General features: G+C 46.2%; 59 protein-coding genes and 1 tRNA gene (1 of these 60 only partly in view). 52 read left to right on the top strand and 8 right to left on the bottom strand.

Going from position 1 to position 56276, the window contains the following annotated elements; translation table 11 throughout:
• Positions 1-247: the 3' portion of a hypothetical protein gene (locus Q4Q52_RS13260; protein WP_311990813.1), read on the top strand. It extends 470 nt beyond the left edge of the window; only the last 247 of its 717 coding nucleotides appear in the window; the start codon falls outside the window, past its left edge; it ends in the stop codon at positions 245-247.
• 365 nt (positions 248-612) lie between these two features.
• On the opposite strand, the gene Q4Q52_RS13265 is transcribed toward Q4Q52_RS13260, so the two are convergent.
• On the bottom strand, positions 613-1308 hold the full coding sequence (locus tag Q4Q52_RS13265) for a helix-turn-helix transcriptional regulator (RefSeq protein ID WP_311990850.1): 696 nt from the start codon (positions 1306-1308) through the stop codon (positions 613-615).
• Positions 1309-1394: 86 nt separating this feature from the next.
• Here Q4Q52_RS13265 and Q4Q52_RS13270 point away from each other — a divergent pair, with 86 nt between their 5' ends.
• From Q4Q52_RS13270 to Q4Q52_RS13430, 34 genes are all read left to right on the top strand, one after another.
• Complete coding sequence (locus Q4Q52_RS13270) at positions 1395-1598, top strand: Cro/CI family transcriptional regulator (RefSeq protein WP_311990814.1); 204 nt, start codon at positions 1395-1397, stop codon at positions 1596-1598.
• A gap of 31 nt (positions 1599-1629) precedes the next feature.
• Entirely contained in the window at positions 1630-2253 is a 624-nt protein-coding gene (locus tag Q4Q52_RS13275) for a hypothetical protein (RefSeq protein WP_311990815.1), read from the top strand.
• A gap of 158 nt (positions 2254-2411) precedes the next feature.
• Positions 2412-3017, top strand: a complete 606-nt coding sequence (locus Q4Q52_RS13280) for a hypothetical protein (protein ID WP_311990816.1) — start codon at positions 2412-2414, stop codon at positions 3015-3017.
• A 168-nt stretch (positions 3018-3185) separates the two neighbouring features.
• Positions 3186-3935 (top strand): helix-turn-helix domain-containing protein, encoded by a 750-nt coding sequence (locus tag Q4Q52_RS13285; protein ID WP_311990817.1) that lies wholly within the window; start codon positions 3186-3188, stop codon positions 3933-3935.
• On the top strand, positions 3932-4618 hold the full coding sequence (locus Q4Q52_RS13290; RefSeq protein WP_306684583.1) for a replication protein P: 687 nt from the start codon (positions 3932-3934) through the stop codon (positions 4616-4618). The genes Q4Q52_RS13285 and Q4Q52_RS13290 overlap by 4 nt, the downstream gene beginning before the upstream one ends.
• A complete protein-coding gene (locus tag Q4Q52_RS13295; protein ID WP_311990818.1) occupies positions 4608-5864 on the top strand; it encodes a tyrosine-type recombinase/integrase in 1257 nt (418 codons plus the stop codon). Before Q4Q52_RS13290 ends, Q4Q52_RS13295 begins: the two co-directional genes overlap by 11 nt.
• A gap of 55 nt (positions 5865-5919) precedes the next feature.
• A complete protein-coding gene (locus Q4Q52_RS13300; protein WP_012586800.1) occupies positions 5920-6138 on the top strand; it encodes a helix-turn-helix transcriptional regulator in 219 nt (72 codons plus the stop codon).
• Complete coding sequence (locus Q4Q52_RS13305) at positions 6125-6502, top strand: hypothetical protein (protein ID WP_310802658.1); 378 nt, start codon at positions 6125-6127, stop codon at positions 6500-6502. Before Q4Q52_RS13300 ends, Q4Q52_RS13305 begins: the two co-directional genes overlap by 14 nt.
• Positions 6503-6622: 120 nt before the next feature.
• Positions 6623-7285 carry a hypothetical protein gene (locus Q4Q52_RS13310; RefSeq protein WP_311990819.1) on the top strand — a complete coding sequence of 221 codons (663 nt, stop codon included), beginning with the start codon at positions 6623-6625 and terminating at the stop codon, positions 7283-7285.
• Positions 7272-7877: an ImmA/IrrE family metallo-endopeptidase gene (locus Q4Q52_RS13315; RefSeq protein ID WP_311990820.1), complete on the top strand. Its 606-nt coding sequence runs from the start codon at positions 7272-7274 to the stop codon at positions 7875-7877. Before Q4Q52_RS13310 ends, Q4Q52_RS13315 begins: the two co-directional genes overlap by 14 nt.
• 313 nt (positions 7878-8190) lie before the next feature.
• Positions 8191-8871, top strand: a complete 681-nt coding sequence (locus tag Q4Q52_RS13320) for a hypothetical protein (protein WP_311990821.1) — start codon at positions 8191-8193, stop codon at positions 8869-8871.
• A gap of 445 nt (positions 8872-9316) precedes the next feature.
• Positions 9317-9841, top strand: coding sequence for a lysozyme (locus Q4Q52_RS13325; RefSeq protein ID WP_311990822.1), 525 nt, complete (start codon positions 9317-9319; stop codon positions 9839-9841).
• Positions 9831-10334, top strand: a complete 504-nt coding sequence (locus Q4Q52_RS13330) for a hypothetical protein (protein ID WP_311990823.1) — start codon at positions 9831-9833, stop codon at positions 10332-10334. Before Q4Q52_RS13325 ends, Q4Q52_RS13330 begins: the two co-directional genes overlap by 11 nt.
• The gene (locus tag Q4Q52_RS22230; protein WP_367870022.1) at positions 10219-10464 is read left to right on the top strand and encodes a hypothetical protein; all 246 of its coding nucleotides are present in this window, start codon (positions 10219-10221) and stop codon (positions 10462-10464) included. The genes Q4Q52_RS13330 and Q4Q52_RS22230 overlap by 116 nt, the downstream gene beginning before the upstream one ends.
• On the top strand, positions 10445-10780 hold the full coding sequence (locus Q4Q52_RS13335) for an HP1 family phage holin (RefSeq protein ID WP_012586805.1): 336 nt from the start codon (positions 10445-10447) through the stop codon (positions 10778-10780). Before Q4Q52_RS22230 ends, Q4Q52_RS13335 begins: the two co-directional genes overlap by 20 nt.
• Positions 10734-11267, top strand: a complete 534-nt coding sequence (locus Q4Q52_RS13340; protein ID WP_311990824.1) for a terminase small subunit — start codon at positions 10734-10736, stop codon at positions 11265-11267. Before Q4Q52_RS13335 ends, Q4Q52_RS13340 begins: the two co-directional genes overlap by 47 nt.
• Positions 11242-13239: a terminase gpA endonuclease subunit gene (locus tag Q4Q52_RS13345; RefSeq protein ID WP_311990825.1), complete on the top strand. Its 1998-nt coding sequence runs from the start codon at positions 11242-11244 to the stop codon at positions 13237-13239. Before Q4Q52_RS13340 ends, Q4Q52_RS13345 begins: the two co-directional genes overlap by 26 nt.
• 42 nt (positions 13240-13281) lie before the next feature.
• On the top strand, positions 13282-13488 hold the full coding sequence (locus Q4Q52_RS13350; RefSeq protein ID WP_106649468.1) for a hypothetical protein: 207 nt from the start codon (positions 13282-13284) through the stop codon (positions 13486-13488).
• A 49-nt stretch (positions 13489-13537) separates the two neighbouring features.
• Positions 13538-15112, top strand: coding sequence for a phage portal protein (locus Q4Q52_RS13355; RefSeq protein WP_012196682.1), 1575 nt, complete (start codon positions 13538-13540; stop codon positions 15110-15112).
• Complete coding sequence (locus Q4Q52_RS13360) at positions 15021-17090, top strand: ClpP-like prohead protease/major capsid protein fusion protein (protein ID WP_409373429.1); 2070 nt, start codon at positions 15021-15023, stop codon at positions 17088-17090. The genes Q4Q52_RS13355 and Q4Q52_RS13360 overlap by 92 nt, the downstream gene beginning before the upstream one ends.
• Positions 17091-17170: 80 nt before the next feature.
• Positions 17171-17494, top strand: coding sequence for a DUF2190 family protein (locus Q4Q52_RS13365; protein ID WP_012196684.1), 324 nt, complete (start codon positions 17171-17173; stop codon positions 17492-17494).
• On the top strand, positions 17487-17831 hold the full coding sequence (locus tag Q4Q52_RS13370; protein WP_311990826.1) for a hypothetical protein: 345 nt from the start codon (positions 17487-17489) through the stop codon (positions 17829-17831). Before Q4Q52_RS13365 ends, Q4Q52_RS13370 begins: the two co-directional genes overlap by 8 nt.
• 3 nt (positions 17832-17834) lie before the next feature.
• Positions 17835-18392 (top strand): hypothetical protein, encoded by a 558-nt coding sequence (locus Q4Q52_RS13375; RefSeq protein WP_259576797.1) that lies wholly within the window; start codon positions 17835-17837, stop codon positions 18390-18392.
• 33 nt (positions 18393-18425) lie between these two features.
• Positions 18426-18851: a hypothetical protein gene (locus Q4Q52_RS13380; protein WP_012088287.1), complete on the top strand. Its 426-nt coding sequence runs from the start codon at positions 18426-18428 to the stop codon at positions 18849-18851.
• On the top strand, positions 18848-19570 hold the full coding sequence (locus Q4Q52_RS13385) for a hypothetical protein (RefSeq protein ID WP_012586814.1): 723 nt from the start codon (positions 18848-18850) through the stop codon (positions 19568-19570). The genes Q4Q52_RS13380 and Q4Q52_RS13385 overlap by 4 nt, the downstream gene beginning before the upstream one ends.
• Before the next feature lie 92 nt (positions 19571-19662).
• Positions 19663-23838 (top strand): tape measure protein, encoded by a 4176-nt coding sequence (locus Q4Q52_RS13390; RefSeq protein WP_311990827.1) that lies wholly within the window; start codon positions 19663-19665, stop codon positions 23836-23838.
• 38 nt (positions 23839-23876) lie between these two features.
• Positions 23877-24248 (top strand): hypothetical protein, encoded by a 372-nt coding sequence (locus Q4Q52_RS13395; RefSeq protein ID WP_311990828.1) that lies wholly within the window; start codon positions 23877-23879, stop codon positions 24246-24248.
• 7 nt (positions 24249-24255) lie between these two features.
• Positions 24256-26730, top strand: a complete 2475-nt coding sequence (locus Q4Q52_RS13400) for a hypothetical protein (RefSeq protein ID WP_311990829.1) — start codon at positions 24256-24258, stop codon at positions 26728-26730.
• Positions 26731-26741: 11 nt separating this feature from the next.
• On the top strand, positions 26742-27746 hold the full coding sequence (locus Q4Q52_RS13405; protein WP_311990830.1) for a hypothetical protein: 1005 nt from the start codon (positions 26742-26744) through the stop codon (positions 27744-27746).
• Entirely contained in the window at positions 27739-28038 is a 300-nt protein-coding gene (locus Q4Q52_RS13410) for a hypothetical protein (protein ID WP_311990831.1), read from the top strand. The genes Q4Q52_RS13405 and Q4Q52_RS13410 overlap by 8 nt, the downstream gene beginning before the upstream one ends.
• A 4-nt stretch (positions 28039-28042) precedes the next feature.
• A complete protein-coding gene (locus tag Q4Q52_RS13415; RefSeq protein WP_311990832.1) occupies positions 28043-28375 on the top strand; it encodes a hypothetical protein in 333 nt (110 codons plus the stop codon).
• Positions 28372-29280 carry a hypothetical protein gene (locus Q4Q52_RS13420; RefSeq protein WP_311990833.1) on the top strand — a complete coding sequence of 303 codons (909 nt, stop codon included), beginning with the start codon at positions 28372-28374 and terminating at the stop codon, positions 29278-29280. Before Q4Q52_RS13415 ends, Q4Q52_RS13420 begins: the two co-directional genes overlap by 4 nt.
• Positions 29273-31243, top strand: a complete 1971-nt coding sequence (locus tag Q4Q52_RS13425) for a hypothetical protein (RefSeq protein ID WP_311990834.1) — start codon at positions 29273-29275, stop codon at positions 31241-31243. The genes Q4Q52_RS13420 and Q4Q52_RS13425 overlap by 8 nt, the downstream gene beginning before the upstream one ends.
• Before the next feature lie 25 nt (positions 31244-31268).
• Positions 31269-31481 (top strand): hypothetical protein, encoded by a 213-nt coding sequence (locus Q4Q52_RS13430; RefSeq protein ID WP_011847761.1) that lies wholly within the window; start codon positions 31269-31271, stop codon positions 31479-31481.
• Here the strand turns inward: Q4Q52_RS13430 and Q4Q52_RS13435 are convergent.
• Positions 31478-32542, bottom strand: coding sequence for a site-specific integrase (locus Q4Q52_RS13435; RefSeq protein WP_012088299.1), 1065 nt, complete (start codon positions 32540-32542; stop codon positions 31478-31480). The two genes, Q4Q52_RS13430 and Q4Q52_RS13435, sit on opposite strands and share 4 nt — an antisense overlap.
• A 121-nt stretch (positions 32543-32663) precedes the next feature.
• Between Q4Q52_RS13435 and dusA the strand changes: the two genes are divergently transcribed.
• The 3 genes from dusA (at position 32664) to Q4Q52_RS13450 (ending at position 34528) form a co-directional block, all read left to right on the top strand.
• A complete protein-coding gene (gene dusA / locus Q4Q52_RS13440; protein ID WP_012088300.1) occupies positions 32664-33683 on the top strand; it encodes a tRNA dihydrouridine(20/20a) synthase DusA in 1020 nt (339 codons plus the stop codon).
• Between the two features lie 209 nt (positions 33684-33892).
• A complete protein-coding gene (locus Q4Q52_RS13445; RefSeq protein ID WP_006086053.1) occupies positions 33893-34183 on the top strand; it encodes a hypothetical protein in 291 nt (96 codons plus the stop codon).
• A gap of 144 nt (positions 34184-34327) precedes the next feature.
• Positions 34328-34528: a PspC domain-containing protein gene (locus tag Q4Q52_RS13450; RefSeq protein ID WP_006086052.1), complete on the top strand. Its 201-nt coding sequence runs from the start codon at positions 34328-34330 to the stop codon at positions 34526-34528.
• 138 nt (positions 34529-34666) lie between these two features.
• On the opposite strand, the gene Q4Q52_RS13455 is transcribed toward Q4Q52_RS13450, so the two are convergent.
• On the bottom strand, positions 34667-35404 hold the full coding sequence (locus Q4Q52_RS13455; protein WP_006083031.1) for an enoyl-CoA hydratase: 738 nt from the start codon (positions 35402-35404) through the stop codon (positions 34667-34669).
• A 33-nt stretch (positions 35405-35437) separates the two neighbouring features.
• On the opposite strand from Q4Q52_RS13455, the gene Q4Q52_RS13460 reads away from it, so the two are divergent.
• The 3 genes from Q4Q52_RS13460 to Q4Q52_RS13470 are packed head-to-tail and all read left to right on the top strand — an operon-like array spanning position 35438 to position 37640.
• Entirely contained in the window at positions 35438-35920 is a 483-nt protein-coding gene (locus Q4Q52_RS13460) for a copper chaperone PCu(A)C (RefSeq protein ID WP_006083030.1), read from the top strand.
• A gap of 11 nt (positions 35921-35931) precedes the next feature.
• Entirely contained in the window at positions 35932-36900 is a 969-nt protein-coding gene (locus Q4Q52_RS13465) for a DUF2333 family protein (RefSeq protein WP_006086050.1), read from the top strand.
• A 2-nt stretch (positions 36901-36902) separates the two neighbouring features.
• The gene (locus tag Q4Q52_RS13470; protein WP_006086048.1) at positions 36903-37640 is read left to right on the top strand and encodes a TIGR04219 family outer membrane beta-barrel protein; all 738 of its coding nucleotides are present in this window, start codon (positions 36903-36905) and stop codon (positions 37638-37640) included.
• Positions 37641-37728: 88 nt separating this feature from the next.
• Here Q4Q52_RS13470 and tolC read toward each other — a convergent pair whose 3' ends face one another.
• A complete protein-coding gene (gene tolC, locus Q4Q52_RS13475) occupies positions 37729-39036 on the bottom strand; it encodes an outer membrane channel protein TolC (RefSeq protein WP_063882267.1) in 1308 nt (435 codons plus the stop codon).
• Positions 39037-39280: 244 nt separating this feature from the next.
• Here tolC and nudF point away from each other — a divergent pair, with 244 nt between their 5' ends.
• Genes nudF through parC form a run of 7 tightly spaced genes read left to right on the top strand, consistent with a single transcriptional unit; the run spans position 39281 to position 47224 of the window.
• Positions 39281-39883 carry an ADP-ribose diphosphatase gene (gene nudF / locus Q4Q52_RS13480; protein ID WP_311906836.1) on the top strand — a complete coding sequence of 201 codons (603 nt, stop codon included), beginning with the start codon at positions 39281-39283 and terminating at the stop codon, positions 39881-39883.
• 6 nt (positions 39884-39889) lie between these two features.
• Entirely contained in the window at positions 39890-40330 is a 441-nt protein-coding gene (locus Q4Q52_RS13485; RefSeq protein ID WP_063882262.1) for a DUF1249 domain-containing protein, read from the top strand.
• Between the two features lie 15 nt (positions 40331-40345).
• Positions 40346-41185 (top strand): 3',5'-cyclic-AMP phosphodiesterase, encoded by an 840-nt coding sequence (cpdA, locus tag Q4Q52_RS13490; protein ID WP_106649492.1) that lies wholly within the window; start codon positions 40346-40348, stop codon positions 41183-41185.
• 26 nt (positions 41186-41211) lie between these two features.
• Positions 41212-41787 (top strand): YqiA/YcfP family alpha/beta fold hydrolase, encoded by a 576-nt coding sequence (locus tag Q4Q52_RS13495; RefSeq protein WP_220592036.1) that lies wholly within the window; start codon positions 41212-41214, stop codon positions 41785-41787.
• Between the two features lie 56 nt (positions 41788-41843).
• On the top strand, positions 41844-43730 hold the full coding sequence (parE, locus tag Q4Q52_RS13500; protein ID WP_106649494.1) for a DNA topoisomerase IV subunit B: 1887 nt from the start codon (positions 41844-41846) through the stop codon (positions 43728-43730).
• Between the two features lie 52 nt (positions 43731-43782).
• Complete coding sequence (locus tag Q4Q52_RS13505) at positions 43783-44955, top strand: sorbosone dehydrogenase family protein (RefSeq protein WP_261272407.1); 1173 nt, start codon at positions 43783-43785, stop codon at positions 44953-44955.
• A complete protein-coding gene (gene parC / locus Q4Q52_RS13510) occupies positions 44948-47224 on the top strand; it encodes a DNA topoisomerase IV subunit A (protein WP_311891527.1) in 2277 nt (758 codons plus the stop codon). The genes Q4Q52_RS13505 and parC overlap by 8 nt, the downstream gene beginning before the upstream one ends.
• A 175-nt stretch (positions 47225-47399) precedes the next feature.
• On the opposite strand, the gene Q4Q52_RS13515 is transcribed toward parC, so the two are convergent.
• Together Q4Q52_RS13515 and Q4Q52_RS13520 are read right to left on the bottom strand one after the other, a co-directional pair.
• Positions 47400-48464: a porin gene (locus Q4Q52_RS13515; protein WP_311990835.1), complete on the bottom strand. Its 1065-nt coding sequence runs from the start codon at positions 48462-48464 to the stop codon at positions 47400-47402.
• Positions 48465-48910: 446 nt separating this feature from the next.
• Positions 48911-49975, bottom strand: a complete 1065-nt coding sequence (locus tag Q4Q52_RS13520; RefSeq protein WP_311990836.1) for a porin — start codon at positions 49973-49975, stop codon at positions 48911-48913.
• 426 nt (positions 49976-50401) lie between these two features.
• Here Q4Q52_RS13520 and tcdA point away from each other — a divergent pair, with 426 nt between their 5' ends.
• Positions 50402-51211 carry a tRNA cyclic N6-threonylcarbamoyladenosine(37) synthase TcdA gene (tcdA, locus tag Q4Q52_RS13525; protein ID WP_311990837.1) on the top strand — a complete coding sequence of 270 codons (810 nt, stop codon included), beginning with the start codon at positions 50402-50404 and terminating at the stop codon, positions 51209-51211.
• An 87-nt stretch (positions 51212-51298) separates the two neighbouring features.
• On the opposite strand, the gene Q4Q52_RS13530 is transcribed toward tcdA, so the two are convergent.
• Positions 51299-52930 (bottom strand): ATP-binding protein, encoded by a 1632-nt coding sequence (locus Q4Q52_RS13530; RefSeq protein WP_311990838.1) that lies wholly within the window; start codon positions 52928-52930, stop codon positions 51299-51301.
• A gap of 168 nt (positions 52931-53098) precedes the next feature.
• Here Q4Q52_RS13530 and Q4Q52_RS13535 point away from each other — a divergent pair, with 168 nt between their 5' ends.
• On the top strand, positions 53099-53710 hold the full coding sequence (locus Q4Q52_RS13535) for a superinfection exclusion B family protein (RefSeq protein ID WP_063882249.1): 612 nt from the start codon (positions 53099-53101) through the stop codon (positions 53708-53710).
• Positions 53711-53852: 142 nt separating this feature from the next.
• Here Q4Q52_RS13535 and Q4Q52_RS13540 read toward each other — a convergent pair whose 3' ends face one another.
• Entirely contained in the window at positions 53853-53984 is a 132-nt protein-coding gene (locus Q4Q52_RS13540) for a DUF3149 domain-containing protein (RefSeq protein WP_006083014.1), read from the bottom strand.
• A 314-nt stretch (positions 53985-54298) separates the two neighbouring features.
• Between Q4Q52_RS13540 and Q4Q52_RS13545 the strand changes: the two genes are divergently transcribed.
• Both Q4Q52_RS13545 and Q4Q52_RS13550 read left to right on the top strand, forming a co-directional pair.
• A complete protein-coding gene (locus tag Q4Q52_RS13545; protein WP_311990839.1) occupies positions 54299-55888 on the top strand; it encodes a bacteriohemerythrin in 1590 nt (529 codons plus the stop codon).
• A gap of 300 nt (positions 55889-56188) precedes the next feature.
• A tRNA-Leu gene (locus Q4Q52_RS13550) sits at positions 56189-56275 on the top strand.
• Position 56276: the final 1 nt, after the last annotated feature.

Below are 56276 nucleotides of genomic sequence, written 5' to 3' on the forward strand. Positions count from 1 at the left end.
AGTCGATCAAATTGCCGCAATGATCAATACGGAAAAAGAGAAGGCGCAGGCCGACAAGGCTAAGGCTGAAGCAGTTAAAGCGGCAGTGCAATTAGACAAAAAAGCTCTCGCTAATGTCGCTGGTGCTTTTCAACAAGCCAAAGCTGATGCATGCCTGACCACCTATGACTCTTGCATGTCGACCGCAGCGGGTGACACAAAGAAAATTAGTGCATGTAAAGTGGCGCTTGGAAAGTGTAATAACTAAGGAGAGTAAAATGAGCACATTCAGAAATGCAGTAAATAGCCTAGATGACAAATCCGCATATGTCATGGTTGGAGATACTCTAATTCTCGCGACAAACCTTAATGTAGTTGATGACATGGTAGAAGTTACACTATCAGTCCCTATAAGTGGTGGAATCACAAAGATATTTGTACATATAGATAACTTAGTTCTCGCAAGTAACAGCTAACAAGAAAAGGCAGCGGATGCTTCGCACCGCTGCTTTTGGCGTTACATACTTTATTGCTAATAGAATAGTTAAGCTGAATCTGGCTAATAAGCGTAATTGTTTAACAGGGTTATATTCAACAATATGTTGGGAAAGCTATTTTCGAGTTGCAAATGCTTTACAACAGAACTGAGTACCAAAACACTTTGCCGATGACTTTAATATTTTTAAGTTGTTCGTTATTGATGTGCTCGTCTGGCCACTCATCGGTGTTGTAGCTGCGTAGACGCAAGCCGCCACCGGGGAGTTTGTAGAGCATTTTGACGCGCATCATACCATCGTGGTTAATGGCATACATTTTACCATCAACGATCTCGGTGGCTGAGGTATCAACGCCCACCGTTGAGCCGTGGGGTAATACAGGTTCCATGCTGTTGCCATTCACTTTGACACAGGCCGCATGATCTGTGTTTACGCCTTGGCGCTTAAGGCTACTTTTAGCAAAGCGGAGCTTAGGGCCTTTATATTCAACACCTTCTGCAATGCCTTCGCCAGCCGAGAGTTCGATATCCACGTAAAAGGGGATTTCGACTTCATCTTCACCCAGTGGACTATCGTTGTCCCATAGATCAAAACCACCTGCCCATTCAGCATTCGATTCAGGTTTTGTCGCGATTTGTCCATTTAGAAGCCAGCTGAGATCACATTTCAATGATTTAGCCAGAGCAAATAAATTTGCTCCTTTTGGAGCGGTCTCATCTTTTTCCCACTGAGTTACTGCAACAGCAGAAACCCCAACTAAAGCACCAAGTGCTTTTTGGGTGATACCTAATTCTTTACGCTTTTCGCGTATACGCTGACCGAGTGTTTTCATGTAAGTGATCTTATCTTTTGTTGACATAAGTTTCCTTTCTTTCTATTGTGTAAGAAAACTTATTTGTTCAGTGTGGAGATCAACCCATGACAAAAGATGATGCCGTCAAATTTTATGGTTCTCAAACCAAGCTAGCTCAGGTTTTGAACATCAAACCTTCTGCAATTAGCCAGTGGGGTGAAGACGTACCCGAACTCCGCGCTTATCAAATTGAGCGCCTAACTGATGGCGCACTCAAAGTTAACCCCGTCATTGTTTTAGATAACCCTAAGCCCGCGAGTGTGGCTTAGGTTCACTGTAGGTTGAAGGAGGACAGTACACATGAAAACCCATTCACGTAAAAAAGATAGCCGTTTGAATTTGTTGATGAAAACGATTCATCGGGTGTTGGAGTTACCCAAGATGACGCGCTTTGCGCTGGCGATAGATTTTGTTGCGGCGGTTGAGCGCCTTGGGCTGAGTGAGGTGTTAGCGGCGGAGGGCATTAGCTTTGCGAGCACGCAAGACGTGCACAACGATGCGCGGATAAATGCCCAAAAGCTGTTCCGTTGGCTTGGTCAGTATGAGGGCCAGCATCCGCAGGTGGATCGCTTGTTTCATGTTGAGCAAGCACTGGTAGCGGCATTGCCTGAGCATTTGCGGGTGCAGTATCTCAACGATGTATTTGGTTGCACAGGGGTGACGGTCATTGCCGACCGCATGAATGATGGCCATGTGCTGCATGTGGCCGATATGGCAGCGTCGCTCACCAAAGAGAACGCCGAGGCGCAAGTGGCGGTGATCCATTTGGGCGATGAGCCCAAGCGCGAGCAGTTAGTGGCGGCGCACCGCGAGTTAAAAGAGTCGGCGGCGACCACGCAAGCCAGCATGGCAGCGTTAGAGCTGGCGTACCCGTATTTAGCGAGTCATGGCGGTAAGGCGGCGCAATACGCGGTCGAGAAGTGATTGGCATGTTGATTAGCGGTAGAGATAAGAAAGCCCGCTAGAGCTGTGGAGGCAGCGGGCTTAATACCTGAGTTAGGCAACAGCATGTTACGTAAGCATGGGCTTTGGGTCAATTGTCGGCCTTGATACCACGGCTTAAGGCATGCAAGGGGGGCGATATGTTTGATCCTGAATGTTTAATCTGTTGTTTGGAGGGCGGCGCCGCGTGTTCGGTGCATGGCGATGTTGCGAATCGTGATGATGAACCTGTTACGCCAGCGTTTGCAGATTATATGCGGCGAGAGGATGAAGCGGTCGATTCAAAGGTCGCGTTATTGGTTGCTCAGTCTAACGTGCTGATGATGCAGGCGGCAGCCTTGAGTAAAAACACCTTACCTATGTGCCAAGTTGATTTACGGCGCGAGTTAGCGACTTTTTACGGTTTTACTACGTTGGATAATTTTAGCCGCTTGCAGGTTGGCCGCATTGTTGAGCTGTTGCGAACGCAACCCGAGTTAGAGGCGTTAGATAACGTCAGCTTAGTGGAGATCGCCAATAAAGTGGTGCATCGGGTGATTTTAGGCGATGAAGGCAGCTTGATGTTACCGCGGGTGTGCGTGGATTGGTTTTTGGGTTACTTGCAGATGGAAGAAATGCGCGCCGAGCGTTCGATTGAGGTGACGCGGATTGACCCCGTTAATCAGGCCAAGCATATCAAGCGGCGCGATATTTATAGCCAGTTACGCACTAACTTGGCGCGGGATATTTATCACTTGGATGGCTGAGTATTGATGATGTGACAAAACATAAAGGGTTGAAGTTGAAATAAGAAAGCCCGCTAAAGTTTGGCGACTGAGCGCGGGCTTAATACCTAAGAGAGGCGATTACATGTTACGTATACATGATGATTTCGTCAATTTTGTGCTGGCTGTCGCGCAGTTAGGCGGTGGCTTATGAGCATGGAATTGATGGTTAAAGCGATGAAGGCCAAGGTGGGTAATCCACTGCGTAAGCTGGTGTTGATTAAGCTGGCCGACAACGCAAACGATAATGGTGAGTGTTGGCCGAGCCATCAGCATATTGCAGATCAGTGCGAGATTGGTCATAGCACTGTGAGAAAGCATATTGCGGCCTTGGTTGATATGGGTTTTGTGTCGATTAAAAATCGTAAGGGACCTAAGGGAAATTTAACCAATATTTACACGATTTCAATCTGCTACGAGGTAGCACCCCCTGTGCTAGCAGATAGCACCGAAGGGGTGCCACCAGATAGCATAGGTATGCCACCAGATAGCACACCCCCTGTGCCACCAGATAGCACCGGAATCTATCACTCTTTTGAACCTATCAATGAATCTTTAAAAGATAGTTGTCCAGCAACGAGTGCTAAGTCGGTTTTCAATGCGTTTTTTAAAGCGTATCCCGCCCATCGCAAAGGCGGGTCGGATTCGGCTGCGTGGAAAGCGTGGAAGGGTGAAAAGCTGACTGATGCCGATTGTGTGTTGGCGGTGAGCTGGTTGAAGGAGGCTGCGGCGCTGGATGCGAGTTGGGGCTTTAGCGCTAACGGCCAGTTTGTGCTCGGCATTACCAAATTTATCCGCGAACGCCATTGGCTAACACCGTTGCCAAGACCGATGGCCGCCGCCGTTGGGCAAGTGGATTGGCGCCATGCGGTGTATGACCCTGAGGATCCTTTGATATGACTGCCAAGCAAAATACGAGCATGAAATCACTGCAGACCTTAATCCGCCAGCCGCTGGTTGGGCAGGGCGCGCGGGTGGCGCAACCCGAGCCGACGGCAATGGATATGGCGATTGTGGACAGCGTGTTTAGCAAGTTGCGGGTGTTGTTTCCGGTGAGTGCGCCACGGCCTGAGGACGAAGCGACCCACAAAGGCGAGTGGCTTAAAACCTTGGCCGCGCAGGGGATTGCGAGCCGCGAGCAAGTGCAAGCGGGGCTGAATCGCGCTAGACGCGAGCAGGGCGATAGGCAGTTTTGGCCGACACCGCGCCAGTTTGCGCTTTGGTGCCAACCCACTGCCTGTGATTTGGGGCTGCCTAAGCTGGAAGCCGCGTTTAAGGAGGCTGCGCGCCATTACCATCACCCTGACAAGCATACGTGGAGCCATGATGTGGTGCGCTTAGCGGTGCGCGAGACGGGCAGTTGGATGTTTGCGACTGGGCTCGAAAAGGACGTGTTGATGACGTTTGAGCGCAATTACAAAGTGTTATGCAGGCGCTTTAGCCGTGGCGAGTTGACCGATGTGGAATTGCCAAAGGCATTACCTGAAACGGTGACGCGGCCCACTGAGGCGGCAAAGGCAAAATCGATTATTGCCAATTTACGGGCAAACCTAGGGCTTAAGGGGGCAAACGATGGCTGCTAGCGGGGTTGAGGTGGGTAAGTTGAACGATGCAGCACTGCGCCGTTGGTTACGTGGCGGTTTGACTCGGGATTTTAGGGACCCGCAGTTTCCTGAGCTGCGTTTACGGGCAACGGCGGATAGGACGAAGGCGAGCGTGCATTTGGTTATTAATGAGGGCGATAAAACCGTTTGGAAGAAGCAAGGCGTGTGGCCGAGCATGTGCATTAAGACGTTTTTGGCGGATTTACCTGTGATGCTGGCTAAGCGTAGTGCGGGCGCGGATGTGTTGCGCGGTGAGTTTGCGACTGTGACTGATTTGCTGTTGTGGTATGGGGATTATTTGGATGGCAATACGACCTTAAGCCCGAGCTGGCGCGATAACTGTAGGTCGATTATGCGTAAGCAGTTGTTGCCTAAGTTGGGGTATGTGGCCTTGGCTGAGTTGTCGTTTTTGGTGGTTGATAGTGCGTTGGTGAAGCTGATGCTGAATGAGGGTTATGCGCCGCATTACATTCGTTTGAGTGTGAATGTGCTTAAGCGGGCGTTGAGTTTGGCGGCGGATTTTAGGTTGTTATTGCTTAATCCTCTGATGGGGTATCGAGTGACGATGAGTTTAACCTTATCACCTAAGCCTGATACGCGGTTGATGGAGTCGGACTTAGGGCCGTTGTTTGTGGCGTTGCGGGATGCATTTATGCCGGTGGCGATGTTGTTTATGTTGATGCTGATGTTCGGCACGCGCATTGGTGAAACCCGTTTGGCACGATGGGAGCATTTTGCGGGTGAGTTTTGGTTTATTCCTGCGGCGAACGCGAAGAACCGCCAAGAGCACCGGTTACCGTTAACGCCTACGGCTAAGGCGCTGATCCAGCATTATTTGCAGTGGCAGCTTAAAAATGTGGGTAAGCGGGCGTTTTTGTTTGCGGGTGATGTTGGCGCTATTAGCCAGCGCACTGCGCATTATTGGAGTGAGACGATTCGGTTTAAGGAGTTTACCTCGCATGATTTGCGCAAGCTTTGCCGGACGATTATCCAAGACATGGGCGTGGATACTATGGTGGGTGAGCGGTTGCTTAATCATGCCTTGCCTGTGCTTTTGCGTACCTATGTTCATTCGACGTTGGATAAGGGCATGTTGAGTGCGCTTGATGCGTATCACGCGCATTTAATTTCGCTCGGTTTTAGTGAGGTTGCGCCCGAGATAATCCCTAGATCGTCTGAGAATGTTGGGAGTGCTCAAACCCTTGGTGCGAGTGGGTGGCTGTGATGATCGTTGCATCAGCCTTACAAGAGTATGCAATGGCACTAAATAAGGTGGTTTTATGAGCAATCGGTCAGCAATCATTCTAAAAACTGGGCGTGGTATCAGGGGCTTTAGTCAGCATGAAGTGGCTGAGATTTACGGAGTGGATCGCCGTACTTATCAGCGATGGGAGAGCGGCAAAAGCAATGTTCCTTCTAACCATTTTCTTGCCATCTTGGATGATGTTTTTCATTTATCGATTGAGCAGATCACGGAGGTAGCGAATGAGACCATCTAATTTAAGAGTGACATTGGTTGCCGATGGGCGTGATGACTTGGTCAACATGAAAGCCCTTCGTGCTGGGCTCAATGCCTGGGGGCGTTATTGGGCGTTCCAAGAACTCGGTAAAGGTTTCACTAATCGCAGTGCTTGCGATAAGTTAGGTGAGGTGCAGGTTTATGGTGGTGCGTTGGTTAGGGAGTTGAGCGTTCCTAAGCATGTGGTCCAGTTCGATAGGATGATTGAGTGCTTATCGCCAAATTGTATTCGGGCGATTCGCACCTGCTACGTGTGCAAAGGCCAGTGGGCATTGATGGGATTCGACAGTAAGAAGTCGTATGTGTATTGGTTGAGAAGGGCTGAGATTCAATTAGTAAAGTGAGGTGGGTGATGGAGAGTAGAATCCCAAGTTTGATTAACTAAAATGTGTTACTGTGTAGCAACAACATAGAGTACTATTACTCAATATACTGTTAGGCATTACTTTGTTAGTGGAGTTTTGATGGAAGGTGGGCGTAATAGAGATGTGTGTGGTTTTTATAGCGATATTGTTTCAAAACCGGAGTCTTTACAAAACGTAACTCACTTACTCCTAGCAGAAAATGATTGTTTAAGACGTGAGCTATCGCTACTTAAAAATGAACAAAAAGGCCTGGATGATAAAGTTCAGGAACATCAAAGTAGTTTGATTGTCCTACAATCAGGTATATCAAATCTTCAGAATATTTATGATAGTAAACTTCAGACTCATCTTGAATATGATAGTAAGATTGTTACACAACAACAACAAATGTTCGAAGCAACAAATCAGTTGTATAGTAATTGGGCTTTAGGGTTGACAATTGTTTTGGGCTTAGCTGGTATTCTGTCAATTTTTTTAATTTCTAGATACAAAAAGCGCGAGGTATGCGAAGTCGTTGACGATGTTAAGGCTAAAATTAACCAACAATTAGATACTGATGATGCTTTGAGAAGTTTAGTTGTGAATGCATTTGATGATGTTCGAGTAAAAAATATTTTGCTGGAACTAGCTGATAATATAAAAATTGATATAAGACGAGAGCAAGAATTTGATATTCAAAATGCTATCAATGAACACATGGGAACTGAACAGATCGATGTGTTCCGTTCTATATTAACTGAGGAGGGTAATGATGAGCGATAAAAAGTTGACTTTAAACAATTTAAATCGTGTCGATTCAGCGACATCCTTCTTAAAAATGGTGTTTGATGTCAAAGAGATTAATGATGTTGAACTACCAATTAATTTAGAACATATTGTTGGGAAAATAAAAAATGTGAACTATTCTAATAGTTTATCTTTTGAAGATTGGGATAAATCCGGATTTATTCAAGTTATTCGTAACAAGAATGATGAACTAAGTAATGTTAACATCTGGGTTAATCCATCTGAATGTTCAGTGAGGCAACGTTTCACTTTGGCTCATGAGTTAGGGCACCTAATTTTTGATGTAGTACCTAATTTAGCAGACCCTTCTAGAGAAGAGTTGATAGTAGAAAAGCTTCATCGGGATGGTTCATCAAGTTTTAAGGAAACTAGAGCAAACAAGTTTGCTGCTCAACTGTTGATGCCTAAAGAACTTATTAATAGAGAAGTGAACAAATTAGTTGAACAGTTAAAGAAAGAAACTAAAAAAGCTACGGTAAATGAAGTGTTATCTAAGCTAGCACCTAGATTTGATGTGTCTGAACAATCTTTAGAAATTAGATTGCGCTCTCTAGGTTATATAAGATAGTTCAAATGCCTCTACTAAATGAGAAGCGCTCCTATTTGGGGCGCTTTTTTATTGGGTCCTTCTGGCTCGCTTCACTGCGGGGGCAGTGACGCGCAATGCTTCACTACATATGAGAATTTTGGGGAGGTTGGTTGTTGTTTTATGAGCCACCTAAAACACCCTTCCAACACCCGCTTAGAAATCCCTACTAACCAATTGATATTTTTCTTAAAATTGTTTGTAATGCATGTGCTGTTATTAGTAGATCGACAGGGATCTAATATACCAACTTTTGATCCTATAAGTGCGTAGAACAAACATACAGAGGTTTTGAATGCCAAATGCTGCTGCCATACCAGAGGCCATTACTTGGCTAAGTCCAACTACGATGTTCGCTATCCTTGCTGCGTTTGTCACAGTTGCTAAGCTAATTTCTTATCTTCATTTTGAAAGACATAAGTTTAACCATAAAAATCTCGAAATCGTTCTGTCTACTTTGAGTGCCAATCTTCATAAACCAAGTCTGAAGCAAAGATTCCTCACTGAGCATGTTTTTAGCTTGATGTATCGATGTAAGCTCACTTACGACGAGATCAACGTTTTGCTAAGGTATTCAAATCCGAGCCGTGCATTCGAACTTTTTGTGAAGGGAAAGGCTTATTTAAAACTATCTAATAATCTGAATTCGATAACTCTTAATGGATGTTATTGGTCAATACCCATTTGGAAGCGGAAGGTGTATGCAAGAGATTTATTGCTTCTCTCGTGTTATGTGATTTTTGGCATTATAGGGACATATGCCATAGCTCCTTTCGTTTATGTTTATGATGACGGCAGCTGGTTTACTGTGCCTAAGCTCTTTGAGTCGTATGGTTTGATTGGAATCATGTGGGCATCATTGAGTATTTTGGGTTCGTTCATTTTCTGGATATTTGCATTCAAGTCAATAACTTCAATTGGCAATATGAGCGCAGCTTTTAGATTGGTCGAAATTGAGCGTAAATCACTTAAGTGATAAGTAAAACAATAAATCCTCTGTGATTAAGTTTTCACGTATCACATATTTACAAATTCCGAAACGGCACTTTTGTCGCTTTATGCGGCACATTTGCCGCTTTCAAGGCCCTTAAAATCGAGTACATTTGTATACGCTTGCTAAGGTTACATTTATTCAGTCGCACGTTATTTGTCTGCCAAGGGCTCCTTTTAGGGGCCCTTTTTATTTGGCGCTATTTCTTGTTCGCAAACATCCAAATAGCTGTTCGTTAGCTAACCCCCCGCTGAAAAAAAGCGGCCGCTGCAATGGTGGTCGTGGTGGGTATGTGTTGCCGTGGTGTTTGACATGATCGCTACGGACGTTGAAAGACACTAAAAACATCAGCTGTTAGAGGCGGCTACCTCACCGTTGATCTAACCGTTGGCCGCGCTAAGGCTAACCTCATTTTAAAGGAGACTGATCTATGCCATTAAAGCAAAAGCTCGTGGCACTGGGGCTTTCTTCTGCTGTCGCACTGGCGGGGGCTAATTTGATTGCCCCCGCTGAAGCGCCGAACGGCGAGCCTGTTCTGCACACCTATCTTGATCCGGTGGAAGTTATCACTGCTTGCTTTGGCCACACTGGCACCGAGCTTGAGCTAAACCAGTTTTTTAGCGAGCAGCAATGCATTGAAATGTTCGCCAAGGATTTAGGTAAAGCCGATCGGCAGCTGCGGCGGCTAACGTATCCGGTGCAACTTACTGAAGGTGAGCACGCTGCTTACCTCAGTCTGATTTATAACTTTGGTGCGGGTAACTTTCAAACCTCCACCTTGCGCAAGCTGTTACTGCGCGGCGAAAGGGTGGCCGCTTGTTACCAGCTCACCGAGGCTTGCGGAAAAAAGGGTTGTAATGGGTTTGTCTATGCGCGTGACATTAAGCAGCCTGGCTTAATCGAACGCCGCGCAAAAGAGCAATCAATCTGCTTAAAGGATTTATATGTGGAATAAAATCATTAATGCCACGGGCTCGCTGCACCTGTATTTGATTGCTGCGCTCATCATAGTGATAACGCTACTTGGCCTTAGCCTCACCGCCGTTAAAGCTGACCTCGCGTTAAAAAACTCGCAGCTCGAAACGGCCGCCGTTAACCTGCGCATGCTGCAAGATGATCTCACAGTCGTTACCGATGAACTGCAAGCGCAGGCCATCGAACGTGACAGGCTTGCTAAGGATTACGCCTTTGCCTTAGAGCTCAATGAACAAACTGCTAAAGCCAAGGCTGAGATTGATCGCCAGCTTGCCGATCAGCGAGCCGCCATTAAAAAACTAAGGACCTCAGCCAATGAACAAACCCGAAGTTGGGCTAATACTGTTGTGCCTGATGATGTTAAGCGGCTGCTCAAACACGCCGCCTATTGCGCGCACCGTAGTCACCAAGCAGACCCAATATGTACTACCGCCGCAATCATTAATGAGCCAGTGCCTGCCAGCCGAATGTAGTTCAGACGCTAATGCCGATCTGCCCGATTGCATCATTCAACTTTTAGCCGTGATCACCAAGTGTGATACCGATTTGCATAACATCGAAACATGGCGAACGGAAAAACAGCATGAACAATCCATACATTAATGATGTGACCACTCAAAAATCGCTGACGTTTAGCGCTTATGTATCGTCGCTCATGAGCACAATTGGAGGTGCGTTTACGTTGAATGAAATCGCCATTTTGCTCGGGATATTCTTCGCGCTCGTCACCCTATTAGCCAACGTTTTTTATCAGGAGTTGCGCCGCCGCCGTGAGCAACGTCAAACAGATAAGGACGAACTACGCGCCCAAGAGTTACACCGAGCGGAGATGCAGCTGAAAGCAGCACTGTTAAAACAGGTAGATGAACATCATGGCACGCATTCAACCATCACCACCCGAGCCTGTTCTACTGAGTAAAACCGACCTATGCAAAAGCCTTGAGATCAGCACCCAAGCATTTGATAAGTGGGACGTGCCAGTGCACAGCAAGCGCGGCCGCGTGTGTTTATACAAGATGGCCGATGTGGTGGGTAACAGACTTGCCAACGAGCGCAAAAAAAACATCACTAAACCTGATGAAGATGATCCCGATAAGCCAGATATCGACTTCGAACGCTGGCGCTTAACTCGGGCACAAGCAATTGGGCAAGAGATTAAAAACGAAAAAGACCTCAAAGAAGTGGTCGAAGTTAGTTTTGCCACCTTTGTGCTAAATCGCATTGCTGCGCAAATTGCCCCAGTGCTTGATCAAATACACATACGGGTAAAACGCAAATTCCCCGACATTCCAGAACGCACAATCGACGCTATCAAAGCGGAGGTGATTAAAAGCCAAAACACCGCCGCCGATCTTGCGGAGGGCATAGAGGGTTTATTAGATGAGTATATCGGCCGCGCAGATTAAAAATCTGAAAGCTGCCGTTGCTGCTGGGCTGCGTTCGTTCTATCGCCCACCCATGCTTACCTGTTCTGAATATGCCGACGAGCACTTTTACATGTCGTCGGAGTCCTCTTACACCGAGGGCAAGTGGGAAAGTTTACCGTTTCAAATTGGCATTCTTAATGCCATGGGTAACGACCAAATCAGCACGCTTAACTTAATGAAGTCAGCGCGTGTCGGTTACACCAAAATGCTGATGGCTAACGCTGCTTACAAGATTGAGCACAAAAAGCGCAACGTGTTGATCTATCAACCCCGTGATGGTCAAGCCAAAACCTTCATGAAAAAGCACGTTGAAACAGCGATTCGTGACATCCCAGTTTGGCGCGCGCTTGCACCTTGGATGGGTCGCAAACATAAAGACAGCACGCTAGAAGATAAAATATTCACCAATGGCAAAACGCTGATGGTGCGCGGTGGTACCGCTGCAGCTAACTATCGCGAAATCTCCACTGATGATGTGATCTACGATGAGCTAGCGGGTTTTGATGAATCCATCGAGCACGAAGGTAACGCAACCTCGCTCGGTGATACTCGTATCGAACTGTCGATGTTTCCTAAGTCGATCCGCGGTTCAACGCCTAAAGTGCTCGGTACCTGCCAGATTGAAAAAGCCTGCAGCGAATCACCGCACTATTTTAGGTTCAACTTGCCTTGCCCACACTGCGACGAACTGCAGGATTTAAAGTGGGGCGGCCCCGAAGAACCCTTTGGGATTAAGTGGCATAAAAATGCCAAGGGCGAGCATGACCCAAGCACAGCCTATTATCTGTGTGAGCACTGTGGTTGCTGCATCGAAAACAATCAGCTCGACGATATGGAGCTGCACCCAAGCGCGATTTGGATATGCGAAAACACCGGCATTCGCACAAAAGACTTTTTAGATTTTTATGATGCCGACGGAAACGACATCACCACGCCGCCCAATATCTCGATTCATATCTGGTCGGCCTATAACTCGCTCAACAGCTGGGCGAAACTGGTTACTGAGTTCTTTAAAGCCAAAGGCGATAAAGAAAAGCTGCAGACTTTCGTCAACACTAAGTTAGGCCAGCCATGGGATAACGACAACGGCGAACGCTTAGAGTGGGAAGAATTAGCGAAGCGCCGCGAAATGTACCCGAGTGGCAAAGTACCTAACTGGGTGGTGTATTTAACGGCAGGTATCGACACCCAAGATAACCGTTACGAAGGCCGTGTTTGGGGTTGGGGTGCGGGTAAAGAGGCGGCGCTAATTGACCGCTTTATTCTCCATGGTGATCCCGCTGATCAAGTTCTTAAAGACAAAGTGGCTGAGCGTATTGCGCAAAGCTATGCCCGTGCCGATGGTGTTGTGCTCAATATTGGCGTAGTGGGTTGGGACTCAGGCGGCCACTATACCGATGACGTTTACGCCATGAGTAAAAAGCTTGGACTAATGCGGGTTATACCCATTAGAGGTGCCAACGTTTACGGCAAGCCGATCGCCAACTTCCCCCGTAAGCGAACCGCCAAAGGCGTGTACTTAACGGAGGTCGGTACCGACAACGCCAAAGAGTTGTTGATGTCGATGTTGCGGATTGCCCCTGATGTGGATGTGCGTAAGCCTGGTGCAATTCACTTTCCGTTAAACGAAGCGGTATGTGATGACGTTGAGCTGCAACAGCTCACCAGCGAACGCAAGGTGCCGGTGCGCCAAAACGGGCGGATCATCTATAAATGGGACAACCAAAAGCGCCGCAACGAAGCGCTAGATTGTTTCGTTTACGCCTTAGCCGCGCTGTATATCGCGATAGAAAAATTCGGCATCAACCTCGACAAACTTTCACAAGTTACCCCGATCGCCATATCAAGCGACCAACCCAAAGAACCAAAACCCAAAGCCGCAAAACAGGCCAATGCGAATGCTGCTTACCTAAACGGTGGAGGTGGTGGCAGTTCTGGCGGTTGGCTGTAGTTAATCGGCTGTCGTAAATAGCATAAAGCCAAGGATAACAGCATGACCCAAACCCAATGCCAACAGATGATCGATGCGTACTTTCAGGCCGAGCTTGATGTGTTGGCAGGCAAGCAAACCACGATCAACGGCAAGACGATGACCACAGAGGACCTAGGCGAAATTCGCAAAGGTCGGCTTGAGTGGGAGCGCCGTTTAAACGCCTTTAGCCGTCCACAGGGCGGTGTCAAGTTAGCCAGCTTTAACTAATCAAGCCGCATTAATAGGGCACTTCTAAAAATATAAGTCGGAGCAACACATGAGCATTATCAATGATGCGCTGGCGATATTTGCCCCGCGTTTAGCATTACAGCGTGAAGCGGCCGCAATGAGCTACCGCAACCTGAAAGGGTATGAAGCCGCCAGCCCAAGCCGCACGCATCGCGCTAAAAAGGAAAGTCGCGGGGCTAACCAAGCGGTATTTGCAGCAGGTAAAAGCCTGCGTGAGCAAGCGCGCTGGTTAGACGAAAATCATGATCTCAGCATTGGCATTCTCGACCGGATGGAAGAACGGGTGATCGGTGCCCAAGGGATTGTGGTTGAACCGCAGCCGCGCAGTATTAGCGGTGAAATCCTAGATGACTTAGCTAACGATATTCAACGCCGTTTCGGTGCATGGTCGCTTAAGTGTGACGTTACTGGCCGCTTTAGTCGCCCTGAATTAGAGCGTTTAGTGTTACGTAGCGCCCTGCGTGATGGTGATGTGTTCGGCCAGCATGTGATGGGTAAAGTGGCTAAGTTCGGCCACCCAAACGAGCAAGGCACTCAATACAGTATTGAAGCCTTAGAAGCCGACTTTATCCCCTACGAGTTAAACGAACCAGCAAAGCGGGTACGCCAAGGGCTTGAGGTTAACGGCTGGGGCCAAGTGGTTAACTATCACGTATTGCTTGATCACCCCGCTGATCAAGTCGGCTTTCGCTACAAAACCAAAGTGATACCCGCATCGAGCATGATGCACTTAGGCTTATTTAAACGCTTGCACCAGCTGCGTGGCGCTTCTTTATTCCACGGCATTTTAACCCGCCTTGGCGATATTAAAGACTATGAAGAATCCGAGCGAGTAGCCGCAAGGATTGCCGCCGCGCTGGCGTTCTACATCAAGCGCGGCGATGCTGCCATGTTTGTTCCTGACTCAAGTGGTGAATCGTCAAGCCGCGAAATCCCCATTGCACCTGGCATGACCTTCGATGATCTCAAGCCCGGTGAAGATGTGGGCATGATTGAATCCAATCGGCCTAATGTGCACTTAGTTGATTTTCGTAATGGCCAATTAAAAGCCGCCGCAGCTGGTACCCGTGGCAGCTATTCCAGCATTGCCCGTGACTACAAAGGCAGTTATTCAAGCCAGCGCCAAGAGCTGGTTGAGCAAGACGAATCCAACCGCATTATGCAGCAGTGGTTTTGTGCTGGCTGGTCGCGGCCTGTGTTCCGCAATTTTCTCAAAATGGAAATGCACAACAAGCAGGACCCATTAGTGCTACCGCCTGATCTCGACATGCGCACCTTATTTGATGCCGTGTACTACGGGCCCACCATGCCATGGATTGACCCACGCAAAGAGGCCGAAGGCTGGGAAATGATGATCGCTGCCAACGTCGCAACCGAGGCCGATTGGACTCGCGCCCGTGGCCGTAATCCTGCAGAAGTAAAACGCCAGCGTAAGCGTGAGGTGGATTACAACCGCGAAAACAACATGGTCACGGCCAATGACCCCGACCCCTCGCTAGGAGATCCTAACAGTGAAAAAGACCCCAATAGCATCAGCAATGCTAAGCGCAATGCTGCCAAGCGGAGCGCTGAGCGTGCCCGTCGCAACGCTGAACCAGAGTAATAAACCCGCCAATAGCTGGTATAGCCTCAAAGCCCAAAACGGTAATGCCGAGTTAATGATCTATGACGAGATTGGCGGCTGGGGCATTAGTGCGCAACAGTTCGCCCGTGATCTACAGGCCCTAGGCAAAGTGGGTACCATTACCGCCCGTATTCATTCGCCAGGCGGCGATGTATTCGAAGGTATGGCGATTTACAACATGATCAAAGGCCATCCAGCGCTCAAAGTTTGCTACATCGATGGCCTTGCTGCTTCGATGGCCAGTGTGATTGCCATGGCTTTTGATGAAGTCATCATGCCTGAAAACGCCATGATGATGGTGCATAAGCCTTGGGGCGGAACTCTCGGTGATGCCGAAGATATGCGCAAATACGCCGACTTGCTCGATAAGGTTGAAGGCAATTTAGTGGGCGCCTACCAACACAAAACAGGCTTGTCAGAAGATGAACTCCACGCTCTGTTAGCCGCTGAAACTTGGCTAACTGGGCGCGAAGCAGTGGAAAAAGGTTTTGCCAACACCCTCACCGATCCGCTGCAAATGGCGGCATCACTTAATTCAAAACGTCTTAAGGATTTTACTAATATGCCTGAAGCTCTCAAAAACCTGTTTGCACCGCAGGGTAACAGTGCTCCCAACCCACTCGTGCCAGCACCAGCAGCACCTAATGCTCAGTTGCCTGCGCCTGCAGCAACACAACCTGATACCACTGCTATTCAAGCGGCTGCGATTGCGTTTAATACTGAGCGTATGAACGGTATCAATGCGGCATTTACTTTCTTTCCTGAGTTAGCAGAGTTACGTAATCAGTGTATTGCCGATGCCAACATCAATGCTGAAATTGCCAAAGACCGCATTTTGGCAAAGTTGGGCGAAAACACCACGCCAGCAGCGACCATGCCAAACCGTACTATTATCCACTCTGGTAACGGCAATATCGTTGGTGACTCGATTCGCGCTCAGTTAATGGCGCGTTCCGGCCATGAAAAAGCTGAAGCTAGCAACAACTATTCGAGCTACTCCATGCTTGAGTTGGCACGCGCTTCACTGTTGGATCGCGGCATTGGTTGCGCTGGATTTAACAAAATGGAGATGGTCGGCTTAGCCTTTACCCACAGCTCAAGCGACTTTGGCAATATCCTGTTAGATGTAGCTAATAAATCAGTGTTAATGGGCTGGGAAACCGCCGAAGAAACCTTCGAGCGTTGGACCAAGAAAGGCCAGTTAGGCAACTTTAATATCGCCAAACGTATCGGCCTTGGTGACTTTAATAGCCTGCGCCAAGTACGTGAAGGTGCGGAATACAAGTACGTCACCGTCGGCGACCATGCACAACAAATCGCGCTGGCTACCTATGGCGAGTTGTTCAGCATTACTCGTCAGGCCATTATCAACGACGATATGAGTATGTTGACTGATATTCCAATGAAAATGGGCTTTGCCGCCAAAGGCACCATTGGCGATTTGGTATATGCGGTATTAACCAAAAACCCCGCAATGGCTGATGGCAAAACGCTGTTCCATAATGACCACGGCAACTTAGGTTCCGGTGCGCCAAGTGTGGCGGCCCTCGATGCTAATCGCATGTTAATGCGTAAGCAAAAATCGGGTAATCGCCACCTGAATATTCGCCCTGAGTTTGTACTGTGCCCTGTAGCGCTTGAAACCACGTTTAACCAGATCATTAAGTCCAGTTCTGTTAAAGGTGCCGATGTGAATTCAGGTATTGCTAACCCAATCCAAAACTTTGCAGAAGTGATTGCTGAGCCTCGTTTAGATGATAACAGCGCGGTGCAGTGGTTCCTTTCTGCGGGTCAAGGCCGCGACACCATTGAGGTGGCTTACCTTGATGGCATCGACACGCCTTACATTGAGCAGCAACAAGGCTTCACTATCGACGGCGTAGCCACCAAGGTGCGTATCGATGCGGGTGTGGCACCGCTTGATTACCGTGGTTTGGTGAAATCAACAGGCGTGTAAACAGCGCTAAATCGACATAAATGGGCTATCAAACGATAGCCCTTTTTTATTCAGTTTTGTTTTTAAGCAGGAACACTCTCATGAAAAATTATGTACAAGATGGCAAGACCATCAGCTTTACGCCCACCGCCGCAGTTGCCAGTGGTGAAGCGGTATTACTAGCCACATTGTTAGTTGTGGCGATTGGCGCCATTGCCGCCGATACCGAAGGTACAGGTGTAACCGAAGGTGTGTTTGAACTCCCTAAAAAATCCACAGATGTGCTCGCAGTTGGCGCAGCCGTGTATTGGGACGACACCGCTAATGAAATCACATCACTCGCCACGGGCAATACCTTAGCTGGCAAAGTATGGGCTGCAGCGGCAAATCCATCTACCAGCGTCTGGGTGAAAATCAATGCCTAACGTTGGCAACCACTTTGCCGAACGCGTGCGGGGTAAAATGGTGCGGCTGTTTCAGCGTTTGGCTGATCCGTGTCTTTTTACCCCAAGCGATGGCTCTGCGCCATTTACTCGCCTGGTGAATTTGGATGATAACGGCGCTGAAATTGCGGCCTCGTCTAATGAATATATTCCCGAGCTAATCAGTCGTGCCGAGTTTTTACAATCCGAAGGGGCGGTAAATTCTGGTGATGAGTTTGCGATAGGTGAGGGCATTAGCGTCCAGCAAGGACGGCTCACCCAAAGGGTAAGCATGGATTCAGTCAGCGTGACCTTTATCTATATTCCGCTAGAGGCCTAGCTAATGGCACGCATAAAGATTGAAGGCATGGAGGCGGTAACAAAGGAACTTAACCGCATCCGTGATGCACAAGCGCCAGCGATTAATCGGGCGATTGAGGATACGGTAAAGTTTGGTGAAAAAGCGGCAGTCGATGCGATATTTGCCCGTTATGGTTTCCGTTCCCGCAGTTACATTGAGCAGCATTTGTCTGTCAGTTTTGACCCACGCAGTTTAAAAGGGTTTATCACCGCTCGTTATCGTGCCAGCACATTAACCCGTTATGCCAGAGCCTTAACCCGAACCGGAAAGAACGGCGGCTCTCGGCCTGACGGTCACATGATCAGTGTGCTACGAAATCAACCTACATGGTTTAAAGGCACCTTTACCTTGATTGGTCGCAATGGCAATCAAATCATGTTCCAACGCCAGAAAGGTGATAACAGTTGGCGAAAGCTTAAAGGACAAAAAGCGATGTACGGCCCTTCAGTGGCAGGCAGTTTTAGCAAGATCCGCGACGATATTGAGCCGCCGATTATTGCTCATCTGCGAAATAAATATGGCCAGTACGCTAATCGTTAATGCCTAAAGGATAAATACCGAAAGGACAGCCCCATGATCCAAGCAATTTTAGACCGCCTCGCGCTGGTTGACGGCGCCACTGTGCGCGAAGGTTTTTATGTGCAATCAGTCGCATCTGAAAAGAAGTTTATCTTTTTGCAGCCATTCACTGATGAAGCTCGTTCGGTAAATGGTCGCGATAATTACCGTGATGATTTGGTGCTGCAAGTGGTAGCGGGTATCAATCTAACCAAGTCAACCAACCCGACAGCCGATCTCATTAACTTGGTTCGCGCCATTCGCAGTACGTTTTATAAAGATGAACGTAATACCGAGAAACCCAGTTGGTTGCCCTCGGTGATCAGTTTTAAAGAGTCTGAGCCCTGCAAGTACATCATGCCCGAAGCCCATGAAAAACATGGCCTAGCGGTTATCACCCTATCCCTTGTTAATACCGTTAAATTTGGAGACTCACTATGAGTGAAACAGTAACCGAAAGTTACATCGGCTCAGGCATCGTTTACGTTGCGGGCCGCGATGTTGGCAACGCCTCAGGCGTTAAAGTTGCCATTGAACAAGATACAAAATCTCAACCAAACTACCGTGGTGGCGGTGGCTATGCTGCTGAAATTACCAAGGTAAAATCAGTAAAATTATCGTTCACTATGAACGATTTTAGTAATGCCAACATGGCGATGGCACTGCGCGGTAAAGTGGAAGTGCTCACAGCGGGTGCAATCTCTACCCCTGAGTCCATTACTGCTGTGTTAGATGGCTTAGCCGATACCGCCTTTATGATTGATACCGCCGTAGCTGCGGTTGTGACCGATGCAGCAGGCACCACTACCTATGATGTTGATGTTGACTATGTAGTCAGTGCTGGCGGTATTCGTGCGCTATCGAGCGGTGCTATCACTGAAGGTGAAGCGCTTAAAGTGACTTACACCAAAAAAGCCGGTAACGCGATGCAAGCTTTAACCGAATCCGGTGCAGTGGTGCCTGTAGTGATTGATGGCGTAAACGATGCCACAGGTAAACCGTGGACGTTGAAGTTCTTCAAGTGGAGCCCAAGCCCTACCGCAGGCATGGACCTTATCGGTGATGACTTCGGTTCGTTCGATATCGAAGGCGCGGTGTTAGCCGATCCGTCAATCGTTGCCACGGGTAAGTCTAAGTTCTTCGTCCGTAGCGCAGCATAAGTCTAAAGATTGTTCCCAATAGCCCACAGCATGTGATCCATGTGCTGTGGGCTTTTATTTTGGTTTGTTAATTCCTATCAATCGGTGATGCCATGAGTTTTAAAGATCAAGTAATCAACCTGATCATCCAAGGCCGCGACTTGTTCTCAAGCGAGGCGGCTAAATCAGAAAAGGCATTGCAAGAGTTAGCAAACCAAAGTGAAGTCTTAAACGAACGCCTAGATGATTTAAAGCAGCAACAGGCTGCAATTAAGGCTATTGATGATCTCACCGCCGCCATCACTAAAGGCGAAAAGGGTTTTATCGATGGCTCGCGCGCGCTCGAACAATTCAGCAAAGAGCAAAAGCAAGCCGCGCAGAATTTAAAGCAACTTGAGCAGGCCCAAAAAGAGGCGGCAACCTCAACCAGTAAACTTGAAACTGAGTACAGCCAAACAGTTGCTGAGCTAAGCAAATACGATGAACAACTGGCCGCTGCCCGTGCTGAGGTTGAGCGCTTAACTGCGACGCAAGATAAAGGCGCTCAGGCCAGTAAAGATCAAGCGCAAGCCCTTGCTGCCGCGAATGCCGATTTACAACAGCTCGAAACAGCGCAAAAAAATACTGCTTCCAGTGCTAACCAACTGGCGACCGAGCTTGAGCAAGAGCGCATTGAGCTTAAGCAATTAAGTAGCGAAGTTGATCAGGCTGGCCAGAAAAAGGCCGAATATGCGCTTAAGGTTAAAGGCGCGCGCACTGAGTTAAATCAACTCGGCTCTAGCCTTGGCCGCAATAAGGCGGAGTTAGACAAACAACAAACCGTGCTGAATAAAGCCGGTATTGATATGAACAAGCTGGCTGATGCCAGCAAAGACTTAAAGACCCAGCAAGCCGCCGCTGAAATCGCGATTAAGGGCGTAAACACTCGGCTTGAGCGCCACAATAAATTGCTCGATGAAAGCAAAAAATCATCGAGTGATTTTGGCGGTAGCATCAAAGCCGCAACGGGCTCACTCATTGCGATGGCTGGCGCCTATGTGGGCGTAGATCGCCTATGGGAAAGCCTAAAGTCAATCCTCACCGCAGGCGATAAAGCGGCCTCTTTTAGTGCGCAAATGACTGCCATGATGGGCAGTATTGCGGGTGGCGAGCAAGCAACGGCGTGGATCAAGGATTTTGCTAACCGCACAGGTACCCAGCTCGATAGCGCTAAGCAAGCCTTCGCCTCGTTAAAAACCTTCGGCATTGACCCCATGAATGGGGCGTTGCAATCGATGGTCGATTACAACGCTAAGCTAGGCGGTAGCCAAGAAAAACTAGAAGGCATCATCCTCGCCACAGGCCAAGCGTGGGCCAAGCAAAAGCTGCAAGGTGAAGAAATCCTGCAGCTGGTAGAACGCGGCGTTCCCGTGTGGGATTTGCTGGAAAAGGTCACAGGTAAAAACACGGTCCAACTGGGTAAGCTGAGTGAAGCGGGCAAGCTTGGCCGTGAAGTGATGCAGCAACTGTTTGACGAAATGGGCAAGCAAGCCAATGGTCAAGCGGCATTAAGTCTCGATCGGTTAAGTGGTCAGTTAAATCTTCTCTCGAATAAGTGGGAGTCGTTTAAGCAGAACATTGCTGATTCTGGCGCCTATCAAGTGGCGATTGATTTACTCAAAGACATTAACACCAGTTTTGATCAGTTAAATCAAAGCGGCAAGATTAAGGCCGCAGCACAAGATATCAGCGACTTTTTCAAAGCCATTTTAAAAGATGGCGGCGCAAGCCTTAAAGGCATGCTGGAAAACATTACTGCCTTTGCTACTGGGCTTAATGTTGTCGCGGGTAGTATCAGGTTAGTATTCAACGCCCTAAGCATTGTTGTCAGCGGTTTTGGTGCTGCTGTTATTGGGGCTTTTTCGATGTTTCCATTGGGAATGTCTAAAGCATTAAGTATTTTTGGTGAGAATAAGCTTTCTCGAGCATTTCAGTATGCTGCTGACGGAATGTTAGAAATTTCTAAGGCATATATTGCTCAAGTTAAAAAAGATGCTGAAGATGCAAAAGCTGCGCTTGAGCAAGTTGGATTTGAGATAAGATCTGAATCCGATAAGAACACAGATACACAAGTAAAAAACGCTGAGAAGGTTAAAGAAGCAATAAAGAGCGAAGCCGAGGCTCGTTTATCTTCATACCAGCAAGATGTTGAAATTTCTAAAAACCTACTTAATGTCGCTGATGAAAATGTTAAATCTTGGGAGTTACGCGCCAACGCAGCAAGTGAGTATTACCGTACTCTTTTAGAGTCAGGTACTGCTTCTCAAAAAGAGCTAGCAACCGCTCAAGCTGCATTAGAAGGTGCAACTCTAAAACTTTACAACGCTCAGAAATTACAACAAGTTCAGCAAGATGAGATGACAGATTCCACCGCCAAGCTGCAAGTGGTGACGATGGAAATGCTCAAATCACAAAGTGAACTTGCAGATACTGAGCTAGTTAAAGTCCGTGATGCATTTATTGCAGGCCAAGCATCGATCGAAGATTATAAAACTGCACAGGATAATGCTAAAAACTCAGCAGATGCATTGACTCAAGCACAAATAGATTTAGCAGGAGAAACAGATAAAGCTGCTGTCTCGGCTAAAGAATATGAAGCAGCCATGGCTAAGGCAGGTATTACGACGGTTAAGGCATTAAAAGACCAAGAAGAAGCTGCTAAAAATACTTTTGAAGAAGTTAAAAAAGGTGCGAAGGAAGGTATTGCCAGTGCATTTGAAGTTGAGCAGGCCTATACCAAGTGGGCAGAAGCGGCGCTTAAAACTGCTGCCGCGCAAAGCCAAGGCGTACCTGAAACGCTAAAAAGTGAGGCTGCTGCCAATAAACTGACTGGCACATTAAATGACTTAGTAAGTAAAAATAAGGAATTTAGTGACTCAACCAAGAATACAAGCTCTTACCAACAGCAATTTGTAAAGGAGGTCGAAAATACTGAAAAAGCTATTTCTAAGCTGAGTGAAATTATTAAAAGCTCTTCTGCCACCGATAAAGAAAAAGCAGCTGCTCAATTAGAACTTATCAAACGTAAACGTGAGCTAACAGTACAAACTTCTGATCTTGTAAAAGTTCAAGAAATAGAAAGCGCAAATTATCAGCAGCTTAAAGGAAAGCAGGAGCAAGTTGTTGCTCAGCTTGAAGCTTTAGATCTTGCTTATAAAAAGGGGAATATAAGCGCCAAAGAATACAATGATGAAAAAGAACGTCTGATGAAATTATTACAGGTGATCTTACAATTACTTGGATTGTTTGGTGATGAGCAAGAAGAAGTAGATGATAAAACGGATAAGACGAATCAAACATTACGTCAGCAGCAAATTGAACTTGAGAAGTTAGAACAGCAAACAGGTAGAGCGACTGAATACCTAAACTTATTTGCTTCTGCACAAGAACATTTAAATAAAGAGTTTGATTTTAGTGGTAAATCTACAGAAGAACTTAGTGCGCGTTACCGTGATCTTGAGGGCTCAATTCTTAGAAACCAGCGCGTCACTATGGGTTTCTGGGGGGAGCTAGCGAGACTGAGTAATATTGCATTTAAGCGTGAGCAAGAGATCATTAGTGCCACATTACAATATCGCAAAATGGAAGATCAGCTTAAAAGTAATACGCTGACCTTAAAACAACTTGATGATATGACTTATCGTGTAAACAACACGATGTTAGCGCTTGATGATGCAACGCTCGAAAATCTGCGAAATGGTATTCAGTCCGCTAGGGATAGCATGGCTGCATTACGTGACGACCTTAGTGAAACTTTGGGTGATCTTCGTGATGAGTTAGATGAGCTAAATGGTAAAAAGAAAGATGCTGAACTTGAGCAACTTAATACCAGAAAAAAAGAGCTTGAATCAAAGATAGATGCAGCACAACGTGCAGGAGATCAAGCTGCGATTACTGCTGCAAAACAGGCGCTTTCATTAGCTCAACAAATTTATGATACCAAAAAACGCCAACAAGCCACTGCCCAGCAAGAAGCCGAACAAGCTGCAAAAACCCAAAGCGCCGCCGAGGCGAAAAAGCAAGCCGATGCCAGTGCTGCCACTGCGAAAGCTACCGCTCAAAATCAAGCAACCGCAACCGTTAACACGCAAGCCAATACCCAAACCAGCACGCAATCTGTGGCTAACACTTCAGATATGCAAGTGCTGCAACTGCAGGTTGGCAATAGCACCTTTAACGCCCAAATGAAGCGCAGCCTCGTCACTGAATTGATGAACGAGATCAAACGCCTGCAATCTGTTGGCGGTTAGCCAATCCTGTTATTCGCCCCAATTAATCAAAGGTCCCTATGACAACCATCGATAGCATTGATATCGCGGTGGATTTGCTGTGGCTAAACCGTGACAGCACGCCCCGCGTTGCGGCCAACATGAAGCGCGCCTTAAACGGTGCGCCATTGGTGCAGCAAACCATTATCCCAGCCGGTATTGCCATGGAGTTAGGCACCAAATCTGGATGGATGCTGCGCACTGAGTTTGAACAACTAAAAGCCCATGCCGCTACCACATTAGCGGCCTTCACGTTGGCCTATGAAGGCACCAGTTATAACGTGGTTTGGGATAACACTGTAGGCTCGCCCATAACGGGTGAGGATTTATTCGACGAAGTTGGCGGGTTTGAAAAGCTCACTAACGTGGTTCTTAAGTTTCTGACCTTATAGGCCATTTATGACTATTTCCCGTTTAGATTTAAAAGTATTTAAACCCGAGTTACTGGGTTCAAGTAATGAGGCTGGCGGCCAACGGACTAAGAACGCTGTGCAGTCAGGCTTGCTTAACGAGCTATTTTCAGCGATATCCGATATCGACCATGCCCAATCCAGTATCGACATTGTAAAAGCGTTCCCTGCGCTCGATACGCCAGACACCAGCACTTTGATTGATGCACATGTGTTTATCAGTGAGCCACCGATAGACCCATTAGTTAACGTATTCATGATCGAGTCTGCCGCGCTGGATGATGAATCTCGCATGACGGATATGAAAGAGATCATTGAGTCGTCAGTCACTGCAGGGGAATTGATCCGTGAAGGTGGTCCCGGATTCCTTGTGAACCAAAACTCATTTTCCTCAGATTACCTGCAGTCGTCTTATCGCTTTAATGACCGCGACTATTGGAAAACTACTTATCTGCAGGTTGGCCAAGTGATCTGCATCACCGTGGAATATCCTGGCATTGAAAACGTGGCATGGCCACGCAAAACCCATTTTTGTAAAGTCACTCGAACTAGCATAGTGAATGGTGCTGTGGGTACCGTAGTTTTTGAACCACCGATCCCCTTTGCGACACCAGAACCCGGTTTGCAAATCAATGGCCAGAGTAAATGCACTCGCTTGCGATTATCTAACACTGCATCACCATTGAAATTCCACGGGGTAACTAAGCTGACTGCCGCCGCCAGCGGGGTAAATTTAGCTGTGGGCGCGACTCAATTATCGTTACTGCCTGCGATTACCACCTTAGCGCCAAAGCCAGGTAATACCATCACGGGCGGCAGTGATAACGGCGATGCCACTGTTAGCCAAGTGATCCGCAAAGTGATTAGCCAGCCAAGCGCAGAAGGGACGTATAGCTATACCTTCACCACAGCGGATTTACTGATAGATACTGATGTTGTCACTGCAGTTTCTACCGATCCTTATGGCGTTTTCGCCGCGAGTAATTCATTAGTTCAGTCGATTACTATCGGAACGGGTAACGTGACCGTTACGCTGCGGCCTGATGTGCGCTTTGTCAATAATCCCACTGTCTCGCTCTATTATGTTTCTGCGTATAAATACAGCATTTACTCAAGTGCTAATGCATTCCCTGCCAATAAGCAGTTAACGGTCGGCAGTATCAAAGGCCGCGCGGTGTTTGCCGATAGTAACTATGTGCCTCAGGACGTATTTGAAAATGTGAATAGCGGTATCGGTAAGCTCTATGACGCCACTGAGTTGCTGGCGACCATTGATTATTTTACTGGGGTAGTGACTAAGCAAACGGTCAGCCGTGGTGATTTTGAATTGAGCTATTCAGGTTTAGTTGAATCAACCACTGCAGCGGCTGCCGGCGATACTACGGCTAAATTTGCCTTGAGTGTGGCTAATCCATTGTTAGAAAGCTTTTACGTGCAGGTTGAACGGATATCAGACCACGCCATTATCAGCGCTTCATCTGACAACCAAGGCGTGATAACTGGCAGCGGCATTAGCGGCACTATCGTAGATGGTTTGGTTGAACTGTTATTTACTAATCCGGTAGATTTGACCACGCTGCGCTATGACATTACCGACCAATTGCGCCAGCTACCCCCCGCTGAGATTTACGGGCTAAACCCACTGCGTATCCCCAATGATGGCATTGTCGATATGTTCAGACGCTGGGGAACTGTCGCGCTGTCTCATACCCAAGTGCAGCAAGTTACAGACTCTATCGGTGCTGTATTTACGATTCGTGAAAATGCCCAGTTTGTGGATATTACTGATGCCAATGGCGCCAGCCTATGGACCAATAACAATGACCATTTCACGGTAAATAAGGTGGCAGGAACGGTCACGATTAACAGTGATTTTTCGGGGTTTACTGCGCCGTTTGTGCTAAGTGATACCATTATGGAACTCGGTCTAGTGTCATCTTTTTCAGGCAATAGCCTTGTGCTGGCCAAGCCATTAGCCCGTGAATATCCAGTAGGTACGACATTAGCCAGTGTGCAAATCCTTGGCGACCTGCAGGCCCGTGTTGGCAGAGTTCGCGATATGACAGCTTGGGCCAACAATTGGGACCTCGATGGCGCCCCTGCTACGGGTAACGTGAATGCGGTTGACTATCCGTTTGAAGTCAAAAACACCACTGCAGTGAATGAAGATTGGGTATTGATTATGACCTCAGCCAGCGCATTTCGCTGTGTTGGCCGCCGTCTTGGCCAAATCGCCACAGGTGACACACTCAATGATTTTTCACCGATTAACCCACTGACTAATGCCCCTTATTTCATCATTCGCTCAGGTGCATGGGGTGGCGGTTGGCAGCAAGGCGAAGCGATTCGTTTCGCCACGTTCGCGGCCTCAAATCCGATAATGCTACTGCGCAATGTGCAGGTTGGTCACAGTCAAATTACTACAGATAAAGCCGTGTTGTCATTTTTCGGCAACGAGTCATAGGAGAAATTGCAATGGGCTTACCAGTTACTGTTTATCGTTGGGATGATGCGGGGGCACCGCAAATGTCAAAAGGTGTCAGACCTTCCGAACTCATCAATGTGCTCAAGAAATGCTTGGTGGATGGGTATGGTTCAAAATCGGGTGCTGGCTGGTCGGTGGCGTTTGAAGATGAAGCGACACAGCAAGTTGTGTTTCGCAATTCAACACTACTAGGCTCAGGTGGATTTGTTAAGTTTTGGCCTAAATCTGCTAGTAATGCGTTGCAGACTCCAATATTCTTTCAGTCTGCAACATTTCTATCATCACTAGACCCAACTTGGTCGAGTACAAGCAATCGTGGTTGGCGTTGCGCCGTTGGTAATTCAGCACGAGCCTACAAGTGGGTAGTAATAGCTACTGCAGCCAGTTTTTATTTATTCACTCACGGTGATTCACCAGTAGACGTAACACCGTTTGACACAAACATAGTGTTGAGTTTTTTCGTTGGTGATATTCACAGTATCATACCCAATGATTTCAACCGCTTTATCACATTTTCATCCCCGTCTACTGCTGATGTGACCGATGCAGTATCGCCAGATTGGTCTTATGGGCTTGGGTATCTTACTGACAACGCAGGTGTTGCTAAAATGCACCAGACTGACGGTTCTGATTTCCCTAAACAAATGGTTCTATCCGTTTCTGCTGATACGTTCCCGACCACCAGAATTAACGCATTACCAAGCGATGGTTTGGCAATGCTATTTACACCCGCCAGAATTCAGGCCACTTCCATCAACCCTGCATCTGCCAGCCCTGCATTTTTGGACTCTACTGGTCAAAACATGTGTAACAGTAATCTCCACCCTGCATTTAGAGGTTATCTCCCCGGAATGTTTCAATCCTCATTCACTGGGTATTGTGGTTCACCTTTACCACTGATTCGAACTGTGAATGGTGTGGCATTCTACCATATACCCGTTGGTCATATTGGTGCAGGTAATTTGTGGATTTCAACAGGTGATTGGTATGAGTGATTTTATTGCTAAACCAATCATTGAGCGTTCGAATTATCTTGTCGGGTTGTTTGAACTGGATGCTGATGTTGCTGCTGAGCGATATGCCATTTTAGATCGAGTGACTATGAAATTGATCTGGCAAGGTAGTATCAAGCCGGGTGTAACAGTTACGCACTTGGTTCGCAAAAGCTATGCCATTGATGGCGTGATCGTGCTAATGATTGATGACAATGAAACATTCAATGCAGTGGTTGCAGATGGTGTACGTCTGCCACTTGTCAATAGTAATGATATTGAAATTGGATATTAACAGCATGAATACGGTAATAAGCGTTGCTACAAAAAACATCCTTCTTGGTGCTATCGCCATCGATAAAATTGCTATTCACAGTGGAGAGCCAGGTGCTAATGGTGTTGATAATGAATTGAGTTCGCCACGCCAAGATTGCGTTTTCTCTGCCCCAAACAATGGTGCTATTTCATTAGTGAATGATGTGCAATTTACCGTCACTGCTGGTTCTACTGTCAAATATATTAGCTATTGGGGGGGCACAACGTTTCACTTGTCTCAGCAAATTAATGATTTGGTATACAGTGCAACAGGTACGTTTACGTTATTAAGTGCAGACACTAGGGTGTCACTATGATTATCGACCCTAAAACTGGCAAGCAAATTTTCAATGACATTGTTGAAATAACACCATTACACGCTAATGCATTGCTCGCATACAGCGCATGGGCTACTGAGCTTGGCCTCAGTGATACTGCCACTTTACCCGGCTTGGTTCAGGCTGATGATGCTGCAACGGAAATAGATATAGGGTTTCCAACAGCAATAGATGGGCTATCATCCAAAATAATGCAATCAACTGAGGGATCAATCGGTATTTATGTTGACGAACCACCGGGCTCTGTCTCATCGTCTGGTCGTGCTATAATAGCCGTTGCACCCAGTCAAGTCAGTGTACCTCGTGCCTATACATCACGCGCCACGATCAACCCTTCATTTGTTATTAACTGTAAGAGCCCCAATGTTGATAGTAAATCGTACAATGGCAAGTGGGTTAAAACGGCAGATGCTGCAATTCTATTTATCAGTTGGTCGCAATACGGTAACAGCAATTTAAATAAGACCGACCTCGCGATCAAATTTTCGAGAGGTAATATTGAACTGGTTTGCACTGCGGGTACTGATGCAGGCAGTTATCTTCAGTTTTTTATCATGGATTCGACCTCTGCATCTGGTCAAGCATTAGTCGGAAATGGCAATTTTGGCAAACAGCTAACACCATCCAACACGTACCAATTCAGGTCTGTGTCACTAAAGAAAATATCTGGTCAAGTGATTGGTGAGAATGGTACCGGTATCATCACCGATATTAGAGCATATCTCCGCAGTAGTGGTTTGCTCGTTGGTTCAACCACTTCTGATAGTTCGGGTGACTACCTCATTGAAACTGCATATCCAGATGAACATTATGTGGTTTGTTTGGCTGAGGATAGTTCCGCACTTAATGCCTTAGTCTTTGACAGGGTGATCCCAATTGATTGATTTCAAGTTTCCTCAAGGGGCTTATTTCCCGCCAAACGGTGAAGCTGTAGATTTTCAGTTTTCTGCAGATCGAGTCATTGCAGTTACGTCTAATTTAACTATCAATGTTTATGAAAATTATTTGCAGGGATTTAGTTTATCTGTACAGAGTAAAGTTGAAGTTTCAACAACTGTACGCATAACCAAACCGATACAGTTAAGATTTAATACATCTTGGCTCAATGCTACATCACCGATAACTTTGCGGTTTGGTGATGAACAGGTCCCAGAGCAGCCAGATCCTATACGTGTAGGAACCATTGGAATGGCTTGCGGGGTGGTTTTCAATACAAGTGAAATTATCGAGCAGCAACTTACACTAAGCCAGCGCAGTCAATCACATGCTGCCAATGCAGTGTTTGCATGGGATAGCTTTTTTAGCTTAAAACAGCAAATTGTAATGGTATGGAATACGCCGCCATTAGCTGGCGAAATATTTGCTGTTGATTGGCAATGGAATACGTTGGTACCTTTTCAACTCGATATGAATTGGTTGGTACCAGAGGCCCCTTGTCAGCAAGCCATAAGCAATTGGATAGTGCCAGAACTGCAGCAGACAATGCTGGAAATGCAGTGGTCACAAGCCGCCGCTAAGAGCCAGCAAATTATCGTTAAACTGCATATCGGCGAGCAATTAGCGACTGAGATAGCGCTTAGCTATACCAACATTCAAAGCCAAGGTGATAATAAGACTGTTGCATGGGCTCCCCATGCGGCGCGATGGGTATGTTCCAGTAAATACGTACCGCCAGTGGGTAAGGTCACGCTGCGCTTTAGCGAACCTTGGATCAACTCAACTAGCCCAACACAGCTTAGATTTACGGCCTCACCGAACGTGTGCTACTGGGACGATGGCGGCGGCCTTATTGATGCCAATCCACCATTACCCAATATCGATTTTAAAATCCCGATTGAACCACAAATCCGCAGGTACTACTTAATGCAGCCAACGATCACATGCGTGCGAGTATCAGACAGTTTACCGATTGTGATCACCAGTGTGAGCATTAGCCAAAGCCGTGGACAGTGGGCGAGGTCGGTTAGCCTTGAGTTCTCAAGCCGTATCGATGCGCAGCGTGCTCACAATGAACTATTGCTGATCACCATCAACGGTTATGAGTTTTATGCCATTACCGAGCAGCCAAGCGCCAGCAAAGCCTTTGGTATTGAAACCCACAGCAGCACAGGCCGATCACGCGCCGCAGAGCTGTCATCGCCTTACCTTTTGCCTATCAGCTACACCAACACTGTATTGCGCAGCCTTGGCGGTATTATTGGTGATCTGTTGCAAAACACAGGCTGGACTGCAGAGCTAAGCGGGATACCAGATTTTAGCGTCCCTGCAGGCGCGTTCAGTGTGGGTAACAAGTCACCGATCGACGCGATTAATGAAGCAGCGAGCCAATTGGGCTGCATGATCTTAGCGGATGATGCCACCCGTAAATTGACTATCATTCCACGCTGGCCAACCGTGCCGTGGGAAATGGCAACAGCGGTACCGGACCTAACAGTGCACGATGCTGTGATCACCAATTACAGCGAATCAGTCTCCCGCAATCCTTTGTGTGATGTAGTGTGGCTGCGTGGTGAACAACAGGGGATTAGCGCCAAGGTGAAACGCACCGGCAGCGCGGGCAATATTCCTGCTGCTGATATTAGCGCTCAGTTGATCGTAGATAACCAAGCGGCGCGCATCGCTGGCACCAATGCGCTGGCAGATACAGGCGACAAGCTGAACGTCACGCTATCCTTGCCCGTCATGGTTGATTTGCCACCCGCAACGCCTGGCATGTTAATTGGTATTCGTGAAGGTGCCGAAGTCTTTAAAGGAACGTGTGACAGTTGGAGCATCCGCGCCAGCGTCAGTGATCGCGGTGATATCGATATCGAACAATCCATTACAGTGATCCGCTCAATCGCGTAACCCTGCTAACAGCCAGCGAGGCACCATGCTTAAACAACTTCAAACAGCGTTAGTACTGCCACGGATGATCATGACTGTAGCTGCAGTAAACGCCGATGGAACGGTCACCGCCAGCAGTGCCAGCGGCCACACTATCCGCGCCATTGGCTCGGGAACGGTTGGTGATCACATCTACGTACAAGATGGCAGGGTGCTAGGGACGGCACCCGACTTGCCATTTGTGGAGATAGAGGTTTAAACATCCTTATCATGCAATCGCTTAGGGAATAACTCGGTATACACCTGCCACAGTGTGTTGATGTTCCTATGGCCTGTCACCTGCGCCACTTCATCAATGCTATAGCCCTTCTCAAACAAACGGCTGGCACCTTCACGCCTTAGGTCGTGATAGCGTAAATCTTCAATTCCCAATTCGTTACGCACCCGCTGAAACCCTGCAGTAACGCTACGCTCATTGTAGGGGAAAACCCGTGCATCATTCCTCGGCTGCTTTTGCAGTATCTCCCACGCCCCACCCAACAGCGGCACCAACATGTGGTTGCCTGCTTTTTTACGTGGGTCTTTGCGGTCCCGAACGATTACGGCCTTTTGTGCCTCATCTACATCGTCCCATGTTATCCGGCACACTTCACCAATACGCATGCAACTCAGTATCGAGAAATCCAGCAAATCAATATAAGGAATATGCGCAGCTCGTTGATCTGCTCTTGCAGCTAATCCAACTTTTAACCTCTCAATCTCATCCGTAGTCGGTCTGCGCGAACGCTTCCCCGATTTAGCGATCAAGTCTTGGCTATACAGTGCATCGTAAGCCTCAATAACCGAAATTTGTGAAACCTCATGCCCAAAATTTGATTTAGCGATTCGTAGCAGCCATCGGATCACGCTTACATCAACTGCAATAGTAGATGGCCCTGTGCCTGCACTGCGTCGCAATTTACAGTGGTCGATGATGTGGTGCGGCTTAATATCAGTCAGATTCAATTTAGCAATATCGCAATCCGATAACAGCCGTAAACAAAAGCGCTTCGAACGACCAATGCTGCTGTCGATGTTTTCATCTGTCAGGGCTTTGCTGATGATGCTGCCCAATGTAATAGGAGCCGTATCCTCAGTAGCAAACCCGTTTGACTCAATATCAATCACCCGATCTTTACCCCATGCCTCGGCAGCGGCATATTTGGTAAAGGTACGTTGCTCCGTGTATAATATTTTGCCGTTTTTCTTTACACGAACTAGGCAGCGATGCCGCACAGTACCGTCGGCTTTTTCGCGTTTTTGAATGCTATAAGATGCCATGTTTTTTGGTTCCCCGAACCCCTCAGTCCAATCCATTGTGGATCACTATAGGTTCCCCGAGCAATGCAAAACATGCAAAAACGTACAAAAATTAGCAAAAATATTAACTTTTCGGATTGTAATGAATTTAGATAAAACCCAGCAATACCAAGGTTTAGCGCCTAAAACCCTCGATAGAACCTTTTCCATTGCGCCCATGCTGGATTGGACTGATCGTCATTACCGTTATTTTGCACGTTTGATGTCGGCTAATGCATTGTTGTATACGGAAATGGTGACGACTGGGGCGATATTGCATGGTCGTGGGGATTACTTAGCCTATAACCAAGAAGAACATCCTTTGGCGTTGCAGTTAGGTGGCTCTAATCCTGTCGATTTGGCGCGTTGCGCTAAACTCGCGGCTGAGCGTGGCTACGATGAAGTGAACCTCAATGTGGGTTGTCCTTCCGATCGAGTGCAGAATGGTCGCTTTGGCGCGTGTTTGATGGCTGAACCTGAATTAGTGGCTGAGTGCGTTGATGCCATGAAGCAAGTGGTTGATATTCCTGTGACTGTTAAGACACGTATCGGGATTGATGAACAAGACAGTTATGCATTTTTAACCCAGTTTATCGATGTGGTCAGTGCAAAAGGGTGTACGGATTTTACTATTCATGCCCGTAAGGCTTGGCTTCAAGGTTTGAGTCCGAAAGAGAATCGCGAGATCCCGCCGCTCGATTATGAGCGTGTATATCAACTCAAGCGCGATTATCCCACACTTAATATTGGCATTAATGGCGGCGTCACCACACTTGAGCAAGCGCAACTCCATTTAGCACAGCTCGATGGGGTAATGATGGGACGCGAGGCCTATCAGAATCCTTATATTCTGGCGCAGGTGGACCAAGTATTGTGTGGTAGTCAAAAGGCGGTGATCAGCCGTGAGGATGTGATTGAGGCTATGTTGCCTTATATCGAAGCACATTTGCAGTCGGGTGGGCGACTTAATCATATTACTCGCCATATGATCGGGTTATTCCAAGGCTTACCGGGTGCCCGTGCGTGGCGTCGTTATTTGAGCGAAAATGCCCATAAAAACGGCGCTGGGATAGAAGTGGTAAAGCAGGCCTTTCAGAATATTCAGGCTGAAGTTACAGAGTAATTCCACTCGACTTAAAAGATGGTGAAATTTACTAATTTGAGTAGTATTTTTCACCACTTGTTATTTTTCAATCCATCCCTATATCTCATCTTGTCCACATAAAATTTTTTAAAATGATTAAAATCATAATCTTAAAAATATTTTTATAAGTTGGCACGCAGTTTGTAATACTCCTTTCGTCAAGTTAATTAATCGAAAGGGATGCCATCATGTTTACGTTAACCATTAAAAAATCAGTACAAATGAGTGTGTTATTAGGTGCGTTAGTCGGTAGCGTTGCAGTACACGCAGAAGCCGCGCCAATATCGGATGTTGTCGGAACCATTGAGCAAACGCTAACTACCCAAACACAAGAAATGTTAGTCAGTGCTAAGCGTGAGTTTGTGATGTCATTGCAAACACAACTCGCTGAAAGTATTTATGACTTCAACAGTCAACTTGGCTTAAGCGCTGAGAATGAAGGTGAGTCGGCAAGTGCCGATGAATATAGCGCTAAGTAGGGGATCTGCTTATGTGGTTTGTAGCACCTTTAATGACTTTGCTACTGTTACCTGTAATTAGTCTTGCGTTGTTTTCAGGCATTATTTGCTGGTTTCAGTGGCATAGTGATAAATAAATTACAATCTATTGAGTCGAGGTTTTAGATGAAACGAGTAAAAGCACGTATGGAGAGCCCAGAGCGATTAGTGTGTGGTGTTGCCGCTGGTATGGCATGGAAATTTGGTTGGTCTTGCTTTTGGACTCGAGTGGCGTGGGCTGGCGCGACGGTATTTATGCCTGGCGTGAGTTTGTTGATTTACTTTGTTTTAGCACTGTTAGTTGATCAATGGAAAAGACCCGTTTAAGTCCGCAGTGATGACTTATATTTGAGGCTTGTCTTGATTGAAAAATTGAAAGAATTTTTTAAAAAATAGGGTGTTAAACCTATCAACAAGAGGGCACTTTGACCCTCATGCGACATGTATGTGCATACTGCTTGCAGACTACTTCTTCAAAAAAGCCTGAAATCTGCTCTTGGCTTCATCACTTTTTAGCCTAGCGCTAAATTGTTCTAATTCTTGATGCATTTGGTGTTGTACACGATTTTTATGCGGACGCATTAATTGACGTGTGATTTGTAGGGCTTGTGGCGGTTGATTTGCCAACTTTTTAGCTTGAGACAATGCATAACTGAGTAGGTCTTCATGGGCCACAATTTCGTTGATCATATTGAGTCTGTGGGCCGTCTCGGCATTAAAACTTTCGCCGAGTAGCAATAGCTCTGCCGCTTTTTGATAACCCACTAGTTCTGGTAACAGTAGGCTAGCGCCCGCTTCTGGCACCAGTGCCAAGTTGACGAAGGGCAGTTGAAACTTCGCCGTATTATCGGCATATACCAGATCGCAATGCAGTAGTACGGTTGTGCCAATGCCGACGGCGGCGCCAGAAACGGCGGCAACCAGCGGTTTTTTGAGTTCTAACAGGCAAAATAAGAAACGTACAGCGGGGTGATTTGGCCCTAAGTCACTATTTTTCAAAAAGTCTGCAACATCATTGCCTGAGGTGAAGCAATTATCTTGGCCATGGAGCATAAAGGCACGAATGTCGTTGTCTGCTTCACCTTCGATCAGGTATTCTGTCAGTTGTTTATACATATTAAGATCAAGTGCATTGCGTTTATCGGGGCGATTAAAGCTGATAATACGTACGCCCTGATCATCCTGAACCTGTATATGACTCATGGGTTGTTTCCTTTACGACGACATTGGGTAGACATGGAGTTTAAGACATTGAAACCAATATTCAAACAGCTGTTTAATTGTCTAGTTTTATCTTGTGCATCATTTTCAGCGTTGGCGAGCGTGATAGTGACCGAAGGTCATGTACGCGCCATGCCTGAGACAGTACCAAATACTGCCGCCTACTTTACGCTTGAAAACCACACAGATAAAGCGGTTCGTCTTATCGGCGTCAGTACTACAGTGGCAAAGGATGCCCAATTACACACTATTATCGAAGACCAAGGCATGGTGAAGATGCGCCATGTTGAAGGTTTTGATATCCCATCCCATGGCGCATTAACGTTAACGCCGTCAGGGGATCACGTCATGTTGCTAGGTTTAAAAGCGCCATTGGTGTTAGAGCAGCAAGTTGAACTGCAATTAGAGTTTGACGATGGCGAGAAAATGGCGATTACACTGCCTGTTAGTAAAGAAGCAGAAAACGCCGCTGAGCAAGAGCATCATCACCATCATTAAGGAGTCGCTTGATGCAAATTACATGGAAAAAAGTTACCAGTGTCGGTTTATTTTTAGTATTAATCGGTTATGGCCTGAGTGTATGGTGGAGTATCGAGCCCGATCCTATCAATCCTCAACAATTGACGGCTACCGATAAAAATGTGGTCGGATACGCAACCACCACTTCGCTGATCCTCACGGTCGAAACATTACTGGATAAACAAGGCGGTTGGTTATCAAACGATGTGATGCCACCTTCTATCTTTATGGATAACATGCCCGCATTTGAATACGGCGCATTAGAACAAGCCCGCGATTTAGCCTTGATTATGCGTAAAGAGTTTAGTCGCTCGCAGTCACAATCGGCAGCGGATAAAGATTTAGGCGAAGCCCAATCTAAGCTCAATATCGATCACACTAGCTGGTTAGTGCCAAGTGCCGAAAGCGAATACCGCGATGCCATTAAATTGCTGAAGCTGTACCGTGCTCGCATGATGGACCCTAACAATCAAGATGCACAGTTTTATGCCCGCGCCGACAACCTCAATGAATGGTTGAAAGAAGTACAGAAGCGTCTGGGCAGCATGTCACAACGTTTATCGGCCAGCGTTGGCCAAGAGCGTTTAAATACCGACTTAGCCGGCGATAATGCGGCGCGTCAATCCACGCCTAACTTGGCAAGCCATCAGGTGAAAACCAGCTGGTGGAAAATTGATGATGTTTTCTATGAGAGTCGTGGTGCTTCATGGGCCTTGCTGAACTTTATGCGCGCCGTTGAAGTCGATTTTGCCGACGTCTTAAAGAAGAAAAATGCTGAAGTGAGCCTAAGACAGATCATTCGTGAACTGGAAGCGACTCAGCAAACTGTCTGGAGCCCTGTTGTGCTTAATGGCAGCGGTTTTGGCTTAGTCGCTAATCATTCATTGGTTATGGCTAACTATGTATCCCGTGCGAATGCCGCGGTGATTGATTTAACGAACTTGCTATCTCAAGGTTAATTATGAAAAAAACTCTCCTCGCCAGTGCGGTATTAGGATTATGCATGGCCACATCAGCCCAAGCGGCCACTGTGGTCGGTTTCACAATTGGCGGTGACTACTGGCGCGCCGATACTAGCGGTACTTTTGCCGATAGAGGTCAACCACAGCAAACATTTGATTACAGTTCATCGGCTCAAGGTAGCTACTGGATTGCGGTTGAGCATCCATTGCCATTTGTCCCTAATATTAAAATCCGTGAAAATAGCTTAGATCAGAAAGGCAGCATGTCTGGTGCTGATTTCAACTTCAATGGTCATGATTTTAAAGGTAATGTGACTGCTTATACCGATCTGAGCAACACAGATTTCGTGCTGTATTACGAAATATTGGATAACGATATAGTGTCATTGGATCTCGGTGCTGCTTACAAGTTAATGAATGGCTCACTGCGCGTGCAAGACCCTGGTCACCCTGAAGAGAAAGATGTCGATAGCGGCATTGTGATGGGTTATGCCAGTACGCATGTGGGTATGCCTGGCTTAGGCTTGTACGGTTTTGCTGATTTGATGCAGGGCGTAAATGAATCAAGCGTTCACGACTATGCGATTGGTTTAGGTTGGCAGTTCGATGGTTTGGCTGTCGATACCCGTGTACGTGTAGGCTACCGTGAGTTTTTATTCGACGTGAGTAACTTCTCGGGTGTGAGTGCCGATACTAAATTTAAAGGTTACTTCGCAGGTGTTGAAATCAACTTCTAATCTGTTGATTTAGCGTTTGAGTATAAAAAACCGCCTATCGGCGGTTTTTTTATCTGACAACTTTTATAGCTGAGAACCGAGAGTGAGATTACTCTGCAATTAAGCCATTGTTGATGGCAATCACGTCATCTTCATTCAATGTACCCGCTGCTTGCTTCAAGGCAATGACCGAGTTGATGTAGCTATAACGTGCATCTGATAATTTACGTTTTGAGTCGTACAAGTCACGAGTACGGTTCAATACGTCAACTATAGTACGCGTACCGACTTCGAAACCCGCTTGAGTGGCTTTCAGTGCACTTTCTGATGAAATAACCGATTGCTCATAGGCTTTGATTGAGCTGATAGAAGCGCCTACGTTGTTGTAGTTATTACGGACGTTTTTCACTACACCGCGGTAAACTTGCTCAAGTTTTTCACTCGCTTCAACATATTGAAATTGCGCTTGATTAACTTGTGAGCTCACTTTAAAGCCTTCGAAAATCGGAATGCTTAAGTTGACACCGACACTGACGTTATCAAAGTCAGGCTCATTGATATTACCGGTTTTTTGCTCAAGACCTTTGTTGTAACCTGCATTCAAGCTTAAAGAAGGCATGTGGCCTGCTTGATAAAGCTTAATGGTTTCTTGAGCGATATCTTTACCGATACGTTGAGTCATCAAATCGACGCTATTGGTTTCAGCAATCTTCAACCATTCGTTTGACGACGTTGGCGCTGGCGTAACGGCCGAGAAACGGTTGGTATCTAACACGTTAATTGTCTTGTGATCGATGCCAGTGATTTCACGTAAGGCTTCATAGCTATTAGCGAGTGTGTTTTCAGCTAAAATTTCAGTGGCTGAGGCTAAGTCATATTGCGCTTGGGCTTCATGCACATCGGTAATGGCGGTTAAACCCACAGCGAAACGTTGTTTAGTTTGTTCAAGTTGGCGTTCGATCGCACGTTTTTCTGCACCTTGGAACTCGTAGTTATCTTTCGCCGTTAATACGTTGAAATAGGCTGTAGTGATACGAGTAATCAAGTTTTGTAATGCTGAAGCATAGGCAGAATCTGCTTGAGAAGCGGCTTTCTCAGCAAGGCTTAAACCGACCCAAGCACTATGATCATAAATCACTTGATTTAATTTCAGGCTACCCACTAGACCACTTGAATCATCCTTAGGATCATTCCAAGCTTTGTCATAACCGACGTTTGCACTAATGGTTGGCAATAGCGGAGCACGGTTTTGTTCGATTTTCTCAAATAAACCATTACGCTGGGCTTGGGCTTGTAATACGAGCGGGTCGCTGGTCAGTGCTTGTTGATAAATTTGCAACAAATCATCTGCTTGTACCGCTGAAGCGGAAGCCGCAAGTGTTAATGCTGCGCATAAATTATGGATCTTAAATTTCATTTGCTGTCCTTATTAGACAAAATCCCCCCACGGAGGAATATTTTAACTTCGTTTAGACTAAGTAATGCCTTTACCAAGGCGGTTTGCGCTTCCCGACGCTTCCCGATACAGCTAAAACTTAATGACCTAGAGTCTAAGAACTCTGACACTTTCAAGTCAAATTCGAAGTGTAACAGATTTTATTTTAAAAATGTGCTCAAATTGCCTTGATTATAGGCGCAAATTCAACTTTTAAGGATAGAGTATGAAACCCCCTGTTTTTTCGCAAACGGATATTGAGATCTTAGAAAAAAAATCCCTGTATCAAGGGTTTTTCTCAATGGACGAATACACTTTTAAACATAAATTGTTTGCAGGCGGCTGGAGCAAACCTGTCACCCGCGAAGTGTTTGAGCGGGGTCATGCCGTCGTCGTTCTACCCTATGATGCCAGACAAGATAAAGTGGTGCTTATCGAACAGGTACGTTTTCCTGCATTAGCAACCACTAAATCTCCTTGGCTTCTCGAGTTGGTCGCGGGTATGATTGCAGCCGAAGAAACGCCTCTGGACGTTGCGCACCGCGAATTAATGGAAGAAACCGGTTTGGCCGCTAAGCAAATGCACAGTGTGAATAGTTATCTCGCCAGCCCAGGTGGCAGCACAGAACGTTTTTATTTCTATTGGGCCGATGTTGATTCGAACGACGCTCAAGGATTGCATGGATTAGCTGAAGAGCACGAAGATATTCGATTGCATGTCCTAAGCCGCGAGCAAGCTTATCATAGTGTGGTTGCGGGCGAGATCGATAATGCGTCGACCGTCATTGGATTACAATGGTTACAATTAAACTATCAACAACTGGTTTAAGTTGGGATGAATTTGGCTACTTCGAGTCTAAAACGACGCTATAAACCCAATGTCAGTGACTTTCTCGCACTGTGCGGGCGAAATTATGGCTACATGTTGAAATGGTTACCGTTAGAGATAGCTATCGGTGAGTCATGGCGACTCGAAGGTGAGTTTGGTATATTAGTAGTGCGAATTTTAGAAAATACCAAATATACTCAATTAGTTGAGATATCACGCCCCATTGCAATCAAGGAGTTTATCAATACTCCCAAGGTGTTAGTGAGAATTTATCACGATGCTAAATTAGCAGAAGTGTTAACTGGTCAACAGATTTACCAATTACGCCCAGTGTATGATTATCCCAATGTACGTATGTATCAAAGTGATGAAAAGCACCAGGTGAATGCATTCCTGGAAGAGTTATTAAAGATTGGTTACCACCATAGTGTCGTGTGCCAGTCTTAGAATTGGGTATTCAATGTGCTGAAAGAGGCTGTCTCTTACTCCATAGCTGAAGGGGAAAGCGTGCGTATCGTGCAAGTCACAGATCCGCATCTTTTTGCCGATCCTGAAGCTCAGCTATTAGGGGTCAATACTAGCAAGAGTTTTGCTGCCGTATTAAATACAATTAGAGCTGTGGACTATCCCGCTCATTTGATGCTTGCCACGGGTGACTTAAGTCAAGATTACTCGGCTGAGTCCTATCAGCAATTTGTGAAAGCCGTCACTCCTATTGGTTTACCTTGCCATTATCTTCCCGGAAACCATGATGATCCGCGGATTATGTATCTGCACATGCAAGGTGAACAGATTTTTGGACAGCAGCGTATTCTGGCCGGAAACTGGCAAATTCTCATGTTGGATTCAACCGTGCGGGGAAAGCCCGGTGGCAATATGGCCGAGACTCAGTTCGAATTAATTGATAAAGCCATTGCCGCACATCCCGAATGTCACACTTTATTGGTGATGCACCACAATCCCATTGTCGTGAATTGCACTTGGCTGGATCAGCACTGCATGGACAATGGCGCCGAATTTATTGCGCGAGTAGCAAAGTATCCGCAGGTCAAAGGATTACTCTGGGGTCATGTACACCAATGTATTGATACCCATCATAATGGCCCTCATGGCAGCATGCAGCTAATGGCGACGCCTTCCACTTGTATTCAATTTAAGCCGTTATCGCCTTATTTTGCTTTGGATAGCGTCCAACCGGGTTATCGTTTGCTGGAGTTGAGAGCCGATGGTAGCATCAACACTAAAGTGTATCGCGTACCGGGTAACCATTTTTCCCCCGACAACAACTCTAGCGGTTATTAACGCGAATAACCGCAGCCTGAGGAAATATGCTGCTTTATATTCACGGATTTAATAGCTCACCCTTTTCAGATAAAGCTGTGATGACGGCTGAGTACATGGCGCAGTATCACCCGAGTGTGACCTTTTATCAGCCGCAATTACCCAATACGCCCAAGGCTGCCATGGCACTGTTAACCACTTATGTTGAGGCGGCTGTCGATGCCAATGAGCCATTAACTTACATAGGCTCATCCTTAGGCGGATATTTTGCCAGCTATTTAGCCGAAACCTATGGCGGCAAGGCTGTGTTAGTCAATCCAGCGGTAAAACCCTTTGAATTGTTTGATGAGTTTATGGGGCCGCAATTTAATCCCTATACCGAACAGCATTATCTTGTCGTGCCCGAGCATAAGCGGGAAGTTGCTGAATTTAATACGGCTGTTATCCGCAATCCGGATCGTTTTTTGGTATTATTGCAGACGGGTGATGAAGTGCTGGATTATCGCGAAGCGCTCAATAAGTACCATCACTGCCAATTACGAATTGAAGCGGGAGGCGATCACAGTTTTGTTGGCTACGAATCGCATCTGCAAACTGTAAGCCAATTTTTACACTTACCTTGACAAACTGACATGCCGAGCCGCAACATGGCCGGATACAATAACTTATAGCGTGCCCTATGACGAATCAATACACCTCTGACGCCATTGAAGTTCTCAACGGACTCGATCCTGTTAAACGCCGTCCAGGTATGTATACCGACACCTCCAGACCAAATCATTTGGGCCAAGAGGTCATAGATAACAGTGTCGATGAAGCATTGGCGGGTCACGCGACTAAAATTGAAGTTGTTCTACATACAGATAACTCCCTCGAAGTCACCGATGATGGCCGTGGTATGCCGGTGGATATCCACCCAGAAGAAGGCATTCCTGGGGTCGAGTTAATCCTAACCAAATTGCATGCTGGCGGTAAATTTTCGAATAAAAACTACCAGTTCTCTGGCGGTTTGCATGGTGTGGGGATTTCGGTCGTTAACGCGCTGTCACGCCGTGTCGAAGTGACAGTTCGCCGTGATGGTCAAGTGTATGATATCGCATTTGAAAATGGCTTTAAGGTTGAAGAGTTACGCCCAACGGGGACCTGTGGTCGTCGCAATACTGGGACTCGAGTGCATTTTTGGCCCGACGCCAGCTATTTTGATTCGGCTAACTTTTCTAATTCAAAACTGATTTATCTGCTGCGGGCTAAAGCGGTATTGTGCCCAGGTTTACGGATCAAATTCACCAACAAACAAACAAATGAAGTCCATGAATGGTTCTATGAAAGCGGCCTAACTGATTATTTGAAGGCGGCGATTGGCGACAATTTAAGGTTGCCAGATGAGCCGTTTGTCGGTTGTTTTAAGGGCCAGCTAGAAGCCGCTGATTGGGCCATTACTTGGCTGCCAGAAGGCGGTGAATCCATTGGCGAGAGTTATGTTAACTTAATTCCGACTCCGCTCGGTGGTACTCATGTAAATGGTTTCCGCCAAGGCTTATTGGAGTCAATGCGCGAATTTTGTGAGTTCAGAAACTTAATTCCCCGCGGTATTAAACTTTCACCCGAAGACATTTGGGATCGCGCCGCATTTATTTTGTCGGTGAAGATGCAAGAACCGCAATTTGCTGGCCAAACCAAAGAAAAGCTTTCGAGCCGCCAATGCGCTGCATTTGTGTCTGGCGTAGTGCGTGATGCCTTTTCACTTTGGTTGAACTCCAATACTGAACTCGCTGAATCGTTAGCCGAAATGTGCATTAATAACGCCCAGAGTCGGTTAAAGGCCGCTAAAAAAGTCGCCCGTAAAAAGGTGACTTCAGGGCCTGCTCTACCGGGTAAGCTAACGGACTGTAGTGGCCAAGATCCGATGCGCGGAGAGTTATTCCTCGTGGAAGGTGATTCTGCGGGCGGTAGTGCGAAACAGGCCCGCGATCGCGAGTTTCAAGCCATTATGCCGCTGCGTGGCAAAATCTTAAACACCTGGGAAGTCGATGCTTCACAAGTGTTAGCCTCACAGGAAGTCCATGATATTTCGGTCGCAATTGGTTGCGATCCCGATAGCAGTGATATCTCTGAACTGCGTTATGGCAAGATTTGTATCCTTGCGGATGCTGACTCCGACGGATTGCACATTGCTACCTTGTTATGCGCGCTATTTTTGAAGCATTACCGTATCTTGGTTGAACAGGGGCATGTGTATATTGCCATGCCGCCACTGTTCCGTATCGATATCGGCAAAGAGGTGTATTACGCCTTAGATGAAGCCGAAAGAGTGGGAATTTTAGATCGCATTGCCGCTGAGAATAAAAAGGGCAAGGTACAAGTCACCCGCTTTAAAGGCTTGGGTGAGATGAATCCTTTACAACTTCGTGAAACAACGATGGATCCGAACACCCGTCGTTTAGTACAGTTGACCATAGATGATATCGAAGAGACAGATGCTTTGATGGATATGTTGCTCGCTAAGAAGCGTTCGCCGGACCGTAAAAACTGGCTCGAAGATAAGGGTGACATGGCTTTACTTTAATGTTGTGCACTATTGCCGATAACAATAAAACATAGGCATAAAGAAAATTACAATGTTGTGTATTAAAACTAATAATTATAATTACTTAAAGGTGTTGTCTGCCGGTTTTACGCTCCTAGCGAGTGTAACGTTATTGCTCTGCAATAGCGCCTTTGCGGGTTCCCAATCGATCATGATTACCGTCGCTAAGGGGTTTGGTTTATCGCTTTATGCCTCGGATATTGGTGATGCAAAGCAAATGGCGATGGGGGCGAATGGCACTTTATTTGTCGGTTCCAATAAGAGCGGCACTATTCATGCGTTAGTCGATAGCAATCAAGATGGTCGTGTCGATAAGCGCTACGTGATTGCTAAAGGGCTTGAATCACCCGATGCGATTGCATTCCACAATGGCGACTTGTTTGTTGCCACTGAAAATCAAATCGTACGCTTTGTTGATATCGAGCAAAGATTACGCCGCCCGAGTCGACCCAAAGAAGTTTACAGTGATTTGCCTTACTCAGAGAAGAAAAGTTCTCGGGCAATTAATTTTGGCCCAGATGGCCGTTTATATGTGTCTATTGGTGCGCCCTGTAACGTTTGTGAAGCGCCAGTACCTTACAGCAGTATCATAGCGATCAATGTTGATACAGGTGCGAGTGAACAGATTGCGACCGGTGTGCGTGATGCGAGTGGATTTGATTGGTCACCAATAGACGGAAAATTATGGTTTGCCGATCAAGGCCGAGATTGGATGGGGGATAACCTGCCACCCGATGAGATTAACCGCGTCGATGTGATTGGGAGTCATTATGGCTTCCCTTACTTACATGCCAGTGCTGTGGTTGAACCTGCCTATGAAAAGCCAAAAAATCTAAAAATTTCGCTACCAGTATATGAACTGCCTGCCCATGTTGCACCCACAGGGCTTGCGTTTTATAGCGGCAATCAATTTCCAAATATGTACCATAATCAGTTGTTTGTAGCCGAAAATGGCTCGTGGAATCGTTCGAGCAAAGTCGGTTACCAAGTGGTTATGCTCAAGATTGAAAACCAAAAAGTGGTGAGTCGTGAAACGGTTGTTAGTTTCCTTGACGGTGAGTTTCCCGTCGCTCGCCCCTTTGCGCTGTTATCGGCTGCCGACGGTGCTATGTACATCTCAGATGATTTAAAAGGTAATGTGTATCGTTTGTTCTATAAGGGCGATAGTACTGAAGAACCACAGGAACTAGAAGAAAATGAGTGACGCTATCAAGTTAAGTCTCGATGGAGTAGAGCAAATGCCGTTGCGGCGCTTTACCGAAGAGGCTTATCTGAACTATTCCATGTACGTCATTATGGACCGAGCCCTGCCACACATTGGCGATGGGCTTAAACCTGTACAGCGTCGAATTATCTATGCCATGAGTGAGTTAGGTTTGTCGGCTCAGTCTAAGCATAAAAAATCGGCACGTACGGTCGGTGACGTATTAGGTAAATACCATCCCCACGGCGATAGCGCCTGTTATGAGGCTATGGTATTGATGGCGCAGCCATTCTCCTATCGCTATCCGTTAGTCGATGGTCAAGGTAACTGGGGTGCACCCGATGATCCTAAGTCATTTGCGGCTATGCGTTACACCGAAGCGCGTTTATCCAAATTCTCTGAAGTGCTGCTCAGCGAGCTGGGGCAAGGCACGGTCGAGTGGGGCGCTAACTTTGATGGCACGTTAAAAGAGCCAAAAGTACTGCCAGCACGTTTACCGCATATTTTACTTAATGGGATTACCGGTATTGCCGTGGGTATGGCGACGGATATTCCGCCGCACAACGTCAGGGAATTAGTCTCAGCCTGCGTGGCATTGCTCGATGATCCTAAGCTTGAACTCGAGCAATTAATGGCCTTTGTGCCTGGGCCTGATTATCCAACGGAAGCCGAGATCATTACCCCGTCTGCTGATATTGCAAAGATTTATGAGTCGGGCCGTGGGTCATTAAGAGCGCGCGCGGTTTACACAGTCGATGGCGGTGAAATCATCATTACTGCGCTGCCGCACCAAGCCAGTAGTGGTAAAATTTTAGAGCAAATCGCCAGTCAAATGCAGGCGAAGAAATTACCTATGGTGGCCGATTTGCGCGATGAGTCGGATCATGAGAGCCCTGTGCGGCTGGTGGTGGTTCCGCGCTCAAACCGTGTCGATTGCGATCAACTGATGGCACATTTATTTGCCACCACGGATTTAGAAAAGAGCTTTAGAGTTAACTTAAACGTGCTGGGTCTCGATGGCCGCCCACGGGTGAAGGGACTAAAAACCTTATTGACTGAGTGGTTAGAGTTCCGCGTTGATACAGTTAAACGTCGTTTGGAATACCGTTTAGATAAAGTCGTATCGCGGTTACACATACTCGAAGCCTTGATGATCGCTTTCCTCAATATTGATGAAGTGATTGAGATTATTCGTTTTCACGATGATCCTAAAACTGAGTTGATGGCCCGTTTTTCACTCAGTGATAAACAAGCTGAATCGATCCTCGAGTTAAAGTTACGTCATTTAGCTAAGTTAGAAGAATTTAAGATCACGGCCGAGCAGAATGAGCTTGAAGCCGAGCGCGAGAAGCTTGAGCAGTTATTGGGCTCAGAGCGTCGCTTGAAGACCTTGATAAAGAAAGAATTAATTCAAGATGCGCAAACCTACGGTGATGATCGTCGTTCACCCATAGTGCAGCGCAACGAGTCTCGCGCCTTAACTGAGCAAGAGTTAACGCCGACTGAGGCTGTGACAGTGGTCTTGTCTGAAAAAGGCTGGGTACGTTGTGCTAAGGGCCACGATATCGATCCGTTATCGCTCTCCTATAAGTCTGGCGACCAATACCTGTGCAGTGCGATGGGGCGAAGTAATCAGGCGGCGGTGTTTATTGATTCGTCCGGGCGGGCATTTGCGACCGATAGCCATACTTTGCCTTCGGCACGTAGCCAAGGTGAACCTATTACGACTCGCTTCAATATGGCACCTGGCGAAACCATGCAGCATGTGTTGATGGGTGAGGAAGACCAATGTTACCTGTTGGCAACTGACGCGGGTTACGGTTTTATTTGCTCGTACAATGATATGGTGTCACGCAATAAGGCGGGTAAGGCTTTGCTGAGTTTGCCGACAAACGCTAAGTCATTAACGCCTAAGTTGATTGATCGCACTAAGGAAATGTCGCTCTTGGCGATCACGAACGAAGGTCGAATGTTGTTATTCTCGCTGGAAGCCTTACCGCAATTATCTAAGGGGAAAGGCAACAAGATTATCGGTATCCCTACGGAAAGAGCCAAGAATCGTGAAGAGCTGATGACGCACTTACAATTAGTGCCGAGTGACACGCCAGTCACCTTGTGGGCGGGTAAACGCAAACTCACACTTAAGCCTAGCGATCTTGAGCATTATCGTGGTGAACGTGGTCGTCGTGGGGCTAAATTGCCAAGGGGCTTACAACGTGTCGATAGCGTTGAATTAGGTGACGGCGGCGAGCCATTACCGAGCATTTAATCCTTGATGGACTCAAGGTTTTGAAGCATTAAAGACATAAATGAAAGCCATCTAAGTTGACTTGGGTGGCTTTTTTGTTTTTATCGCCTGAGTCTTGACCGTTTGTTCTATTCGAGACATAAAAAAACCTACTGTATCGCTACAGTAGGTTTTTAATTATCTCTGGGTTAAGAGATTAGAAGTCGTAACGTACGCCTACAGAGAATACGTTGTCATCTTGTAGATCAACTTTGTTACCGGCAACAACATGGTCACCGCGGTACATAGCGTATTGGCCGTATACCATAGTTGATTTAGCTAGACGGTAGTCAGCACCTATGTTGAAGTTTTGTACGTTGATATCAGTGCCAGTTGCGCCACCTTTATTAACGTTTTTGTAGAAGTTACCGAAGCCAGCATCATCAGCACCGTATTCAGCTTTCAGGTTTACGCCATTCAGATCGTAAGAAACGTTCACGAAGTAAGTATTGCCATCGATATCGCTATTCACAACGTTTTCTGATTGTTGGAATAAACCACCGACTTTGAATTGGCCTAATTTAACTTGAGCCACACCACGGTACGCATCAATACCTGAAATACCCTTGTTATAGGCTACAGCAACATAGTAGTTCTGTTCTTTAAACTTGCTATCGCCTAAAGTCGCGCTTAATGCATATAAGCTTTCAGAAGTTTTTGCAGTCGTGTCGTTATCATCAAACAAATAAGTTGCGTTCAGTGTTACTAAGCCAGCGATTTTTGGCGAGTAGTACCACATACCATCAGCGCTACGAGTTTGGCCACTGATTAAACGGTCGATATCGGCGTTAGTGTTACCGAAAATATCCACACCGCCTTCGGCTTGTTTGAATACTGTGTCGTTACGACCCACTAACACAGTACCTGCGTTAGTTTTTAAACCTAAATAAGTATTACGCGCTTTAAATACATCACCCGTTGTTGATGTATTTTCAACTTGGAATTCCATTTGATAGATAGCTTCAAAGCCATCAGCAATCTTTTCTGAACCCTTTACACCTAACAGAGAAAAGTTGTTTTCTAAATATGTGCCAGCGTTATTTTCATCGGCATAGTTAGTGGTATCGATACCGTTAGTGCCGCCTTGTAGGGTAGCAGCAGTGTCAGTATGGGTTAAAGCAAGCTCTAAACGACCATAGAAGCTTGGGCCTTCGGCTAGCGCACCGAATGAAGCCAATGCCAATACTGATGCAACTGATGCAGAGATGAATGTCTTTTTCATGTTTTGTGCTCCCTCGAACCTAAGTTCTTTTCCATTTTTCATGGTTTTTGTGTGGTTTAACGCATTTGTCACCTGAGTCGGTAACAAAGTTACCGCCGATTTTTACAGTTTTACGACTCGCAGGCTGTGGTGCAGATCATGTTTTTGGCTCTCCTTGTCCATATTCGGGCTATTTCTAGGATATTTCTAGGATATTTCCTTATACCTTGACTGCAAATTTGCCTGAAAGCTGCAAAACTGTATTTTTCACTTACTACTTAAGTGGTAGGTAAGGCGGATTGCCTTAGACAGTGGGTCGGCGAGGGTAACTGTAGCATATACTAATACTGTAGCAAGTCTGTCATATCGGCTGTGGATATGTGTTTGGGGACGATATCTAAGCAGAAAAAGCGGCCGGAGCCGCTTTTTTATCAAGAAATAACCTTGTGGTTAGTTGATTAATCTATTTAAAAATCAACGCGTAAACCAACAGTAAAGATGTTGTCATTCAGGTCTTGCTTCACATCGGCCAACATAAGATCACCATCGAAGCGCGTGTAGTGACCATAGACCATAGTCTTAGTGCTCAAACGGTAATCGGCACCCACACTGAACTGTTGCAGGTCAACATCACGGACTTGTTCTAAGCCGCTGTTGTTTTGGTCACCGACATAACGGCTCACGTATTTACCTAAACCTGAGTCATCTTTGCCGTACATCATCTTCAATTTCAAGTCGCCAATTAAGTAAGCCGCGTTGACGAAGTAGGTATCACCTGAGAGATTGGCAAACTTATCATCCACATGTTCACTGTGTTGATATAAGGCACCTAAGATAACATCGCCGAATTTAGCTTGGGCCACACCACGGTAGGCTTCAACGTTATCAATACCATCACTATAGGCGGCAGCGACATAGTAGTTCTGTGCTTTAAAGGTTTTATCCCCTAAGGTGGCGCTCAGAGCATACATGTGATCTTTGCTATACACCTCGTTGCCATTGCTATCCACTTGGTCATAGTTATCGCTCATCAGATAAGTGGCATTAAGCGTCACCAGATCGGCAATTTTAGGTGAATAGTAAGAAATACCATCGGCGGAGCGTGTTTGGCCTGCAACCAGTAAGTCGATATCAGCATTGGTATTACCGAAAAGATCGAAGCTACCTTCAGCGGCTTTAAATACGGTATCGTTACGGCCTACTAAGGCCGTACCAGCGGCACTTCTGATCCCTAGGAATGTATTACGGGCATTGAAGGTTTTATTTGAGTTGTCAAAGTTTTCGACACCAAATTCCATTTGATAAATGATGTCAAAGTAAGGGCTTACAGCTTCAGAACCTTTTACGCCTAACCAAGAGAAGTTGTTTTCAAGAACAGTGCCCTCCTTTTGGTTTTGAGTTGCATAACCTGTGTCTGAATTGGTAATGGCAAGATCAGCATGACCATAGAATTCAGGGCCATCGGCGAGTGCTGTGAATGAATAGAGTGTGAGGCTAGAAATAATAGCCGTCGTCAGTAGATTCTTTTTCATCTTCATTTTCCTGTGCTTATCGCTGTTATATGCATTGATAACTTCAGTATCTATGCATGCTGTTGAGCTTTTATGTGGCAAAGTCTGCACAGACTGTCAGCAATAAAGTGTGATCTGGATCAAGTTTCATATAAAGGGTGCTTTATTTAACGTATTGTTTTACAAGTTAAATACAGTTTTTTACTATGTTGATTACCGAGTTGTTCGGCCATGCATTATGAGTCTTTGCATTTGTTACGCTTACTTGGCAATCGTATCCTTTTGCATCTGGTGTTATGTGTCTGCGGATCTGATTTCGATTTATGTCCAGATCGTTTAGAATCCACCGCACATTTTTAGTGCTGCTATTAAGCTGTCCCTGCTGGCATCACTTCGATGCTAGGGCAAGCGCTCCTGCTGTTATTGAGTAATATAAGGTAAGTATTTATGACTGAGGCCTATCTAAATCGATTTGGCGGAATTGGCCGTTTGTATGGACAAAAGGCTCTGGCTAAATTTGCTACATCCCACGTGGTGGTGATTGGTATTGGTGGCGTAGGTACTTGGGCGGCAGAGGCCTTAGCGCGAAGCGGCATCGGACAGATAAGCTTGATGGATTTAGACGATATCTGTGTCACTAACACTAACCGTCAAATTCACGCGCTCAGTTCCACTATTGGCAGTTCTAAAGTCGCTGTGATGGCGCAGCGGATCCGTGAAATTAATCCTGATTGCCAAGTGAATGAAATTGAAGATTTTATTACATTGGATAATCTAGGCGAGTATTTGCTCGGGGCTAAAGAGGGCGGCAATATTGATTATGTTATTGACTGTATTGATGCCGTTAAGCAAAAGGCCGCGTTAATTGCCTGGTGTAAACGTCAAAAAATCAAGGTTGTTACGGTAGGCGGTGCGGGTGGGCAGACAGATCCGACTCAAATTCAGTTAACAGATCTCGCTAAAACTTACCAAGATCCTTTGTTAGCCAAAGTGCGCAATATTTTGCGCCGTGAATATAACTTCTCTAAAAACGTGCAACGCCGCTTTGCTATCGATGCGGTTTTTTCCAGTGAGCAGTTAGTGTATCCGCAAGCCGATGGCTCTGTTTGTGGTACTAAAGCCGCGGCCGATGGCAGCATGAGAATGGATTGTGCGTCAGGTTTTGGCGCTGTCACTATGGTCACTGGGACATTTGGCTTCGTGGCGGCAAGTCGAGTATTAGCGCGCTTAGCGCTGCAAGCTCAAGAAACGCTTTAAAGGGTTAACGTTTTTCTACTGATGATTTCACCGCTGGTATGAGCGGTGAGTATCACTTCAGTATTGTGCTAGTCCATTGTGTTATATCTAGATATAAAAATCTTGTTGGCCATTGAGGACCGTAGGCTCACATTGAGTGTACGGAAATTTGATATCAAATTGCGGGCCGCCAAGTGTTGAGTCTGCGCGATAACTCATAGTGCCTTTCAACAGCGTCGCGGCATTAAAGGCCGCTGATAATCCTAAGCCCGTGCCGCCTTTATTACGATTCGTAGTGAAAAATGGCTCGAACATGTGTTCAGCGACATCGGCTGGAATTTCTAAACCATTATTTTGGATGCTAATTAGAATCGACTCTTCATCCACTGTGGCGCTGATGTGGATAAGATTATCTTCGCGTCCTTGGAAAGCATGGGTAAAGGCGTTCGACAGAATATTGCTAACAATCTGATTCAATAAGCTGATATTGGTTTGAATATTGAGTGTGGGTTCTACGCTGATTTCAGTAACGGCGTTGACATGCGGATGCATAATCAATGTTGACTCCAAAATCTCGTGGAGTTGCTGACTTAAGTTACAAGGTTGGTGTTCTTCATGACTGCGATCGATGGCGATCGTCTTAAATTTTTGGATCAAACTACTGGCTTTGGTGATATTGCGGACTATGAGTTCACAGCTTTCTTGATACTCATTAAGGATCTCATTGATTTCGTCTAAGGTGGCTTGATCGCTGTGGATCAGATCGATCAGTTCTTCAATATGGCTCAGCTGTGCACTCGCCGCCGTCAAACAAATGCCAATCGGTGTGTTGATCTCGTGGGCTACGCCTGACACGAGTCCTCCCAAGGCCGCCATTTTTTCTTGCTCAACTAACACTTGTTGCGCCCGTTTTAGTGCGCTAAGGGATTGTTCTAGTTCTATGGTCCTTTCTTTGACTTGTCTGGCGAGTTCTTCTTTATAGCTACGTTCGAGCTTGAGTAGCCGCTCTCTGTCTTCTAGGGCCGTTTGCAGTTCAGCCTTAGATTTCTTTAAGGCGCCAAAGGAGCTTCTCAGTTGTACTTGCATGCTGTTGATGGAGTCGGCGACTTGTTTAAACTCATCAATTTTTTCTTGGCGGGCAAATTGCAGCGGCTCGTATTCTTGATCTAGGTCGATATCTTTGCAGTATTGACTGAGTTTATCTAAGTGCTTGGTGATATTGAACCATACTAAAAACAGAATAAATCCAGCAACTAAGAAGGTCTTTATTCCATTAGAGAGCAGAATGATAATGGCTTTATCATATAAGCGCTGATAGATGGCATCGACATCGACTTGTATTTCAAGTGTGCCGACATTAATGCTCTCGGTCGGGGATTTATAAACTAGCGGGAAGGTTTTATCTAAGGAGTGTTCTTGTTTTTGCTCGCCTGCATTCCATGCTTGGCCGCTGTCATCTTTAATCGAAATGTAGTTAATATCGGGCAGCTGAATTAAGCCATTGAGCTGAGTGTTAATCAGCCGCTCGTCAATCACCCAAATACTGGCGGCGAGCACATCTAAATTCACTTTTTCCATATTGGAAAACACTCTGTCGATACGCACAACGTCATTGCGATAATCACTGATCAATTGATACGCAGTGGTGATTAAGGTGATAACAGAGCTAAAAAGTACAATAGACAAGGTCAGGTGCCTGCCTATGGGACTTTTGATAAGTTGGCTAAAGAATGTCAGCATCTTAAATTTTCTTTATGCAATAGCGGCTTGAGATGCTTATAAGCATAGACCTACAGATCCAGAAAGTGCATTTTCTCGCAGATAAAATCAATGAAATAAGTCTTCATTTGTGGCATTAAATTTGCTTTGTAGCCAATAAGTTCAATTTTTTGTCACTGGGATAGCACTATGTTTAAACTCAAGCTGGATTCAGTTAAGTTTTTTAGCCCGAAGAAAATGATGTTTAGAGTCATGCTGTGGCTAATGGTGAGTTGTACTGTCTTACTCCTTATTCCTCCTAATGCGTTGGCAGTGCTGGCGCTCGATAAATTTGTGCCCGAACATGCTCATTTTGTTGGATTAGGTCTAATCATCTCTATCGCCTATTTTTTGAGTCAGCTGATTAACTTAGGCTTAGATGAATCAATTCGTCATTTAAGTGATAAGCGCGTTATTGAGACGATTGAAGCTAAAGTGAACTTGCTTGATCCCGCTGAGCGAGCGTTAGTCAGAGAGTTTTTTCTTCAGGGCGCCACGATTTTGACTCTGCCGCAAAATGAGCCTGCCGTAAAAAGTTTATTGAATGCCTGTATCTTAGAAAAGCTAGGTAACGAGCGCCATTATGCGATTCAGGGACCGACAGCCGATTATAAGATTGCTATGAAGGCTCGCATGTACCTCAACCGCGATGTGCTGCGTTTACCTGCGGGTGAGCCGAGCCAAGAAGAGATGCAGTCGTTGATTAAAGCGCGTCCGCAATTTTTAAATGGTCTGGTACAAAACAGAAAACACGCTGCATAGGCGTGTTTAGTCTCGCTCGGATGAGTGCTGGCTTTAGATGAGTTGCAGTATTCTGAAAAGCGAGACAACAAAAAATGGGGGTGATAAATACCCCCTAGATTTTGCATTTATACAAGAACATGAAGAACAACTGGAGCAAAAACTATTGTTTCGGTGCCGACTTCACAATGAACATCCAAGTGATATAGGACACTATCCCTATTGTGCTAAAGATAACGATCATTGAAAGTAAGCCTATGGGGTTACCAAACATTAGATCTAACCAAAATGCCATGACTGAAATCCTCTTTCCTGTGAAGTCCTCTCTAAATTAGCGGTATTCGATAGCCAAAATACTGATCTCGATCAATAAAAAATCGACATAGGAATACAAAGCGATAACTCTTAGTTAACTCTGTGATCTTGGTCAAGTTTAAGGCTATGCTTAACAGTGATGAGTTCAAATAATTTGGCTTTGTTTCATCTTCTGTTAGCGTCTAGGATTAACCTACTCAATGAGTTCGTTATTTATTTAGTTAACGTGCATTCCATCTATTCGCCCTTGTTTAATATGAATGCGGCAATATCAGTTTTTTAAAGGAGTAAAAAATGGATTCTAATAAAAGTAGTAAGGATTCAATGGGATATAATTCTATCTTTGCGCCACTGCTGTTGCTGATTTATCCACTCTATTGTTTAGTTGCCACAGGGCACTTTGTCGCCATCCTGTGTTTAAGCGCGCTCGCCGGCATTTTAATTTTCAACATCAATAAATTAATTCGCAATTTAAGGCAGCTTGAGCGCGCCGCCCATCATTTAGGTGAGGGGGATTTAAGCTATCAATTAGAGGAGAAAGATGCGGGCGTGTTCATTAAGGTCGTGCATAGCATCAACCGCATGGGCGAGGATGTCAGCCGCACGATTTTATCTTTGTCTGATACCTGCGAGGGGATGAAAAAAGTCGCCTCAGATATCAAGGTCATCAGTGAGCAGGCCAAACAAGGCGTGTTAGAGCAAGAGCATCAAACGGAACTGGCCGCCAGTGCGATGACGCAAATGGTTTCAAGCGTGCAAGCGGTATCGCAGAATGCAGTCAGTGCGGCCAAGGCCGCCGATATTGCCCAAAGTTCTGCCAAGCATGGCGACCAAATCATGAATGGCATAGTGACTAAAATTGGTGCTATGTCAGCACAGATCCATGACACTCGAACCGTGATTGAACACTTGGCCGCCGACAGCAACAATATCAGTAGCATTATCGAAACCATTTCGCAGGTGGCTGAGCAAACCAACTTACTCGCCTTAAACGCCGCCATTGAAAGTGCGAGAGCCGGCGAGCATGGTCGCGGCTTTGCCGTTGTCGCCGATGAAGTGCGTAATCTCGCTAAGCGGACATCCGAAGCCACGGTGGAAATCCAACAACAAATCGCTGCCTTACAAAAAGGCGCACAACATGGCGTTGAAGTCATGTTGAAAAACGTGGTCATTGCCGACGAAACCGCTGAGATGGTGAATCAAGCCCACAGCGCGCTCGGACAAATTGTCACGCAGGTGGAGACCATTACCGATATGTCCCATCAAATCGCCACGGCATCGGGGCAACAACACACTGTTGCTGAAGAGATTAATAAAAATATTACTGTGATGGCAGAACTCGCGCTGAGTAATGCATCTCACACCAACAACACTAACTTATCGAGCTTGAAAGTGTATAACATGTCGCAGGAAATCGGCTCCTTGCTGCACCGATTCCATGTGAATGCGGCTTTCTTTAATTCGACTCAGGCACAAAATAAACTGTTTGTGAAATGGGGACCTGAATTAGACATAGGGATGCCAGAGATCAATCGTCAACATCAACGATTAGTGTCGCTGATCAATGAACTGCATCGCACATTAAACGAAGAGTATGGACTCGAAGCCATCAAACGTATCGTGCAAGGGCTGGTGGATTACACCGCCAATCACTTTGCCTATGAAGAAGAGCTCTTTGCCCGCTTTGGTTACCCACAAACCGACAGTCATAAGGAAAAGCACGGCAAGTTAGTCGGGCAAGTACTTGATTTTCAAAAGCGGGTTGTAAAAGGGGAAGATGTTGCCGACGAATTAATGACTTTCTTGAAGGCTTGGCTGGTTAACCATATCCAAAAAAGTGATAAAGAATATACCGCCTTTTTGTTATCCCATGGTGCAGAATAACCCCAAGAGCATGATTTTTGAGCGGTTAAATGCAATTTGTATTAAAGTCGCGGCAAAAGACTTGCCATTGTCATGGGCAAAGGTATAATTCCCAGCACTTAGAGACAGCCAGTTGTTTGATTGCTTCTAAGTGCATATTTGATATGCCAGTGTGGTGAAATCGGTAGACACAGGGGATTCAAAAGTCACAGTGTTTACAGCTTAATTTTCACTAAGCTGATGATGTAAAAAGTTAATTCAAAAGAATTAACGCGCAAAATCCTTGCAAAGATTTGCAAAGTTTTTGAGATTGAAGATAATGCCAGTGTGGTGAAATCGGTAGACACACGGGATTCAAAATCCCGCGCCCTTAAAAGCGTGCCAGTTCGAGTCTGGCCACTGGTACCAC

It is taken from the genome of Shewanella sp. SP1S2-4, from assembly GCF_031932075.1.
GTDB lineage: Bacteria > Pseudomonadota > Gammaproteobacteria > Enterobacterales > Shewanellaceae > Shewanella > Shewanella baltica.

Excerpts from the sequence above, each read along its gene's own strand:
- Q4Q52_RS13445 (WP_006086053.1), top strand. The coding sequence starts at position 33,893 with ATGTTTACGTTAACCATTAAAAAATCAGTACAAATGAGTGTGTTATTA.
- Q4Q52_RS13400 (WP_311990829.1), top strand. The coding sequence starts at position 24,256 with ATGACTATTTCCCGTTTAGATTTAAAAGTATTTAAACCCGAGTTACTG.
- Q4Q52_RS13365 (WP_012196684.1), top strand. The coding sequence starts at position 17,171 with ATGAAAAATTATGTACAAGATGGCAAGACCATCAGCTTTACGCCCACC.
- Q4Q52_RS13385 (WP_012586814.1), top strand. The coding sequence starts at position 18,848 with ATGAGTGAAACAGTAACCGAAAGTTACATCGGCTCAGGCATCGTTTAC.
- Q4Q52_RS13540 (WP_006083014.1), bottom strand. The coding sequence starts at position 53,984 with ATGGCATTTTGGTTAGATCTAATGTTTGGTAACCCCATAGGCTTACTT.
- Q4Q52_RS13370 (WP_311990826.1), top strand. The coding sequence starts at position 17,487 with ATGCCTAACGTTGGCAACCACTTTGCCGAACGCGTGCGGGGTAAAATG.
- tcdA (WP_311990837.1), top strand. The coding sequence starts at position 50,402 with ATGACTGAGGCCTATCTAAATCGATTTGGCGGAATTGGCCGTTTGTAT.
- Q4Q52_RS13460 (WP_006083030.1), top strand. The coding sequence starts at position 35,438 with ATGGAGTTTAAGACATTGAAACCAATATTCAAACAGCTGTTTAATTGT.
- Q4Q52_RS13265 (WP_311990850.1), bottom strand. The coding sequence starts at position 1,308 with ATGAAAACACTCGGTCAGCGTATACGCGAAAAGCGTAAAGAATTAGGT.
- Q4Q52_RS13280 (WP_311990816.1), top strand. The coding sequence starts at position 2,412 with ATGTTTGATCCTGAATGTTTAATCTGTTGTTTGGAGGGCGGCGCCGCG.
- Q4Q52_RS13545 (WP_311990839.1), top strand. The coding sequence starts at position 54,299 with ATGGATTCTAATAAAAGTAGTAAGGATTCAATGGGATATAATTCTATC.
- nudF (WP_311906836.1), top strand. The coding sequence starts at position 39,281 with ATGAAACCCCCTGTTTTTTCGCAAACGGATATTGAGATCTTAGAAAAA.
- Q4Q52_RS13335 (WP_012586805.1), top strand. The coding sequence starts at position 10,445 with ATGAACAATCCATACATTAATGATGTGACCACTCAAAAATCGCTGACG.
- dusA (WP_012088300.1), top strand. The coding sequence starts at position 32,664 with ATGAATTTAGATAAAACCCAGCAATACCAAGGTTTAGCGCCTAAAACC.
- Q4Q52_RS13410 (WP_311990831.1), top strand. The coding sequence starts at position 27,739 with ATGAGTGATTTTATTGCTAAACCAATCATTGAGCGTTCGAATTATCTT.
- parC (WP_311891527.1), top strand. The coding sequence starts at position 44,948 with ATGAGTGACGCTATCAAGTTAAGTCTCGATGGAGTAGAGCAAATGCCG.
- Q4Q52_RS13470 (WP_006086048.1), top strand. The coding sequence starts at position 36,903 with ATGAAAAAAACTCTCCTCGCCAGTGCGGTATTAGGATTATGCATGGCC.
- Q4Q52_RS13315 (WP_311990820.1), top strand. The coding sequence starts at position 7,272 with ATGATGAGCGATAAAAAGTTGACTTTAAACAATTTAAATCGTGTCGAT.
- Q4Q52_RS13275 (WP_311990815.1), top strand. The coding sequence starts at position 1,630 with ATGAAAACCCATTCACGTAAAAAAGATAGCCGTTTGAATTTGTTGATG.
- Q4Q52_RS13420 (WP_311990833.1), top strand. The coding sequence starts at position 28,372 with ATGATTATCGACCCTAAAACTGGCAAGCAAATTTTCAATGACATTGTT.
- Q4Q52_RS13285 (WP_311990817.1), top strand. The coding sequence starts at position 3,186 with ATGAGCATGGAATTGATGGTTAAAGCGATGAAGGCCAAGGTGGGTAAT.
- Q4Q52_RS13375 (WP_259576797.1), top strand. The coding sequence starts at position 17,835 with ATGGCACGCATAAAGATTGAAGGCATGGAGGCGGTAACAAAGGAACTT.
- parE (WP_106649494.1), top strand. The coding sequence starts at position 41,844 with ATGACGAATCAATACACCTCTGACGCCATTGAAGTTCTCAACGGACTC.
- Q4Q52_RS13515 (WP_311990835.1), bottom strand. The coding sequence starts at position 48,464 with ATGAAAAAGACATTCATCTCTGCATCAGTTGCATCAGTATTGGCATTG.
- Q4Q52_RS13345 (WP_311990825.1), top strand. The coding sequence starts at position 11,242 with ATGAGTATATCGGCCGCGCAGATTAAAAATCTGAAAGCTGCCGTTGCT.
- Q4Q52_RS13430 (WP_011847761.1), top strand. The coding sequence starts at position 31,269 with ATGCTTAAACAACTTCAAACAGCGTTAGTACTGCCACGGATGATCATG.
- Q4Q52_RS13330 (WP_311990823.1), top strand. The coding sequence starts at position 9,831 with ATGTGGAATAAAATCATTAATGCCACGGGCTCGCTGCACCTGTATTTG.
- Q4Q52_RS13270 (WP_311990814.1), top strand. The coding sequence starts at position 1,395 with ATGACAAAAGATGATGCCGTCAAATTTTATGGTTCTCAAACCAAGCTA.
- Q4Q52_RS13310 (WP_311990819.1), top strand. The coding sequence starts at position 6,623 with ATGGAAGGTGGGCGTAATAGAGATGTGTGTGGTTTTTATAGCGATATT.
- Q4Q52_RS22230 (WP_367870022.1), top strand. The coding sequence starts at position 10,219 with ATGTTAAGCGGCTGCTCAAACACGCCGCCTATTGCGCGCACCGTAGTC.
- Q4Q52_RS13340 (WP_311990824.1), top strand. The coding sequence starts at position 10,734 with ATGGCACGCATTCAACCATCACCACCCGAGCCTGTTCTACTGAGTAAA.
- Q4Q52_RS13350 (WP_106649468.1), top strand. The coding sequence starts at position 13,282 with ATGACCCAAACCCAATGCCAACAGATGATCGATGCGTACTTTCAGGCC.
- Q4Q52_RS13450 (WP_006086052.1), top strand. The coding sequence starts at position 34,328 with ATGAAACGAGTAAAAGCACGTATGGAGAGCCCAGAGCGATTAGTGTGT.
- Q4Q52_RS13505 (WP_261272407.1), top strand. The coding sequence starts at position 43,783 with ATGTTGTGTATTAAAACTAATAATTATAATTACTTAAAGGTGTTGTCT.
- Q4Q52_RS13495 (WP_220592036.1), top strand. The coding sequence starts at position 41,212 with ATGCTGCTTTATATTCACGGATTTAATAGCTCACCCTTTTCAGATAAA.
- Q4Q52_RS13295 (WP_311990818.1), top strand. The coding sequence starts at position 4,608 with ATGGCTGCTAGCGGGGTTGAGGTGGGTAAGTTGAACGATGCAGCACTG.
- Q4Q52_RS13325 (WP_311990822.1), top strand. The coding sequence starts at position 9,317 with ATGCCATTAAAGCAAAAGCTCGTGGCACTGGGGCTTTCTTCTGCTGTC.
- Q4Q52_RS13435 (WP_012088299.1), bottom strand. The coding sequence starts at position 32,542 with ATGGCATCTTATAGCATTCAAAAACGCGAAAAAGCCGACGGTACTGTG.
- Q4Q52_RS13380 (WP_012088287.1), top strand. The coding sequence starts at position 18,426 with ATGATCCAAGCAATTTTAGACCGCCTCGCGCTGGTTGACGGCGCCACT.
- Q4Q52_RS13355 (WP_012196682.1), top strand. The coding sequence starts at position 13,538 with ATGAGCATTATCAATGATGCGCTGGCGATATTTGCCCCGCGTTTAGCA.
- Q4Q52_RS13530 (WP_311990838.1), bottom strand. The coding sequence starts at position 52,930 with ATGCTGACATTCTTTAGCCAACTTATCAAAAGTCCCATAGGCAGGCAC.
- Q4Q52_RS13300 (WP_012586800.1), top strand. The coding sequence starts at position 5,920 with ATGAGCAATCGGTCAGCAATCATTCTAAAAACTGGGCGTGGTATCAGG.
- Q4Q52_RS13485 (WP_063882262.1), top strand. The coding sequence starts at position 39,890 with ATGAATTTGGCTACTTCGAGTCTAAAACGACGCTATAAACCCAATGTC.
- Q4Q52_RS13395 (WP_311990828.1), top strand. The coding sequence starts at position 23,877 with ATGACAACCATCGATAGCATTGATATCGCGGTGGATTTGCTGTGGCTA.
- Q4Q52_RS13455 (WP_006083031.1), bottom strand. The coding sequence starts at position 35,404 with ATGAGTCATATACAGGTTCAGGATGATCAGGGCGTACGTATTATCAGC.
- Q4Q52_RS13465 (WP_006086050.1), top strand. The coding sequence starts at position 35,932 with ATGCAAATTACATGGAAAAAAGTTACCAGTGTCGGTTTATTTTTAGTA.
- tolC (WP_063882267.1), bottom strand. The coding sequence starts at position 39,036 with ATGAAATTTAAGATCCATAATTTATGCGCAGCATTAACACTTGCGGCT.
- Q4Q52_RS13320 (WP_311990821.1), top strand. The coding sequence starts at position 8,191 with ATGCCAAATGCTGCTGCCATACCAGAGGCCATTACTTGGCTAAGTCCA.
- Q4Q52_RS13535 (WP_063882249.1), top strand. The coding sequence starts at position 53,099 with ATGTTTAAACTCAAGCTGGATTCAGTTAAGTTTTTTAGCCCGAAGAAA.
- Q4Q52_RS13290 (WP_306684583.1), top strand. The coding sequence starts at position 3,932 with ATGACTGCCAAGCAAAATACGAGCATGAAATCACTGCAGACCTTAATC.
- Q4Q52_RS13415 (WP_311990832.1), top strand. The coding sequence starts at position 28,043 with ATGAATACGGTAATAAGCGTTGCTACAAAAAACATCCTTCTTGGTGCT.
- Q4Q52_RS13520 (WP_311990836.1), bottom strand. The coding sequence starts at position 49,975 with ATGAAAAAGAATCTACTGACGACGGCTATTATTTCTAGCCTCACACTC.
- Q4Q52_RS13390 (WP_311990827.1), top strand. The coding sequence starts at position 19,663 with ATGAGTTTTAAAGATCAAGTAATCAACCTGATCATCCAAGGCCGCGAC.
- Q4Q52_RS13405 (WP_311990830.1), top strand. The coding sequence starts at position 26,742 with ATGGGCTTACCAGTTACTGTTTATCGTTGGGATGATGCGGGGGCACCG.
- Q4Q52_RS13305 (WP_310802658.1), top strand. The coding sequence starts at position 6,125 with ATGAGACCATCTAATTTAAGAGTGACATTGGTTGCCGATGGGCGTGAT.